Here is a 45,201-nt window from a genome sequence, read left to right on the forward strand (position 1 = left end):
CCGGGTAGTTGCGCGTGATGCAGACCTTGCACGACGCGCGCGACGCCGCCGAGATGCCTTCGGCCAGCTGGGTGACGCGCTCATGGATGGCTTCGCGCATGCCCTCGTCGAAGCTGCGGATGGTGCCGCGCATCTCCACCGTGTCCGGGATGATGTTCTCGCGCACACCGCCCTTGATGGCGCCGATGGTGACGACGGCCGGTTCGCGGTTCAGGTCCAGGGTGCGGCTGACGATGGTCTGCAGGCCGAGCACGATCTGCGCCGACGTGACGATGGGATCCACGCCCAGCCAGGGCGCCGCGCCATGGGTCTGCTTGCCCTGCACGGTGATCCTGAGCTTGTCGGAACTCGCCATCGTCGGCCCGGGCCGGTAGCCGATGACGCCGGCCGGCTGGCGCGACGTGACATGCAGGCCGAAGATGGCGCTGGGTGTCGGGTTCTCCAGCACGCCTTCCTTGATCATCAGCGCCGCGCCGCCCTCCTCGCCCTCGGGCGGCATCTCCTCGGCCGGCTGGAAGATGAACTTGACCGAACCGGGAAGATCGGCGCGCAGGCTGGCCAGGATGCTGGCCACGCCCATCAGGATGGCGACATGGCAATCGTGCCCGCAGGCGTGCATGACGCCGACCTCCTCGCCGTTCCAGACCGCGCGGGCCTTGGACGCGAAGGGCAGCTCCACCTCCTCGGTGACGGGCAGGCCGTCCATGTCGGCGCGCAGCGCCACGACGCCACCGGGCTTGCCGCCCCTGAGCAGGCCGACGACGCCGGTGTGGGCCACGCCGGTCTTGACCTCGTCGAAGCCCAGGCCGCGCAGGTGTTCGGCGACGACGGAGGCGGTGCGGAACTCGCGGTTGCCGAGTTCGGGGTGCTGGTGCAGGTCACGCCGCCAGGCAATGACCTGGGACTCGAGAGCCGCCGTCAGCGCGGCGATGCGATCGCTAAGAGGAGGCTGGGGGCTCATGGAGAGCCATGGTAGGCCCGCAGGGCCTCACCGTGTGGCGGCGCCGTCTCAGCGATCCAACAGGCGTCGTAACCGACGTTTCAAGTCCAGCCACTGCCGGCCGCGCGAGCGGTCAATGCGCTTCACGTCGATGAGGGTGAAGCCGCCGCAACCCGTCAGCGTGTGCAGGCCGGCCGTATGGCTGTCGCTGGCCAGGTCGCCGGTCAGGCGCTCGCTGCCGGCCTCGATCTCGACATCCTCGGGCGTCAGCTTGGGGAAACGCAGCAGCCGGGTCGCGCCGCCGTAGCCGGTCGAACTGTCCTGGACCGGCAGGGTCAGCACGCCGTCCCGGCCGACGAAGGGCCGGCCGGCCGGCCGGGCACCCTCGCGATTCACGCGCACCGGGTTGGTGGCCAGCGGCGTCCAGGGGCCGACCAGGGCTGGTGCATGCGCGATATGCAGTTCGCGCTGGTCGCGCGCACCGGGGCCGACCAGGGTGTAGAACATCCACCAGCGTCCCTGGTACTCGACCAGCGAGGCGTCGGCGCCGGGCAGGCGGCCCAGCAGCGCGCATTCGCGCTCCCAATGGTTCAGCGTGCCGTCGGTGGCGCGGTAGAGGGCGATCTCGCCGGCCTGGTAGGTCTCCGGCACCATCCAGGTCTCGCCGTCATGCTCGAAGACCTGCGGGTAGGACAGGTGAAAGGGCTTGTCCAGCACGGTGGCCCGGCGCCGCCAGCTCATGTCGTCGAGACCGAACTCATGGCGCTCGATGGTGGCGCGCTTGATGCGGTAGTCGAAAGCCTCGACGAAGACATGCAGGGCGTCGCCGCGCAGCAGGCCGAAGGGATCGGCCAGATAGCGCCAGCGGCCGGCCTCCGGCAGCCAGGTGATGCGCTCGCGCACCGCGCTCAGACGGCGGGCGTCGATCTCTTCAACGGGAAGGGGAACGATGCCGACCTGCCAGAAATCGGTGCGCGGCGGCTTCAACATCAAACGTGCCAGGCGGCGTAGGCCTCTTGTTCGTCCTCGAAGCCCTTGGACTGAGCAGCCTGGCGGAGCATGACGTCGCGATAAAAGCCCAGCGTGCGGGCGACGGCATTGGAGCGGTCATAGGCCGCCGTCGCATAGCGCACCGTGCGCTGCTGGGGCAGCAGCGGCCGCAGTCGCGCCAATTCCTCGGCGATGGCATGGCCGAGGGCGTTGGCATCGCCCACCGGCACCATCCGGGCCGGCTGGCCCGCCAGCATCTCCTGCGGGCCCTGGGTCGCGCTGGACAGCACCGGCCGGCCGGCGCGCATGGCTTCCAGGATGGCCAGCGGGAAGGCCTCCTCGCGCGACGGCGAGACAAACAGGTCGAAGGATTTCAGGGCCTGGTCGACGTCGCCGCGAAAGCCCAGCAGGCGCACGCGCGGGTCGCCGGCGGACAGTGCCTTCAGCGCTGCCTCGTCCGGGCCTTCGCCCAGGATGGCCAGCACGGCGTCGGCCGGGGCATGGGCCTTGAAGCCGGCAATCAGCAGGTCCATGCCCTTGCTGCGGTGCAGGCGGCCGACGCTGCCGACCAGCAGCTGCCCGGGGGCCAACCCCAGTTCGGCGCGCAGATCGGTATGGCGGGCGGCGGCCGCGGCATCGCGTTCGGGCGCCCAGTTGTAGATGACGCCGGCCAGCGCATCGCTCTTGGGCAGGCCTTCATGCTGGGCGCGGTTGACGCAGACCAGCCCGTCCAGCCGGGCATGGTGGTGGGCCTTGTAGCCGACGTGCAGCGTGCCGATGCGCGAGGCGCTGCGGGCATGGGTGACGGCCTTGCAGGCCGGGCCGAGGTGGCCGTGGCAGACATCCGCTCCCAGCCGACGCGCCAGGGCGGCGACGCGCCAGCCCCGCAGCAAGGGCAGCTTCAGACCATGGAAGCTGACATTGCGCGCCAGGGCCCCCGCCACGGCCGAGCCGGCCGAACCGATGACATGGACCCGGTGGCCGAGGGCGGCCTGGGCGTTGGCGAGATCGATGCAATGCCGCTCACCCCCCGCGATGCGGGACGAAAACACGACATGAACCAGGGTCAGCGGTTCGAAAGGCGGAGGCATGGCAGGTCTTGCAAACGAGTGCAACTCGGATCGGTAAGCAAAACTTTACCGAGCTACACATTCAGAAACCTGTCATCAACCCCTGCGATTCGGGGCCCCGAACTAGCGAAATTCCCTCGAAATGCCCATCAAACGGCCAGAAATACGGGGAAACGTTAACTAGTTCCAGCCCTGCCGCTCGATCCGGCCGGCCGCGCACTGCCAGCAAACCGGTCTGGAATTGGGATTGACAGAATGTCACGCGGTTGCCGCCGAAGCTGAGTAGGAGCTTGCAAGCGGCCCGGCGCAGAGATGCCCGACCGAAGGGTCGGGCATGGGCCGCCGCGGCCCGCGGCGGCCATGCTGGTCTTCAGCGCATCTTGCTGATCCACTCGTTCCGCTGCTCGTCGTAGCGGTACATCATCAGGAAGCGCAGCGTCTCCATATTGACCTGCTCGCGGGTCAGCGTGCTCATGTCGCGCGGCGCCTTGACGGGCACCCAGGTGCCGACCGTGTCGTCGTAGACGTTCATGCGCAGGAATTGGTCGCGCATGGCGATGACCTCGGCCCGCGACATGACGCCCTTGGGCGGCTCCATGCCGGACTTCAGCACCCACATGCCGGTCAGTTCGTCCCAGCGCATCAAGGCCAGGAAGGCGTCGCGCTCCATCTTGACCTGTTCGCGGGTCAAGCTCTGGGCCTGGCCGGGGGCGGCGAAGGTGGTCAGCGTGGCGGCCAGCGCCAGGGTCAGCAGGGAAAGGCGTTTCATATCGGTCTCCGAAGGGATGAATGGACAAGGGTGGGCTGTACCGACTGGGCGCCTCAGTGCTGACAGGTGATCGGTGGTCGGCCCAGGTCCGCCAGCCTTACAGCGTGAAAAATGCCCTGCCCCCGTGGCGGCGCCGACCAGTGGTTGGGAAAAGCGGGGCAGTCAGCGTCCTTTTCGGTGGCTTCGGGGGCTCAAGCGTCCGCAGAATCTGCCGAGTGAAGTTCCTGAAAGTCCTCCTCCTCTGCCTGGCCGTCGTGCTGGCGCCCTTCTCCCATGCCGCGCGCATCAAGGAAGTCGCGTCGGTGGCCGGGGTGCGCTCCAACCCGTTGACGGGCTATGGCCTGGTCGTCGGCCTGGACGGCACCGGTGACCAGACCACGCAGGCCCCCTTCACCGGCCAGAGCCTGACGGCCATGCTGCAGCAGTTCGGCGTGCTGCTGCCCCAGGGCGTGACCATGCAGCCCCGCAATATCGCCGCCGTCATGGTGACAGCCTCGCTGCCGCCCTTCGCCCAGCCCGGCCAGCAGCTGGACATCAATGTCTCCTCCATCGGCAATGCCAAGAGCCTGCGCGGCGGCACGCTGATCGCCACGCCGCTGCGCGGTGCCGATGGCCAGGTCTATGCCATCGCCCAGGGCAACCTGGTCGTCGGCGGCGCCGGCGCGTCGGCCGGCGGCTCCAAGGTGCAGATCAACCACCTCAGCGCCGGCCGCATCCCGGCGGGCGCCCTCGTCGAGCGCTCGGTCCCCACGCCCATCGCCCAGGGCGACACCCTGCAGTTCGACCTCAACAGCAGCGACTTCGCCACCGCCCGCGCCGTGGCCCAGGCCATCAACAAGGCCAAGGGCGCCGGCACGGCCCAGGCCCTGGACGGCCGCGTCGTGCGCGTGAAGGCACCGGCCACGCCGGACGATCGCGTCTCCTTCCTGGCCGATGTCGAGAACCTCGACGTCAACATGGCCACGCCCGCCGCCCGCATCGTCATCAACGCGCGCACAGGCTCGGTCGTCATGAACCAGGCCGTCACGCTGCAGGCATGCGCCGTGGCCCACGGCAGCCTGTCGGTGACCATCAGCTCCACGCCCATCATCAGCCAGCCCAATGCGCTGTCCGGCGGCCAGACGACGGTGGCCGAGAAGGCCGACATCTCCATCCGCCAGGAACCGGGCAGCCTCATCCAGCTGGCCGCCGGCGCCCGGCTGTCGGACGTCGTCAAGGCACTGAACTCCCTCGGCGCCACGCCCCAGGATCTGCTCGCGATCCTGCAGGCCATGAAGAGCGCGGGCGCCCTGAATGCCGAGCTCGAGGTGATCTGATGGCCTCCACCTTCCAGTCCATTTCCGGCCAGAGCCTCGGCAGCGTCGACGCTCTGAATGGGCTCAAGGCCCAGGCGTCGCGCGACCCCAAGGCCACCATCCGCGAGACGGCCAAGCAGTTCGAGTCGCTCTTCATGCAGGAAGTCATGAAGAGCATGCGCGCTTCCACGCTGTCCAGCGGCATGCTGGACAACAACGCGACCCAGCTCGGCACCGAAATGCTGGACACCCAGTTCGCCGGCAAGATGAGCGGCCTGCCCGGCGGCCTGTCGGAAGCCATCCAGAAGCAGCTGCAGCGCCAGATGGGCGTCCCGGACCTGTCGCCGGAGAACATCAGAAAGAACAGCCAGACGACGCTGGCCCAGGCCCTGCCAGCCCTGGTCAACAAGGGCATCCCCAACCACGTGCAGGGCTTCATCCAGAAGCACGACGCCTCGGCCCGCGCCGCGGCGGCGGCCACGGGCATCCCGGCCAGCTTCATGGTGGCCCAGGCCGCCCACGAGAGCGGCTGGGGCAAGCGCGAGATCACCGGCGCCGACGGCACGCCTTCGCACAATGTCTTCGGCATCAAGGCCACGCCCGGCTGGACCGGCAAGACCGTGGACGTGAAGACCACCGAGGTCATCAACGGCCAGGCCGTCAAGGTGACGGCCAAGTTCCGCGCCTATGCCAGCTATGACGAAGCGTTCAAGGACTATGCCAAGCTGATCAGCGGCAACGACCGCTATGCCAAGGTCGTCGCCCAGGCCCAGAGCGGCAACGCCGCCGGCTTCGCCCGTGGCCTGCAGCAGGCCGGCTACGCCACCGACCCGGCCTATGCCGAGAAGCTGGCCAAGACCATCCAAACCACCCAGCGCGTGCAAAGCACGCTGATGGCCTGATATGAAGCCCCTCGCCCAAGAGGCCTCTTGGTCGGTCCCCCGCGGGGACGGCGATGCTTGCCAGTTCGACCGGCAAGCACATCGCCAACGCGGGCCGGCTAGGGAGCGGCCCGGCGCTCGGCCCGCAAATCTGATGCACCGCAACTGCCGCGAGTGCGGAACGGAGAACTGAGATGGCAGGCTTGCTCACCCTCGGCGCCCGCGCGATGTTCGCCAACCAGGCGGCATTGCAGACCATCGGCCAGAACATCGCCAACGCCAACACGCCGGGCTATTCGCGCCAGTCCGTCGTGCTCACGACCTCGCCGGGTCAGTACACCGGTGCCGGCTTCTTCGGCAAGGGCGTGGACGTGCAGACCGTCGTGCGCTCGCACAACGAGTTCCTGACCAAGGAAGCCGCCAGTTCCAAAGCCACGGCCACGGCCGATTCCACCCGCGCCGAGCAGCTGTCGCGCATGGAAAAGATCTTCCCGCCCGGCACCGACGGCCTGGGCTACGCGGCCAGCCAGTTCCTGAACGCCATGGTCGACGTGACCAGCCGCCCCAACGACCCCTCGGCCCGCCAGGTGGCCCTGGGCCGCGCCAACGAGCTGGCGGTGCGCTTCTCCAATGCCGGCCAGCAGATCACCGACCTGCAGGCCGGCGTCGTCAGCGACCTCAAGGCCAACGTCGTGGTCGTCAACCAGCTGGCGCAGCAGATCGCCAACATCAACGACCAGATCTCCAAGACCCGCGGCAGCGGCCACACGCCCAACGACCTGCTGGATCAGCGCGAAAAGCTGATCTCCCAGCTGGGCGAGCACGTGGCCGTCACGACGCTGGCGGCCGATGACGACACGGTCGGCGTCTTCATCGGCGGCGGCCAGCGCCTGGTGCTGGGCAACCAGGCTTCGTCACTGCAGATCTCGCCGGACGCCTACGACCCGTCGCGGGCCGTCATCTCCCTCACCGAAGGCGGCATCAACCGGCCGCTCGACGAGAGCGTGCTGACCGGCGGCTCCATGACCGCCCTGCTGGGCTTCCAGAACAAGGACCTGCAGGACGCCAAGAACATGCTCGGGCAGCTCGCGGCGGCCATCGGCACACGCGTCAACGAGCAGAACGCCCTCGGCCTGGACCTGTCCAACCCGCCCGGCAAGGGCGCCGCCATCTTCAGCGTCGCCCCGCCCACCGTGCTGCCGGCGGCCAGCAACCAGCGCAACCCCGGCGGCGGCTTCACCAATGGCGTGGCGGCCACCATCGTCGACGCCAGCCAGCTGCAGGCCAGCAGCTACAAGCTGACCTCCCCCACGCCCGGTGCCTACGAGATGACGCGGCTGTCCGACGGCCTGGTGCGCACCGTCAACGACGGCGACACCGTCGACGGCTTCAAGATCACTTTCACGCCCGCACCGCCGGCGGCCGGCGAGAGCTTCCTCATCGAGCCCGTGGGCTCGGCCGCCGTCAACATGAAGCGCGTGCTGGACAGCCCCAACGGCATCGCCGCGGCGTCACCGCTGACCGCCTCGGCGGCCGTCTCGAACAAGGGCACCCTCAGCGTCGACAGCATCTATGCCGTCAACCAGAACTTCGACCCGACCAAGGCGCCGATGACCGTGGATTTCGGCGCCCCCGATCCGGCCAACCCGAACAATGTGCAGTACACGCTGACGCTGGCCGACGGCAGCGTGCTGAACGGCATCTGGAGTTCCGGCCAGGCCATCGGCAACCAGCCGGCGGCCGGCATCGACCTCGGCTTCGAGCTGCGCACCAACGGCGTGCCGCGCCAGGGCGACAAGATCTCCATCGACCCGACGATCTACACCGCCACCAACAACGGCAACGCCAAGGCCTTCCTGAACATCCAGAGCGAGACCTTCATCGGCCGCCAGCAGGTGGCCGGCGGCGGCTTCACGCCCGGCTCGACCATCAACGACACCTATGCCGCGGACATGAGCGACATTGGCGCCCGCGTGCAGAGCGCCAACTACCTGTCCGAGGTGTCCACCAGCGTCGCCGGCGATGCCGAGAGCAGCCGCGCCGGCCAGGCCGGCGTCAATCTCGACGAAGAGGCCTCGCGCCTGATGCAGTTCCAGCAGGGCTACCAGGCCGCTGCCAAGGTGCTGCAGACGGCCCAGACCCTGTTCGACGAACTGATGCGCATCGCCCAGCGCTAGGCCCGAGGTAAACCATGAGACTCGCCACCGCCAACCTCTTCGACGCCTCCATCGCCAACCTGCAACGTCGCCAGAACGCGATGCAGGAGCAGCAGCAGCAGCTGACCTCCGGCAAGCGCATCGCCCTGGCCAGCGACGACCCGACCGGCGCCGCGCGCGCCGAGCGGGCCCTGGCCACCATCGGCCGCGTCGACGCCAACCAGCGTGCCCTGGAAGCCAGCCGCAACAGCATGACCCTGGGCGAAGCGGCCCTGGGCGACGCCAACGAACTGCTGCAGCAGGCACGTGAAACCATGGTCTCGGCCGGCAACGCCAGCTATTCCGACTCCGAGCGCCAGGGCCTGGCGGCCAAGCTCAAGGGCATCCGCGACCAGCTGCTGGCCATCGCCAACCGGCCCGATGGCTCGGGCGGCTACATCTTCTCGGGCCAGGGCGCCTCCACCCCGCCCTTCCTGGACCAGGCCGGCGGCGTCTCCTACATCGGCGTGCCCGGCAACATCCAGACCGGCAACCTCGACAACTTCCAGCTCACCATCGACGGCCGCGCCGCCTGGGAGCAGGCGGCCAGCGGCAATGGCAGCTTCGAGACCGCGCCGCGCATCCTGACCACCGACCCCGTCACCGGCAAGCAGGTCGCCCAGCTGATCGATCCCGTCACCGGCGGCCCGCTGGTCAACGGCATCACCGGCAACGTCGCCTCGGGCTGGATCGATGCCGGCCGCACCATCGATCCCAAGCTGCTGACCGGCCACAACTACCGCATCGACATTGCCGGCAACACGCCCAACCAGACCTACAGCCTGACCGACACCGACCTCGGCAGCGTCGTCTCCAGTGGCGCCTTCAAGCCCGGCCAGGCCATCACCGGCGACGGCATGGCCATGACCATCTCCGGCGCCCCGGTCGACGGCGACGCCTTCGCCATCGCCGGCAGCAAGAGCGGCCTCAAGGTCTTCGACGTCATCGACAAGGCCATCGCCGACCTGCAGACCACCAACCGCACGCCCAACCAGATCACCCAGGCCAACACGGCCAGCATCCGCGACATCGACGCCGTCATGGGCAATATGCAGAGCGTTCGCAGCCAGGTCGGCGAACGGCTGAACAACCTCGACGGCACCGAAGGCCGCCTGGCCGCGCTGAAGCAGTACAGCTCCGAAGAGAAGAGCGCCGCCGAGGACCTGGACATGGTGCAGGGGATCTCCGACTTCCAGAACCAGCAGACCGGCTACGACACGGCACTGAAGACCTATGCCATGGTGCAGCGCATGACGCTGTTCCAGTACATCCAGGGTTGAACTGGAGCCCCTCGTCCAGCCGCACACCGCTGAACGCGGTGCGTCTGGCCGGGACCGCGCTGCGGCCAAGGCCGCAGCGCTTCGGCAGGCACATGCCGCCCACTGGGCGCCATGTGTCCGGCCTCAGCCCCCGAGGGGACGGCGATGTTCGCGGCATCGAGCCGCGAACACATCGCCAGGCGGGCCGGCTCGGGAGCGGCCCAGCGCTCGGCCCGGAATACCCTGATTCCAGACACGCCAGTTGGGCCGCGCTAGCGTTCCTCCAACCCGCTCATGGGCATGGAGAGATGCATGGAACTCGGATTCATCGGACTCGGTGTCATGGGCCTGCCCATGGCGCGGCGGCTTGCGGCGGCAGGACATTCGCTGCACGCCTGGAGCCGCAGCGGCACCCAGGCCCTCGAAGGCACACCGGGCGTGCGCCATGCGGCCAGCGCCGCCGAGGTCTTCGCCCAGGCCGACATCGTGCTGCTGATGCTGGCCAACGCGGCCGCCAGCGATGCGGTGCTGGCACGCGGCAGGCCCGAGTTCGTCGGCCTTGTTCGAGGCCGCACCCTGGTCCAGATGGGCACGACGGCGCCCGAATACTCGGCCGCGCTGGCAGCCGACGTGCACGCCGCCGGCGGCCGCTACGTGGAAGCCCCCGTCTCGGGCTCCCGCGTGCCGGCCGAGAACGGCCAGCTCGTCTGCATGCTGGCCGGCGAGCCCGAAGACGTGGCCCGCGCCAGGGAACTGCTGGCGCCGCTTTACAAGGACTGCTTCGCCTGCGGCACGCCGCCGGCGGCGCTGCGCATCAAGCTGTCGGTCAACCTCTACCTGATCACGCTGGTGGCAGGCCTCGCGGAGGCCGTGAACTTCGCGCAGCGCCAGGGCAGGCCTCGCGGAGGCCGTGAACTTCGCGCAGCGCCAGGGCGTGGACCTGGGCCTGCTGAACGCCGTGCTGGATGCAGGCCCCATGGCCAGCGCCGTGTCGCGCATCAAGCTGGACAAGCTCGTCAGGCGGGATTTCAGCGTGCAGGCGGCCATCAGCGACGTGCTGATGAATGCCCGCCTGGTCGCCGACGCCGCGGCCGGGGCCGGCGCGCCGACACCGCTGCTGGACGACAGCCTGGAGCTCTTTGCCGCTGCACAAAGCCTGGGCCTGGGCCGCGAGGACATGGCGGCCGTCATCCAGGCGCTGGAAGCCCGGGAGCGAACCGCCCCTGGGCCGGCGTAAGGCCGGCCTGAGGTCGGCCGTGCCTGGAGCGTCAGGCCGCGGAATGAATTCGGTCACGAATCGTGTCCATGGGGAGGCGGCGCTCATGGCAGACTGCCGCATTCACCGCCAGCCCTGTGCCGCGCCATGTCCGACAACACCCCCGCCGCCCTCGATCACGCCATCCTGCCCGGTGTCGCCCTGGGCTATGCCCCGGTCATCGACCGCCAGCGGGCCATCGCCGGCACCCGGTTGACGCTGGTGCCGCTGCGCGCCGACGCCAAGCCCGATCAGGCCGAGCTGCTGGCCGCCCTGAGCGCCACCTGGCCCAAGGGCGGCGCCGTCATCAGCGCCCAGGGCGAGGCCCTGCTGGCCGCCCTGCTGGCCCAGCCGCCGGCCGAACCGACCCAGATCGAAGTGCCGGCCTTCATCGCCGCCGACCCCGCCCACGCCGACGCCATCGCCGCGCTGAAGGCCGCCGGCCACAGCGGCCTGCTCAAGGGCCTCCCGAATGCGCCGCTGCCGGCCGCCGTCGCCGCCGTCTTCAAGCAGGTCGTTCTCGAGCCCGGCCAGGCCGCCCCGGCCGGCGTCGCCCTGGTGCATGCCGGCGTGCGCGGCGCCGATGCCATCGACGCCAGCTTCAAGGCCGGTGCCCAGACCGTCATCGGCTGGCCCATGGACGGCAGCTACGAAGCCCCGGCCGGCGCGCCCAAGACCGAGATCGCCGCCGACCTGCAGGTCATCATGGAGCTGATGTCGCGCGTCGACGAGGGCGAGGACGTCGAGCGCCTGGAGCAGACCCTGAAGCGCGACCCCAGCCTCGCCTTCAAGCTGCTGCGCTACATGAATTCGGCCGCCTTCGGCCTGCCGGTGGAGGTGTCGAGCTTCCGCCACGCCATCATGCTGCTGGGCTATGCCCGGCTGAAGCGCTGGCTGGCCCTGCTGCTGACGACGGCCAGCAAGGACCACAGCATGCGTCCCATCATGTTCGGGGCGGTGCGCCGCGGCCTGCTGATGGAAGAGCTGGCAGCCAGCATCGAGGACCGCGAGCAGCGCGACGAGATGTTCATCTGCGGCCTGTTCTCGCTGCTGGACCACATGCTCAAGCAGCCCTTCGAGAAGCTGCTGACATCCATCCCCGTGCCCGAGCGCGTGCGCCAGGCCCTGGTCGACGGGAGCGGCCCCTTCCTGCCCTATCTGCAGCTGGTGCAGGCCATCGAATCCGAGAGCGTGTTCGACTACCGCGAGCGCGCCGACGCGCTGATGCTGGGCGCAGGCGAGATCAATGCCTGCGTGCTGCGGGCCCTCAACAAGGCCGCCCAGCTCGAATGAGTCGTCTCACGTCCGACGGCTGAGCATGTTCGGCCCGCCTGCCTCCGCTGCGCTGCTCGACCTCGTCGGCGACCCGGTGCTGACGCTGCGGACCGACCTGTCCGCGCTGCGCGCCAACCCGGCCGCGCGCGAGTGGCTGGGCAGCGACGCCGCCGAAGGCTGGCGGCTGCTGCGCCAGGCCGCTGGCGCCCGCCTGGAAAGCTGGCTGCGCGAAGCGACGCACGCCATCGACGCCGGCCGTGCGCCGCCGCTGGCGCCGCCGCTGAAGCTGGCCGACGGCCAGCGCGCCACCCTGCACCTGCTGCGCGACCGGCCCAACTGGCTGCTGCACGCCCGCCTCAGCGCGGCCGATCCCGGCGAACCGCCGCTGGTCGAATGGCTGGCCCTGCTGCCGCTGCCGGCCCTGCTGGCCGACGCTGCCAGCGGCAGCCTGCTGCGCCACAACGCTGCCTTTGCCGGCCTGTATGCCGGCTCGCCGCGTCACCTCAACGACCTGCCCGATCTGCTGCAGGCCCTGCTGGGCTGGCATCGCGGCATGCCGCTGCCGGCGCTGACGGCGCAGCGCCCCCAGGACGGCCCCCTCATCACCGAGGCCGAGTTCACCGACCCGCAGGGCCGACACCTCTGGCTGCAGGCACGCCTGCGCCTGTGGCGCCACAACGGCCGCGCCCTGCTGCTGGCGGTGCTGGAAGATCAAAGCACCCTGCACGAGCGCGACCTGGCCCACCAGCAGCTCGACGCGCTGATGGACACCGCCGCCGTCGGCCTGGCCACCTTCCAGCCCGAGGCCGGCTGGCTCAAGGCCCACCGCAAGGGTTCGCCCTTCAAGACCGGCGCCAAGCAGGCCGTCAACTCGCTGCAGGGCATCAACCGCGAGATCGTCGAGCCGGCCTCGCTGCCCGAGTTCGAGCGCCTGCAGCGCGCGCTCAAGAAGGGCGACGCCGTCGAGGTGCGCTATGCCGTGCGCCACCCCGAGCTGGGCCGGCGCTGGCTGCTGACCCGCGTCGCACCGGGCCTGCTGGCGGGCGGGCGGCGCTCCACCTCCGTCGTCACCCTGGACGTGACGGCCCAGGCCCAGGCCGAGAACGCCCTGCTGCTGCGTGCCGAGAGCGAGCGCGCCGTGCTGGATTCCGTGCTGGTCGGCATCGTCACCGTCGGCCCCGACGGCATCGAATGGATGAACCGCTCGGCGCGGCGCATGTTCGGCTGCGAGCTGGAAGACGTGCAGGGCCAGCCCCTGGGCGTGCTGGCGCCCGAGGACGACGAACACGCCTTCCACGCCGAGCCGGGCGCCGAGGTCTTCGAGTGCCGGCTGCGCGGCCGCGACGGCCGCGAGTTCTGGGTCATCGGCAATGCGGTGCAGACGCCCCGCGAGGACGGTGACACCCAGACCACCTATGCGCTGCTGGACATCGACCGCCGCCGCCAGGCCGAGGCCCAGAGCCGGCTGGCCCAGGCTTCGCTGGCCCGCATCATCGAAGGTGCACCGCTGGCCATCACCCTGCACGAGGCCCAGAGCCTGCGCATCGTCAAGCTCAACCACGCCGCCGCCACGCTGGCCGGCCGGCCCGAGGCGGCCATGCTGGGCGGCACGCCGGCCCAGCTCTTCGGCGACGAACAGGGCGCCCAGGTGGTGGCCGACATGCGCGAGGCGCTGGAGTCCCAGACCGTCGTGCAACGCGAATACCACGTGCCGGCAGGCGGCTCGACGCGCATCTGGGACGCCCGCCTGCTGCACCTGGCCGGCGTCGGCGGCGACGACACGCCCGAGCTGCTGCTGCTGGTCGCCAGCGACGTGACCGAGCAGCGCGCCGCCGAGCAGGCCCGCCTGCAGGCCGCCATCTCGCAGCGCGAGCTGCTGGTGCGCGAGGTGCACCACCGCATCAAGAACAACCTGCAGGGCGTGGCCGGCCTGCTGCAGCAGATTGCCGTGCGCCGGCCCGAGGTGGCGGGGGTGCTGAAGGAGGCCGTCGGCCAGGTGCAGGCCATCGCCCAGGTCTACGGCCTGCAGGTGGGCGCCACCGGGCCGCTGGTGCTCAAGCGCGTCTTCGACGCCATCGTCGGCTCGGTGCAGCGCATGCAGGGCCGCGTCATCACCACCGCGGCCGAAGGCGGCGCGCTGATGGAAGACTGGTGCCTGCCCGAGGCCGAGGCCATTCCCATCGCGCTGAGCCTCAACGAGCTGCTGGGCAACGCGCTGCGCCACAGCCATGGCGCCCAGGTGCGCTGCCAGCTGATCTGCGACGCGGCCGGCGTCACGGTCGAGATCGCCAACCCCGGCCGGCTGCCCGAAGGCTTCGCGCTGCAGAACGTCAAGAGCGGCGTCTCGGGCCTGGGCCTGGTGCGCGCCCTGCTGCCGCGGCGCAGCGCCATCCTGAGCCTGGAACAGCAGGCCGAGGACGTGGTGTGCCGGCTGGAATTGATTCCGCCCAGCGTGGTTCACAATCCCGCCACAAAACCAAGTTCGTGAGGGGCGCGGTGAGCAAGGGCAAGATCCTGGTCGTCGATGACGACCGCCTGGTATTGGCGACGCTGAGCTATGGGCTGACGCAGGCCGGCTTCGAGGTCATCGACGCCGACAACGGCGACGATGCCATCCTGCTCGCCCGCGAGCACCGCCCCGAACTGGCCCTGCTGGACATCCGCATGGAGGGGCTCACCGGTTTCGATGTGGCCGCCTATCTGCGCGAGTATCTGCAGACCCCCTTCATGTTCCTGTCCGCCTTCGCCGACGAGGCGACGGTGGCCAAGGTCAAGGAACTGGGTGCCGTCGCCTACCTGGTCAAGCCGCTGGACATCTCGCAGATCGTGCCGGCCGTCGAAGCGGCCTTCGCCCGCTCGGCGACACCTGCACCCGCGGCCGCCCCGGCAACCACGGCCGAAGCCTTCGAGGCACCTTCCGAGCTGCCGCCGCTGGACATGACGGCCCTGGCCGTCGGCGTGCTGATGCACCGCTACTCCCTGCCGCGCGACGAAGCCCTGGCCCGCCTGATGAGCCTGGCCTCGGCCGATGGCCACAGCCTGCCCGAGCAGGCAAGGCGCGTGGTCGACGCGCTGGAACTGCTGGCCCGCCCCGGCGCGCGTTAGTTCAATCGAGGCGGCCGTAGTGCCTTGTGGCGGGCCGAGCGCTGGGCCGCTCCCGAGCCGGCCCGCTCTGGCGATGTGTTTGCCGGTCGATCCGGCAAACATCGCCGTCCCCTCGGGGGACCGGCCAAGGTACTCCTTGGACGAGGGGCTTCAGTTCAAGGTGAAGTAGAAGCGCGAGCCTTCACCCACCGCCGACTCGGCCCAGATGTCGCCGCCATGGCGGCGGATGATGCGGCGCACCAGGGCCAGCCCGACGCCGGTGCCCTGGAAGTCGCTGGCGCTGTGCAGGCGCTGGAAGACGCCGAAGAGGCGCTCGGCAAAGCGCATGTCGAAACCGGCGCCGTTGTCCGACACGACGAAGACGCGCTTGCCGCCCTGCTGCACGCTGCCGAAGCTGATTTCGGTCTGCGGCACCTTGCCGCTGTACTTCCAAGCATTGCCCAGCAGGTTCTCCAGCACCATGCGCAGCAGCGTCGGATCGCCCTGCACTATCAGGCCGGGCTCGATGTCCAGCACCAGCTCGCGCTGCGGCGTGCCGCGACGGATCTCGTCCATCACGAAGCCGGCCTGCTGGGACAGGTTGACCGGCTGGCAGGCCAGCGGCCGCGTCGACAGCTGGCTCAGCGACAGCAGCGCGTCGATCATGCTGTTCATGCGCGCAGCGGCGCTCATGACGCGGTCGAGGTGGTCGTTGCCGACGCGGTCCAGGCGGCTGCCGTAGTCTTCCTTCAGGATGCGCGCGAAGCCCTCGACGACGCGCAGCGGCGCGCGCAGGTCGTGGGACACGGTGTAACTGAAGGACTCGTGCTCGGCATTGAGGTCGGCGATCGGGGCCGGCTGCGCCCCCGCCTGTTCCGGCTCATCGGGGCGGGCCGTGCCCAGATAGCCGGCGAAATGGCCCTGCGAGTCGATGCAGGGCAGGCCGCGCAGCCGCCAGCGCGCGTTACCGTCGGCGGCCGCCAGCTGCAGTTCGGCGAAGGGCTGGTGGGCGGCCAGGCGTTCCTGCAGCTGCGCCGCCGGCTCGGCCGCCTCGAAGCGATCCCACAGCAGTTGCGTGCCCATGCCGGCGCCCACCCAGCTGGACGAGGGCGCGCCCTGGGGCGCCTGCCAGCGCACCAGGCGGTGCTCGGCGTCGGTGGCCCATTGCCAGTCGCGCTGCAGCTGGGCCTGCATGAGGATCTGCTGGCGCGCCTCGCGCAGCGGCGCGGCCAGGCGTTCGCGCGTCAGGCGCACGCCGGCGTGCCAGCCCAGGGCCGCAGCGACGAGCACCATGACTCCAGTGAAGAATGCCGTCAGCACCAGGGCGGCGTGAACGAGGCCGACCTCTCCACCCCAGACGCGCATCAGCGCCAGCACGACCAGACCGCCCAGCACCAGCATCAGCAGGGAGACGGCGGCCAGGACCAGCACCAGCAGTCGCATCGGCAGTCGTCGCTCCTGGCGGCGCGACGGGAGCGCGCTGTCGTCGCTGAGGCTGTTCATGCGCTTCATTGTAGGCAGCGCTGCTCCGGCCCCAGGCCCTGGGCAAGCCCTGTGTGGCCCGATGTCAATAACCACAGCGCACAGGGCCGAATGTGTGCATTCCTTCGCGAATGCCCCCCCTCCCACCCGAGATACATTTAGGCATGCCGAGTCCCTGACCCGCAGACCCGTCCATGACCGCCCCCCAGCCCGCAGCCCTGCTCGACCCCGAGGCGATCCGTCGCCTGCGCGAACTCGACCCGAGCGGCGACAACAAGCTGCTGGAGCGTGTCGTGGCTGCCTTCTCCAACTCACTGGACCGTTTGCTGCCCGACCTCGCCCGCGCCCGCGAAGGCACCACCCTCGATCTGGCCGCCGTGCGCCACGTCAGCCACACGCTGAAGTCCTCGTCGGCCAGCCTGGGCGCGATGGCGTTGTCGACACGCTGCGCCGACATCGAGTCCATGGCCCGCGACGGCCGCGTCGAGGGCCTTTCCGAGCAGTTGGACGCTATGCTCCAAGACATCCAACAGGTACGCACGGCCCTGGCCGCGCTGCTTTGACACCCAGCCTCATGCTGCCCACCGGTCAAGCCCTCGACGATCTGCCGCCACGCCCCCGCGTGCTGCTGGTGGACGATGACGAGGTCAACCTGCTGTTGACCGCCGCCGCGCTGCGCGAGCGCGGCTTCGAAGTCACCGAAGCCCCCAGCGGCAGCGAGGCCCTGGGCCTGCTGTCCACGCGCACGCCCGACGTCGTCGTGCTGGACGCGCTGATGCCCGAGCTCGATGGCTTCGAGACCTGCTCGCTGCTGCGCGCCACGCCCGGCTTCGAATCCCTGCCGGTGCTGATGCTGACCGGACTGGACGACGAGGCCTCCATCAACCGCGCCTACCAGGCCGGCGCCACCGACTTCTTCGTCAAGTCGCCGCAATGGAGCCTGCTGGACGGCCGGCTGCGCTATCTGCTGCGCAGCTCGCGCACGCGGCTGGAGCTGGAGCGCAGCAAGGCCAAGCTGGCCCGCGCCCAGGACCTGGCGCGCATGGGCAGCTTCGAGTGGTGGCGCGACGCGTCCGCCAGCTTTGCCATCTCCGCGGAAGGCCTGCGCGTCTTCGGCCGCGGCCCGCAGGACCGGCTGGACTTCATCGGCGTCATGCGCATGGTGCCGTCGGACGACCGCCATGTCTTCCTGCGCCTGCTGCGCGACGTCATCGCCCACACCTCGGTGCTGGTCACCGACCTGCCGCTGATCCTGCCCGACGGCCGCCAGCGCGTCGTCCACATCGAAGCCGAGCCCGAGTTCAACGAGCAGGGCTCGGTGAACGGCTACACCGGCATCCTGCAGGACGTGACCGACCGCCGCCAGGCCGAGGACCGCATCCGCCAGCTGGCGCACTTCGACGCGCTGACCGGCCTGCCGAATCGCCGCCAGCTGATCTACCGCGTCGAGCGCGCCATCGAGAGCGCCCGCCGCGGCGGCCACGAGGTCGGCCTGCTGCTGATCGACCTGGACCGCTTCAAGGTCATCAACGACACCCTGGGCCATGCCGCCGGCGACGAGTTGCTCGTCGAAGTCGGCCGGCGCCTGCGCAGCTGCGTGCGCCATTCCGACCAGATCCTGGAAGGCGTGCTCGACGGCATGGGCAACCGCAGCCACCGCGGCCTGGAGGCCGTGGGCCGCCTGGGTGGCGACGAATTCGTCGCCCTGCTGCCCGAGGTGGCCGACGAGCGCGATGCCGAGCGCGTCGCCCAGCGCGTGCTGGACGCCCTGCGCGAACCCATCTTCGTCGGCGGCCAGGAATGCTTCGTCACGGCCAGCGTCGGCATTGCGCTGTATCCGCGCGACGGCCAGACCATGGCCGATCTGCTGCGCAATTCCGACGTCGCCATGTACGCCGTCAAGAGCCAGGGCCGCAATGCCTCGGCCGTCTACTCGCCGCAGCTGGCCGGCCACGGCAAGCAGAAGCTCGAGCTGGAGTCGGCTCTGCACAAGGCGCTGGAGCGCAACGAGATCGTGCTGCACTACCAGCCCAAGATCGACGTGCGCGCCGCCCGCATGGTGGGTGCCGAGGCGCTGATGCGCTGGCAGCGCGGCAATGTGCTGGTGCCGCCGGCCGACTTCATCCCGCTGGCGGAGGAAACCGGCCTCATCGTGCCGCTGTCCGAATGGGCGCTGAAGGAAGCCGCCCGCCAGGCCAAGCTGTGGTCGCTGCAGTTCGGTTTCTCCGACTCCATCGCCGTCAACCTGCCCAGCCGGCTGTTCGAGCGCACCGATCTCGTCGAGCACATCCACCAATGCGTCAGCGCCTATGGCGTGCCGCACCGGTCCATCCAGCTCGAGATCACCGAGAACAACCTGATGAAGGACCTGCAGAACGTCATCCCGTCTCTGCATCGCCTCAACGAAGTCGGCGTCGAGATCTCCATCGACGACTTCGGCACCGGCTACTCGTCCCTGGCCTACCTGACCACGCTGCCGATCTCGGAAGTGAAGGTCGACCGCACCTTCGTGCGCGACCTCGGCATCACGCCGCAGAGCTCGGCCGTCGTCACCGCCATCATTGCCCTGGCGCGCGCCCTCGGCCTGCGCGTCATCGCCGAAGGCGTCGAGACGCTGCGCCAGATGGAAGTGCTGCACCGCCTGGGTTGCTCGTTGATGCAGGGTTTCCTGTTCAGCAAGCCGCTGCCCGCCGACGAGCTGGAGCGCTGGATCGCCCAGACGGTGCTGCCGCGCAAGGCGCCCTGGATCACCCAGGCCGACGGCAGCTCTGACCTGGCCTCGCGCGGACAACGTTGATGCGCCCGACGCTTGCGCCGGCCCAGATCGCCAAGGCGGCGCTGCAACGCCTGGCGCAGGCCCGGCTCGAGCCCACCCCCGAGAACTACGCCCGCGCCTATGCCATCGAAGGCGGCGGCGAACCCGCTGCGGCGGCCACCGGTGGCGCGGCACCCGAACGCCTGCAGCAGCTGATGTCCAAGCTGATCAGCCTGGCCCTGCCCTCGGGTTCGACGCGCCAGGACCTGCAGACGGCTCTGCGCGACCAGAAGCTGGATGAGCTGCAACGCCAGGTTGACAGGCTGCTGGACGTGGCCGGCCCCGGCGCCCAGGCCGAAGCCCTGGCCCAGGCCATCGAGCGCCTGGTGCGCGGCCTGGAGCGCGGCGGCAAGCACTGGACGCTGGCGCGCAAGAAGGACGGCATCAACCGCGTGCTGGAACTGGCCCGCAGCGACAGCAGCAAGCTGGTCAAGCGCCTCTCCCAGCTCGTGGCCAGCTGGGACAAGGACGGCGACGGCAGCGGTGTGGAGACCGACGACGACGGCGGCACGCCCAGCCAGTTGTTTGCCGACAGCGCCTTTGCCGAGACGGGTTTCCGCGAAAGCACCGGCTTTGGCGAACTGAGCCGCACCGGCCTGCGTGACACACCGGCGCCCGCACCGTCGATGGTCGACAGCAGCCCGCTGTGGGTCGACGTCAGCGGCGAGCTCAACGGCACCGTGCGCCATGCGCTGCGCTCGCCGCAGACCGAGGCGACGCCCGCCGATGCGCTGATGCGCGAGCTGGACGCCGCCCAGGCCGAGTTGAAGTCCCAGGGTGCCAGCCCGGAGCGCGCCACCCAGATGGCGGCGCTGTGCCTGCGGGCCCGCCACCTGCTGGACCACCGCCGCCATCTCTTCGACGAGCTGGGCGGCCTGTGCCGCGAACTGAGCGGCAGCCTGGTCGACCTGGCGGAGGACGACTCCTGGGCCCGCGGCCAGGCCGAGGCCATGAACAACGCGCTCGCCCAGGGCCTGTCGGGGCGCGGCGTGCGCACCGTCTCCGAGTTGCTGACCGGCACGCGCGAGCGCCAGCGCACCCTGCGCGACGAACGCTCCCGGGCTCGTGATGCGCTCAAGGGGCTGATCCAGCGCATGCTGGCCGAGCTGGGCGAGTTGGGCCAGCACACCGACCGCTTCCAGAACAACGTGGGCCGCTACGCGGATGCCATCGAGCAGGCCGACTCGCTGGAAAGCCTGGCCGGCACCGTGCGCGAGATGGTCGAGGAAAGTCGCAGCGTGCAGAGCCTGGTGAGCCAGACCCAGCAGAGGCTGACGCTGGAGCATGACAAGGCCAGCGCCCTCACCCAACGTGTCGAGGAGCTCGAGACCGAGCTGCGTCGCCTGTCCAACGAGGTCCACACCGACCAGCTCACGCAAGTCGCCAACCGCCGCGGCCTCATCCAGGCCTTCGGCATCGAACAGGCCAAGGCCGAGCGGGAGTCCACGCGCGTCGCCCTGGCCCTGCTGGACATCGACAACTTCAAGAAGCTCAACGACAGCCTCGGCCACCACGCCGGCGACATCGCCTTGAAGTCACTGGCCGAGCGCACCCAGGCCTCGCTGCGCCCCGGCGACATGGTGGCGCGCTACGGCGGCGAGGAGTTCGTGCTGATGCTGCCCAACACGCCGCTGGACGAGGCCCAGCAGGTGCTGGTGCGCCTGCAGCGCTCGCTGTCTTCGGCCCTCTTCAACCACGAGGGCAAGGACGTCTTCGTGACCTTCTCGGCCGGCGTGACCCTCTACCGCGCCGGCGAGACGCTGGAAGCGGCCCTGGACCGCGCCGACGTGGCCCTCTACGAGGCCAAGCACACCGGCAAGAACAGGGCCTGCATCGCGGAGTGAGGCCGGGGAGGCTGTTGGGCGCCGAGATGGGTGCGCGCCGAGGCGAGTTGCCATGCCAGACAAGGCGCGGCAACCGCCGTGGGGTCATCCCCACCAGGTTGGCGCAACGCAGGATGGCATGGCAAATCGCCTCGGCCCTTCGGGTTGACCCGCCTTGGGGTCGCATGCGGCGTTGCAAATGCTCGCCGGGAGTAAAACCGGTCCAACGCGCATCCATCCCGACGTCCAACAGCCTCCCATGCTGCTGATCCGAACGACGCCCGAATCCCTGTTCGACGCCAATGTGCTGCTGCGCGCCCGCGGCCGCGTCCACCATGTGCGCGCCTATCCCGGCCCGCTGTCGATCAAATCCGTCGTGCGCGGCCAGGCGCGCTGGACCGTCGGCGGCCAGGCCTTCACGCTGCGACCGGGGCAGTTTCTTGTCACGACGCATGGCGAGCCGTATGACCTCGATATTGACCTGGACATCGCCTCGCCCGACACCGTCGAGACGCGCGTGCTGTTCTTCGCCGACGCCCTGGTGCGCGACGTCGCCTCGACGCGGCTCAGCACCCTGGTGCGCCTGCTGGACTCGCCCGATGCGCGCGATGCCCAGGCCATGCCCGTCAACCAGCGGCTGTGGGAGCGCGACTCGCCGCTCGGCCGCTTCATGCTCGGCCTGGACCGGTTGCCGGTGAACGGTGCGCAGGATGGCGCCGGCCACTGGGATGGCTGGCTGCGCGAGGCCCTGGATGCGCTCGCCGACCTCGCGGCTCAAGTGCGTGAGGAGCGCGAGCGCCTGGACGCCGCCCGGCCCGCCGTGCGCCAGGAGGTCCACCGCCGCGTGCTGCGCGGCAAGGCCTGGCTGGACGAGCACTTCGACCAGGCCTTCGACCTCGCCGCCGCGGCCCGCGAGGCTGCCATGGCACCGCATCACTTCCATCGCAGCTTCCGTGCGCTGCTGGGCGAGCCGCCGGCGGCCCATGTCGCCAGGCTGCGGCTGGAGCGGGCGCGCAGCCTGCTGGAGGAGGAGGGCCTGTCCATCACCGAGATCTGCGCCGCCGTCGGCTACGACAGCCTGCCCAGCTTCTCGCGCCGCTTCAGCGCCGCCTACGGCCAAGCGCCGTCGCGCTACCGGCAGACGTTTCGCAAGCCAGGATAAGCGCGCCGGGCCGATCCGGCCTAGGCTTGGCACCCATGAGTTCCAACGCCGCACTGCAAGCCCTGCTGGACGCCATCGCCCAGCGCGACACCTCCACCGCCCTGGCCCTGGCCGAGGCCGACCCTGGCTTGCTGGGCCAGCGCTCGGCTGCAGGACTGTCGGCGCTGACCTGGGCCGCGTACATGGGGCTGGCCGACCTCGTCACGGCGCTGCGCGCCCGGCGTGACCAGCCTGACTTCTTCGAGGCCGTGATCCTCGGCGAGGCCGATGTCGTCGAGCAGGCGCTGGCCGCCGGCCAGGACATCAACCAGCTCGCACCCGACGGCTTCCCGGCCCTCGGTCTGGCGGTGTTCTTCCACCACGGCGAACTGGCGCGGCGGCTGCTGAAGGCTGGCGCCGACGTCGACGCGCGAGCCGACAACCCGCAGCGCGTCGCCGCCCTGCATGCCGCCGTGGCCCGAGGCGACGCCGCGATGGTGGAGACGTTGCTCGCCCACGGCGCCACGGTCGATCTGCCACAGCAGCAGGGCATCACGCCCCTGCATGCGGCAGCCGGCGCCGGACGGACCGATCTGGTCGAGTTGCTGTTGCGCGCGGGTGCCGACCGGCTGCGCCGGGACGACGAGGGCCGCGACGCGGCCGAGCACGCCCGTCAGCACGGCCATGCCGCCATGGCCGAGTCGCTGCGCCCCTGAAACGCCGGCGCCACGGCAAACCGCACGCGACACCCCGCACCTCCGCATTGCCGAATTCCGGCGGGCTGGCTAGGCTCAGTGCTGAGCCCCACCCGCATGAATCGCCTGCCCCGCTCTGCCGCCCTCGCCTCCCGCCTGGCAGCCACGCTGGCGGGGTTGGGTATGGCTGCCCCGGCCGAAGCCCAGACGGTGTCGCTGTGCATGACGGATTTCCCGCCCTACGTCAGCGTCGACCTGCCCGACGGCGGCAGCCTGACGGCCCTGGCCCGGCGCGCCTTCACCTCGGCCGGCCTCACCGTGCAGACCCAGCATGTGCCCTGGGTGCGCGCCTTCGCGCTGGCTCGAAACGGCGAATGCCTGCTGATGACGCTGTGGCGCAACGAGGAGCGCGACGCCCTCTTCCGCTATTCCCTGCCGGTGGCACGCATGCAGCTGGGCTTCTTCGTGCGCGGCGACCGCAAGGAAGCGCTGCCGCCCGACGCCACCGTGGCCTACCAGCGCGGCTCCTATCTACCGACCGAACTGCAGTCGGGTCGATACAAGCTGCATGAGCTGGTCGACCCGCGCCCGGGGCTGGAGATGCTCAGCCTGGGCCGCGTCGATGCGGTGTTCTCGGAGCGTGCCACCTTCGAATACCAGCTCTCCCGCCAGCCCCGGCTGGCCGCGACCATCCGCTGGCAAACAGCGCTGGAGGTCAAGCCGACTTTCATGGCCATCAGCAAGCACCACCCCCAGGCCGACGCCTGGCTGGAGCTGCTGAATCAGGAGATCCGTCTCTCGGTGAAGAACTAGTCGGCGTATTCCGGGCCGAGCGCTGGGCCGCTCCCGAGCCGGCCCGCTCGGGCGATGTGCTTGCGGCTCGACGCCGCAAGCATCGCCGTCCCCTCGGGGGACCGGCCAGACGCACCGCGTTCAGCGGTGTGCGGCTGGACGAGGGGTCAAAAGTTAAACGCCAAACGCAAGCCGCCCCAGTGCTTGCCATTGACCATGATGGGCGCCGTCGCCTCCTTCAGCACGACGAAGCGGCCGCCGCCCATGTCGCGGCGGTAGGTCTGCAGCAGGAAGGGCCGGGTGTTGCGCGCCGAGGCCAGGCCGGTGCGGTCGTTGAAGATGCGGCGGTAGCGGCTGTTGGCCGTGTTCCAGACCGTGTCGCCGGGACGCTGCGGCTGGCAGTATTTGCGGTTGTGCGTCGCGATATAGCCGTTGCGATCGGCCGCGATGCAGAACACCACCTTGTCGCTGAAGCCCAGCCCCTTCTCCTGCACGGCCGGGAAGAGCTTGTCGGTCAGCTGGCAGAAGCGCGCCGTGTGCTGCTGGGGCAGCGTGCCCTCGAGGGGGCGGTAATTCTGGTCGAAAAGGTCGGCCTCGCTGATCTGGCCGCTCTTCAGCGCATCCTCGAGCAGGCCGGCGATCTCGTCGGCGGCCGCCTGCGCGGCGCGGATGAAGGGCATGTCGTCGACCTCGACGCCGCTCTCGGCGATCTGCTCGACCAGCTCCTCGGACATGCGCAGAAAGCGGTCGCTGCCATCGAAGGCCACCTTGAGGCCATGCGAGGCTTCCGAGACCTCGCGCTCCAGCTCGTGGGCGCGCTCGTTGAGCAGGCTCATCTGCTGGCCGCTCTCACCGGCCGACACCGAGATGCGCTGCACGTCCTGCTCGACCTCGTGGAAGGCGGCGTGGATCTGGCTGGGCTTGCTCGGATTCTCGGTCAGCTCGGCGCTGAAGCGGTCGATGCGCTCCTGCAGGCTGGCAATGGCGCTGATGATGGCCTTGGACGACCCTTCGACCTGGCCGGCCAGGGCCTTGACGGCCTCGGCGACGACGGCAAAGCCGCGGCCGGCATCGCCCGCATGCTTGGCCTCGACGGCGGCATTGAAGGCCACGAGGCGGGTCTGCAGGGAAATCTTGGTGATCTCGGCGGCCGCGTCAGACACCTGAGCCAGGGTGCTGGCCATGCCGACAACCTCACCGCCGACGACACCGAGCGCCCCGCGGGCACGCTGCACGGCCGATGCGCTCTGGGCGGTGGCGGTAGCGATGGCGGCCTGGGCCTGGCCGATCTGGTTGAGCTGCTGGGCCAGGGCCTGCATGGCCTGACTCTGGGCCTGCACGATGCGCTGGGTGTCTTCCAGGGCGCCGCGCACTTCGGCGGCGTCCTTGCCCACCGTGGAAATCGAGCGGGCCAGCCGCTTGACGACGTTCAACGCCGCGCTGTCATCGCGCCGAAAGGGCTCGTCGCGAGTGATGGCGGAGGAGGAGCCTCCCGCCTTGGGCCACTTGAACATGCGCTTTGTCCCCGCTTATAGGCCGGGGCTCGGCAAGAAGTGGCCCCGTGGATTACCAGTCACGCAGCTTAACGCGCAACCTTGCAATGGACTGACTGTGCAACTGGCAGACCCGCGACTCCGTGACCTTGAGCACGGCCGCGATCTCCTTGAGATTCATGTCGTGCTCGTAGTACATGCTCATCACGAACTGCTCGCGTTCGGGCAGGTTCTTGATCGCCTCGACCAGGGCCTCACGCATGCGGTGGTCCTGCAGCATGGCCACGGGATTGGCGTTGTCGTCCGCCACGTGGCGGTCGAGATAGTCGTGGTCGCCGTCGTCGCCCGACATGTCTTCCAGGTAGACCAGCTGGGTGCCGCGCACCTTGCCGAGCAGCTCCTGGTATTCGGCCAGCGGCAGGCCCATCTCGGCGGCGATCTCGTCCTCGCGCGGCGCGCGGCCCAGGCGCTGCTCGACCTTGTGCACGGCGACTTCGATCTCGCGCTGCTGGCGGCGCGTGCCGCGGCTCATCCAGTCGCCGCCGCGCAGCTCGTCGAGCATGGCGCCACGGATGCGCTGGGTGGCGAAGGTCTCGAACTGCACGCCCTGCTCGGCATCGAAGCGCGACAGCGCATCGGTCAGGCCGATCAGGCCGACCTGGATCAGGTCATCCACCTCCACATTGGCCGGCAGCTTGGCAATCATCTGATGCGCCAGGCGTCGGACCAGCGGGCTGTACTGCTTGATCAGCGAGCTGTTGTCGAGGCGGCCTTTGGGCGTGTACATGACGGACTCCGGCGAGTTCAATGTGCAGCGATTTGGGGGAAGGAACCCTTGCGCGCCGGGCGCAGCGGGGTTGCGTCGGAAGCGGCATCGACGGCCGCTCCGGGAGGCGCCGCGAGCAGCAGCTCGCGGGCGAGATGGCGCAGCTCGGGCGAGAGCTGGGCGTGCTGCGAAGCCCGGGGATCCAGGCAGGCCCAGTCACGCAGCACCGCGCCGAGGAAGCCGTCGGCGCAGGAATGAAGCTGTTGCGCGATGCGGGAGGCCACGCGCAGCTGAGGGTGGCAGGCCATCAGCAGACTGTAGACCATCAGGCCGGCCCGTTGTGTGAGCCATTTCATGCCGGCATAGGCTTCCGTCACGCTGGCCGGCTCGGTGTCGGCCAGCAGCAGCGGGCGCACCTCGCGCAGGGCCACCACGCGGGCCAGTTCGGCCGCCGGGGCATGCAGCAGGATGACGTCGGCGTCCGGTGCGGCGTCGGCCACCGCTTCCAGGAAGGAAGCGGCCGAGCCATGGGCGTTGATGTGGCGCAGCGGCAGGCCGCGGGCGGCCAGATAGGACACCTTGGGCGACAGCCGCTCGATGCAGTTGGACAGGTCCACGCTGGCCAGTTCCGACGGCTTGGGCGAATGCTCGCCAGCGTCGACGACCAGGGTGTGCAGGTTCAGTTCGGAGAAGGCCGAGCACAGGCCCTCCAGCAGCGCGCCGGCACCCATGACGCGCGGGTTGCTGACGACCGGCACGAAGCGGGTCTTGGAGGCGGCGAAGAGCCGCCGCAGGCCGTGGGCTTGATCCTGGGGCATGTCGCGCGGCATCAGTGGACGGCCCTCATGCCTTCGGTCAGCGGCGCGCCGGCGAAGATGAGGTTGACGTCGGTGTTGTCCATGCGCCAGGCGCCGGAGGCGTCGCCCTTCAGCGCGCGCTGCACCAGGGCGACGCTCGGCAGGCGGTGCCAGTCTTCCGGCACGCGCTGGCCGTTGGCCACGCCCAGCACCTTGAGCTTGTGGCGGATCAGCGTGTCCAGGGCCGGGGCCAGCTTGACGGCTTCGTCGATCTTGCTGAGGACGACGCCTTCGCAGGCGGCGCCCTTCCAGGCGGTGACGACGTCCTCGATGGTCTCGCCCTGCTGGGCCGCATTGATGACGAGCAGCTTCTTGATGCTGGGGTGGGCCAGCATCTCCAGCAGTTCCTGGGTGCGACTGTCGCGCTGGGCCATGCCGGCGGTGTCGATCAGAACCAGCTTCTTGCTGGACAGCAGATCCAGCAGGTCGTCCAGCGAGGCGCGGTCATGGGCCGTGTGCACGGGCACGCCGAGGATGCGGCCATAGGCACGCAGCTGCTCGTGGGCGCCGATGCGGTAGGCGTCCAGCGTGATGAGGCCGAGCTGGCTGGCGCCGAACTTGGTGGCGAAGTGGGCGGCCAGCTTGGCGGTCGTCGTCGTCTTGCCGACGCCGGTGGAACCGATCAGCGCGAACACGCCGCCACGGTCCTCGATGGCCGGGGCGGCCTCGTCGGTCTGCAGATTGCGCGACAGCACGTGGGCGGCCCAGGCGGTCTCGTCGGCGACTTCGGTGCCGCGGAAGTCGGACGGGCAGCTCTCGGCCAGCTTGCGCACCAGGGCGGGCGAAAAGCCCAGCTCCAGCAGCTTCTGGGTCAGGCGCGCCTGCACGGGCTGGCGCTGCAGCTTTTCCATGAAGGCGAGGGAGGAGAAGCGCTCTTCGATGAGGCCGCGCATCTGTCGCAGCTCGGAAGCCATGTCCATCTGGCTGCGCTGGCTGGCATTGGGCTGGCCCGGCAGGGGCAGGGGTTCGGCGGCCGCGATGTCGCTGAGCTGGGGCACCACGCGCTGCGCAGTGGCCGTCGGGATGCGGATCTCGTCACGCAGCACCGGCGGCATCGGGCGGGCCTGGGGCACCGTCGGCGGCGGCGCGACGCGCTTGGGTGCCATGGCGGCCATGGCTTCGGCGGCACGCTGCTCACGGCGGGCGCGGGCAGCGTCGAGCGAGGATGCGGCCGGCTGGGTCGGCGGCGGAGCAATGCGGGGAGCGGCGGCAGCGACCGGGTCGGGCTGGCCCGTCATCTCGGCCTGGCGGCGGCGCAGCACGCGTTCGCGCACATAGTCCTGGAAGCTCAGCGTGCTCATGGCCAGTTGCTCGACGTCGCCATTCACCTCCGGCGCGCCGAAGCTGGGCTCCTGGCGCGAGGCGCGGTCGGCGAAGCTGCCACGCGCGGCCGGCTGCTGGGGCATGGTGGGCGGCGGGGCAATCTGCGGGCGGGCCGCGGTGCGCGGTGCGGTCTGGGCCATCTGCTCGATCTGGCCCATGCCTTCCGGGGCCATGGCCAGCACCTCGACGCCTTCCGGCACGTTCTTGTTCGACAGCACGACCGCGTCGGGACCGAAGGCCTGCTTGACGAGGGCCAACGCCTCGCGAGAAGTGCGGGCGGTGAATTTACGGACGTTCATGCTGTGCCTCCGATGATGGAGCCGATGCGGATGGTGTGGGTCTCAGGAATCTCGCTGTGGCCGAGCACCTTGAGCCGGGGCGCGGCGCGCCTGAGCAGGCGGGCCATGGGGGCGCGGATCAGGTCGGGCACCAGCAGCGTGGCGGGCACGCCGCGGTCTTCCTGCTTCTGGGCGTTCTCGGCGGCGCTGCGGGCCAGGGTGTCGGCCACACCCGGGTCCAGGGCCGCGCCATGCGGTGAATTGAGGGCCTGGGTGACCAGGCGCTCGAGCTCGGGCTCCAGCGCGATGACGTCCAGCTCCTTGGTGCTGCCGTAGATCTGCTGCACGATGGCCGGCGCGAGATGGGTGCGGATGCGGCGGGCCAGCTCGACCGGGTCGGTGACGGCGGCGGCGTTCTCGGCCAGACATTCGACGATGGAGCGCATGTCGCGGACGTGCACGCCCTCCTCCAGCAGCAGCTGGAGAACGCGTTGCAGGGTGGCGATGCTGACCATCTTGGGAATCACGTCTTCGATCAATTGCGGCGCCTGCTTGGTGAGGTGTTCCACCAGGGCCTGCGTCTCCACGCGGCCCAACAACTTGGCCGCGTGCACTTGCATCAAGTGTGAAAGGTGGGTGGCCACGACGGTCGAGCAATCAACGACCGTAAACCCGCTCATTTGGGCCATCTCCTTCTGGCGTTCCTCGATCCACGTGGCCGGCAGGCCGAAGGCGGGGTCGGTGGTCGGCGTGCCGATGAGCTTCTGAGTCGCGTGGCCGGGGTTGATGGCCAGCCACATGCCCGGGTAGGCCTCGGCCTCGCCGACGACGGCGCCGCGCAGCGAGATGCGGTATTGGCTGGGGCGCAGCTCGAGGTTGTCGCGGATGTGCACCGGCGGCGGCAGGAAGCCGACTTCCTGGGCGAACTTGCGGCGCACGCCCTTGATGCGGGACAGCAGGTCGCCTTCCTTGGTCTTGTCGACCAGGGTGATGAGGCGGTAGCCGACTTCCAGCCCCAGGGTGTCGACGGGCACCAGGTCTTCCCAGCTGGCTTCGCCCGAACCTTCGCTGGATGGCATGATGGGCTTGACGGCCTTGGCGGCCTCGGCGGCCTGCTCCTTGGCGCGCAGCCAGTAGGCCAGATAGCCCAGGCCCGAGGCGATCAGCAGGAAGACGACGTGGGGCATGCCCGGGATCAGCCCCAGGGCGCCGATGACGCCGGCCGTGATGGCCAGCGACTTGGCCGAGCCGAACACCTGGCGGCCGATCTGGCTGCCGATGTCCTTGTCGGTGCCCACGCGCGACACCACCATGGCGGCCGCGACCGAGATCAGCAGGGCCGGCACCTGGGCCACCAGGGCGTCGCCGACGGCCAGCAGGATGTAGCTGTCGGCGGCCTGGCCGGCCGACAGGCCGTGCTGGGCCACGCCGATGATGAAGCCGCCGACGATGTTGATGGCCAGGATCAGCATGCCGGCGACGGCATCGCCGCGCACGAACTTGCTGGCACCGTCCATGGAGCCGAAGAAGTCGGCTTCATCGCTCAGCTCGGCGCGGCGGCGCTTGGCCTCGGCTTCGTTGATGAGGCCGGCGTTCAGGTCGGCGTCCACCGCCATCTGCTTGCCAGGCATGGCATCCAGCGTGAAGCGGGCACCGACCTCGGCGATGCGCTCCGCGCCCTTGGTCACGACGATGAAGTTGATGACCACCAGGATGGCGAAGACGATCAGGCCGACGGCGAAGTTGCCGCCGATCAGGAAGTGGCCGAAGGATTCGATGACCTTGCCGGCCGCGCCGGTGCCGGTATGGCCCTGCAGCAGCACCACGCGCGTGGACGCGACGTTCAGCGACAGGCGCATCAGGGTGGTGAGCAGCAGCACGGTCGGGAACGCCGCGAAGTCCAGCGGCCGGATCATGTGCGCTGCCACCATCATGACCATGACGGCCATGGCGATGTTGAAGGTGAACAGCAGGTCCAGCGCAAAGGGCGGCAGCGGCAGCACCATCATCGACAGCACCAGCAGGATCGCGATGGGCGCGCCCAGGGCCGCGATGATGCCGGCGCGCGGGCCGAGCAGGGCTTGGAGTTTGGCGGTGAGCTGGTTCATGCGACGGATGGGGTCTCACCCGCATTCTTCGTGGCGGCCCGCAAAACTTGAGCCGGAGAAAGGGCGTGAAAACCGGGCTGTTCTCGCCCGAGCCACCCCGCGGCCCTCACTCCGTGAAGTCTTCCTCGGGGTCGGGCGCCCAGCCCGGCTTGTTGTGCGGGTCCAGCTCCGGCGGCACATGCGGCTTGGGCATGTCGGGGGCGTTCAGGTTGCGCGTCTTCAGCGCGGCGCGCAGCTGGTAGACATAGGCCAGCACCTGGGCTACGGCGCCGAACAGCGCGGCAGGAATCTCGTGGTCGACCTTGGCGTGGGCGTAGAGGGCACGGGCGAGGACGGGCTGCTGCAGCACCGGCACCTTGCTCTCCTTGGCCAGGTCGCGGATCTTCATGGCGAGCAGGTCGGCGCCCTTGGCCACGACCTTGGGCGCGGCCATCTTGCCTTCCTCGTACTTCAGCGCCACGGCATAGTGGGTCGGGTTCATGACCACCAGGTCGGCCTGGGGCACGGCGGCCAGCATGCGGCGCTTGGCCATCTCACGCATGCGGGCCCGCACCTTGGCCTTGATCTCCAGGTTGCCTTCGACTTCCTTCAGTTCCTGCTTGACCTCTTCCCGGGTCATGCGCATGCGACGCAGCCAGAGCTGGCGCTGCAGCGGCACGTCGATGGCGGCGAACACCGCCAGGGCCACGGCCAGCAAGCCCAGGCCGCCCATCAGCTGCTGGCCGGCATAGGCCAGAGCCGAAGGCAGGGGCACGGACATGATGCCGACATAGGCCGCCAGGCGGTTCTTCAGCACCAGTGCGCCGACGATGCCCAGCACCAGGGCCAGCAGCACGGCCTTCAGCGCCGCGCCGAAACCCTGGCCGCTGAACAGGCGGGCGATGCCGGCGATGGGGTTGAGATGGGTGAACTTGGGCGCCATCGGCTTCATCGTCCAGTTCCAGCCACCGCTGGCGAGGTTGCTGGCGATGCCGACGACCATCAGCAGGGCCGTGATCGGGCCGGCGACGCTGGCGAAGGCCAGCGTCATCTCGATGAGGCGCTCGCCCATGAAGCCGGGCCTGGCCAGCATGCGGGCGTCGAAGTGCAGGCCGGCGACCAGGGTCTGGCGCAGCTTCTCGATGATCTGCGGCCCGCCGGCGGCCAGGGCGGCGCCACCGGTGACCATCATGGCGAAATGCGGCAGGTCGCGCGAACGCGGCAATTGGCCCTCGGCCCGGGATCTCTCGATCTTCTTGGGCGAGGCGGGTAGGTTGCGATCCTGTGCGTCGTGGTCGGCCATGGCGATGCTGCTCTCCACCCAATTGTTCGGGGCGGCCCGCGAAACTTGAGCGCGAAAAGCGGGGGGCTTGTCCGGCTATTCCGCGCCCTGCGATGCAACGGTCGGCAGGATGTGCAGGATTGCCGCTACCTGGGAGGCTGGGGCGGCGCGGCAGGGGCTAATCTCGCGTTCATGGTCCGCCTCCTCCGACTGCTCGCCGTGATGGCCACCTGCTGCACCGGTGCCGCCCTGGCGCAGCCGTCACTGACCATCGAATACCGCGACAAGCCGCCCTACAGCTACACCGTGGACGGCAAGCCGGCCGGCTTCCTGATGGAGCGCACCCTCAAGCTGCTCAAGCGCGCCGGCATCGAGGCGCGCTATGCCGAGGTGCCCATCCGCCGCACCTTGCAGCATCTGCAATCCAACCAGGCGGCGCTGTGCTCGCCGGGCCTGTACAAGAACCCCGAGCGCGAGGCCTTTGCCCGCTTCACCCTGCCCATTCATCGCGACCGCCCCCATGTGGTGCTGGCCCATGCAAGCGTCGCCGCGCAGATCCGCGCCATCCCGCGGGTGGCCCAGCTGTTTGCCGACGCTTCGCTGCAGCCCGGCCTGATGGACGGCGTGTCCTACGGCCAGCAGCTGGACCAGTTCCTCGCCACGGCCGCCAAGCCGCCGCTGCGCGCCCAGTTGGCGCCGCTGCAGCTGGCGCGCATGGTGGGCGCCCGCCGGGTCGACTACATGCTGATCGACGAGGAAGACCTGAACTGGCTGCGCAAGGACGCCGAATTCACGCCGCTGCCGCTGGTGCGCATCGAGTTCGCCGACATGCCGCGCGGCGAACTGCGCTATCTGGCCTGCTCGATGCAGGTCGCGCCGCAGACCCTGGACAAGCTCAACCAGGCCATCCGCGAGTTGGCGCCCGAAGCCCAGGCCGACTAGAACCGCTGGCGAAAGCCCAGCAGGATGGGCATGGCGTCGGTGCGGGCACCGCTGGCATCGCGGGCGCTCAGATAGTCGAAGCCCAGTTCGAGCGTCGCGGTCTCGGTGGTGCGCCAGCCGATGGTGAAGCCTCCCGTGGCGCGCACATCGTGCTGGCTGCCGCTACTGGCGGACGCATTGACGAAGGCCGCACCCACGCGCCAGGTCGCCTCGACATGCTGCCCCCAGCGGGCAGAAAAGGCTCCACCGAGCACGGCGGCGCGGAAATGAGCCGAAGTGGCCTGCCCCCAGTAGTCGGCACCGAAATTGGCCTTGCCGAGGTCCAGATACCGGGCCTCGATGGCGGCGACGCCGAAACGATAGCCGACGCCGGCTGCGAGAGCGGTGGCGCTGGCCTTGCGGCAGCGGCAGGTGATGAAGCCGGGCTCGGACTCGTAGTGAGTGCCGCCGACAGCCAGGTCGCCGTACCAGCCGATGCGCGAGTCCGTCGCGCTGGATTGGGCCTGGGCTTGTGGCGCCACGATGGCAAGACTGGCGGCCATGGTGAGGGCCAGCTGCTGGGATCTGATCATCGGATATCCCTGATGTTGTTAACGCCGCCGTCAGTGGGCGACGGCGGCGTTTGTAGCAGATGACCGCCACCCCACGAACGGCCTGCATCGCCGTATTCAGGGACAAAGAAAAAGCCCGCCTGATGGCGGGCTCTACGGGCTTGGCGAGCTTGAAGCGGCGTGCTTCAGAAGCCCAGGCTGGCCAGCAGGTCGTCGACCTCGCCCTGGTTGGTGACGACGTCGGTGCGGCCTTCGGCGTTGACGACCGGGCCCTGCAGGATGGTCGGGTCGACCTTTTCGCGCTGCTCGGGCGGCACGACCTGGACCAGCAGCTTGACGAGGCTGTCTTCCAGGTCGTTGGCGAGCTTGACAACCTTGGCGACGACCTGGCCGGTCAGGTCATGGAAGTCCTGGGCCAGCATGATGTCGGTCAGGTGGTTGTCGATGCTCGCGGTGCGGTTCTCGACATCCTTGACGAAGTTCATCACGGCACCGCTCGCGACCGCGCGGACCGGGTCGGCCACGATGGCGGCAGCCAGCTCCTGGGTGGCCTTGCTGATGCCGGCGTGCTCGGCCTTGGCCTGGTCGACGGAGTTCAGCACCTTCTCGGCGGCAGCAGCCGTCTTCTCGGCGATATAGCTCAGGCGGCTGCGCGCATCGGGCAGGCCGTCGGTGGCCACCTGCAGCTTGGGCATGACGCCCAGGCGCTGCATGGTGTCGTGCAGCGTGCGCGTGATCGTGCCGAGCTGCTGGAAGACCTCGGGCGAGACGAGCAGCGGCTCCTGGGCCTTGCCCAATTGCTCCAGTTGATCCATCGACATGGCAGTCCCCTTTTGTTATCAGGCGGCCGCAGCCAGCTTCTGCATGATCTTCAGGACTTTTTCTTCCAGCGTCGCCTTGGTGAAGGGCTTGACGATGTAACCCGCGGCGCCCGACTGGGCGGCCAGCACGATGTCTTCCTTGCGTGCCTCGGCGGTGACCATCAGCACCGGCAGGTGCTTGAGGTTGGGATCTTCCTTGATGGCCTTCAGCAACTCGAAGCCCGTCATGTTGGGCATGTTGATGTCGCTGACGACGAAGTCGAACTTGGCGCCCTTGAGCATGTTCAGGGCCTCGACGCCGTCCTCGGCCTCTTCGCAGTTGTTGTAGCCAATTTCCTTCAGCAGACCGCGCACGATGCGGCGCATGGTGGAGAAGTCGTCGACGACCAGGAATTTCATGTCAGCGCTCATGGCGATCCTCTCTCGGGGCTGGCGGTATATCGGGGGTCAGCCCGCAGTCTAGTTCTAGCGCGCGGGCGACGGCGGCTGAGTTTGCGGCAATTTACCGCTTGGCGGCACTTGCGTTGCAGGCTCCGGCGCCGCGGCCTCGGCCTCGGGCTCGTCCGGCAGATTCTTCAGCACGGCGTCCTCGGCATCGCGGTTCATGACGATGATGCTGATGCGCCGGTTCAGCGCCCCGTTGGGGTCCTTGGCGTCGAGCAGCTTGCTGGCCGCCAGGCCCTGCACACGCAGCATGCGCGCCTCCGACAGGCCGCCCGCGACCAGTTCCCGACGCGAAGCATTGGCGCGGTCGGCCGACAGCTCCCAGTTGCTGTAGCCCTTGTCGCCGCCCGGGAAGGGCTGGGCGTCGGTGTGGCCCTCCACCGTCAGGCGATTGGGCACCTCGGTCAGCACGCTGCCGAGTTCGCGCAGCAGTTCGCGCATATAGGGCTTCACGATGGCGCTGCCGCTGTCGAACATCGGGCGATTGCCCTCGTCGACGATCTGGATGCGCAGGCCTTCCTTGGTCATGTCCAGCCGGATCTGGCCGCCCAGGGCCGCCAGCTTGGGGTTCTCCGCCAGCACCTCCTCGACCTTGGTCTTGAGCTGCTCCAGCCGCGACTTCTCGGCCTTGCGCTGTTCTTCCTTCAGCGCGCGCAGGGTGTAGCTGGCCTTCTTGGCGGCGCTGTCACCTTCCTTGACCTGGCCGGTTTCGCGCGTGAGGTCCTTGCCGCCGCCGCGGATGACGCTGGAGGAGTCGCCCGAGCCCGAGCCGCCCAGCATGGCGACCTTCAACGGTGACTGGAAGAAGTCGGCGATGCCCTTCTTGTCGCCCTCGGTCGTCGAGCCCAGCAGCCACATGAGCAGGAAGAAGGCCATCATGGCCGTGACGAAGTCGGCGTAGGCGATCTTCCACGCGCCGCCGTGGGCCGCGTGGCCGCCCTTCTTCACCTTCTTGATGATGATGGGCTGTAGTTTCTTGGCGTCGCCGGCCATCTCAGGGCTCCATCACTTCTTCTTGACGTGGCCTTCGAGTTCCGTGAACGACGGGCGGTCGCCAGAGAACAGCACCTTGCGGCCGAACTCGATGGCCACTGCAGGCGCATAGCCCTGCATGCTGGCCAGCAGCGTCGTCTTGATGCACTGGAATTCCTTGCCGGCGTCTTCGACCTTCTGCTCCAGCAGGCCGGCCAGCGGCTCGGCGAAGCCGTAGGCCAGCAGAATGCCCAGGAAGGTACCGACCAGGGCGGAGCCGATCATGCCGCCCAGCACGGCCGGCGGCTGGCCGACCGAGCCCATGGTGTTCACGACACCCAACACGGCGGCCACGATGCCGAAGGCCGGCAGCCCACCGGCCAGGCGTTGCAGCGCGGCCACGGCGGCGTGCTCCTCCTGGTGATGGGTCTCGATCTCGCTGTCCATCAGCGACTCGATCTCGTGGGCGTTCAGATTGCCCGACACCATCATGCGCAGGTAGTCGGTGATGAATTCGGTGACGTGGTGGTCATTGCCCACCGTCGTGTATTTCTGGAACAGCGGGCTGCTGTGCGGATCCTCGACGTCCTTCTCGATGGACATCAGGCCTTCCTTGCGGGCCTTCTGCAGGATGTCGTACATCAGCGCCAGCAGCTCCATATAGCGGGCCTTGCTGTATTTGCTGCCCTTGAAGCACAGGCCCAGGCCCGCCGCGGTCGCCTTGACCACCTTCATCTGGTTGTTGGCCAGGAAGGCACCAATGGCGGCGCCGAAGATGGTGATCATCTCGAAGGGCAAGGCGTGCAGGATGACGCCGATGTTCCCGCCGTGGGCGATGAACACGCCGAAGATGCAGGCCATGGAGATGGCCCAGCCGATGATGACGAACATGCGCGGTTGAGTTGGGGGTGTTCAGGCCATATCGACCTGCTGCCGGGGGGCTTGAGCAAAGTATGCCGCGATGAAGCCCGCCGGAAGCACTCAATTGGCGGGCTTTGCCGCCCCATTCCGCACCGGGCGGTAAAGCCACACGAACTGGCCGCCGGGCAGTTGCCAGCTCGCCACCGGCTTGACGTCGGGCACCGCGAAATCCAGGCTGACCAGCCAGGCACCAGCCGCCAGTTCCCCGCAGGCCTTGGCCCAGACCCGGGGCATGGACTCCGGGCGCTGGAAGACATAGATCAGTGCATAGGCCGACCAGTCGTCCGCCCACAGGTCGCCCTGGCGCACCCGGGCGCCGCGCACCCGCAGCCGGGCAGCCCAAGCCAGCGGCCGGCTCCATTCGACGCCCTCGACGCAGGCTGCCGGATAGACGTGCAACAGTTCACGCAGGCCGTCGCCGACGCCGCAGCCGGCGTCCAGCACCCGGGCGCCCGGCGGCAATGGCGCCAGAGCGGCCAGTTGCTGCAGCGCACCACGGGGCGTGGGAAAGAGGGGCGCTTCAGACCAGGTCCGGCGCGGGTAGAGCCACCACAGCAGGGCCAGCGGCGCCAACCAGAGCAGGCCGGACGCCCCGCCCTGCCAGCCCAGGGCCAGCACCGAGGCCGGAAAGCCCAAGGCGACGATGAGCCGGCGCCAGCGCTCGTCATTCAGCCAGGCGAGTGAGGCTGCGACGGCAGCCCCCAGCGCCAGCGCCGGCCCTGGGGACAGGCCGGCCCAAAGCGCGGCCGCATAAATGAACCAGGCCGCCAACCAGCTCAACAAAGCCGGCAGCGGCCAACGGGTGATCCACATGGCGACAGTGTCGCCCGATTGCCCTATATCAATCAGTGCATCTGGATGGAGCCCTGGGCGCGGCCCTTGCCGGCGCGCGCGGGCGGGTTGCACAGGCCGCAGACGAAGTGGCGGGCCGTCTCGTGCGGGTGGGTGACGAACTGGCCATTGCACTTGGAGCACTTGGTCAGCGTCAGCATGCCGTTGTCGACGAACTTCACCAGGCGCCAGGCGCGGGTGACGGACAGCATGGCTTCCAGGCCCTGGGCCGTCGTCTGCTCCTGATAGAGCTGGTAGGCCTTGATGACGGTGTCGATCTCGTCCAGTGCCGCGGCCTTGTTCAGGTATTCGTGGATGTTCAGGAAGAGGCTGGCGTGGATATTGGGCTGCCAGGTCATGAACCAGTCGGTCGAGAAGGGCAGCTGGCCCTTGGACGGCGACTTGCCGCTGACTTCCTTGTACAGGCGCAGCAGGCGCTCGTAGGACAGGTCGGTTTCGGATTCCAGCACCTGCAGGCGGGCACCGAGGTGGATCAGCTGAACGGCACGGTCGATCTGCTTGGCTTCGGTGAGGATGCTCTTGACGCGCATGGTGGGCTCCGGAATCAGATGTTGGGTTCTAGATCAGGCGTGCTCGTGGCGGCCAGCCATGAGGATGCTGGCGTGGAGCCGCGAAACCGATTCGTTGGCGCCCGGCTTGCTGTGGTTGGTCAGCAGGCCCCACACCAGGTCGTCGCTCATGCGGAAGGCGCACAGCAGGGTGTTGCCGGAAGCGATCTTCATGATCTGGGCCGGGCTCAGCGTGCCGATCAGCGTGGCCGTGTCTTCGCTGATACCGAGGCGGTACAGGGCCTGTTCGCGGTCGGCGCGGATCAGGCTCTGGGCCAGCATCAGGTAGGACAGGTTGGCTTCACGGATCTCGGCGAGCATTTGGTCGGCGTTCATGGCGGGCTTCCGTTTCAGAGGTAGAGGGGTGTTGCGGATCAGTGAAACGGATTGTGTTGAAGGCCCTTTTCTCGCGATATCAGGCGGCGTCGGTGCGCAGCGTCACCCTGACAGGAAGCCCTTGTCAGCGAAATTCCTACAGGCGCGTCGGGGTCTCCCGCCGCCAAAGAATCGGGGCCCCGCCAGCTTGCGCCGGCGGGGCCCCGAAGGTGTGAAATCTGTCTCGTCAGCCGAGCAGTCGCTGCAGCTCGGTCATGGCCACCGGCATCAACTCGGGCGACTCGGCGCGCAGGCTGTCAGCGGCAGGGCCGGACTTCAGCGCACTCAGCACCTCGATCGCCTGCTTCTTCTGGCCGCGGCCCGACAACGCAAAACCCAGGGTGTAGAGGCTGGGGCCGTGGTCGGGGCGGATCTTCAGGGCGCGCTCGGCGCAGTTGGCGGCTTGCTCATGGCGGCCGGCCACCAGCAGCAAGGCGCCCATGTCGGCCAGCAGTTCGTGGCTGGTGGGCTCGTCCTGCAGCGCATCCTGCAGGATGCCCAGGCCCTGGCCCAGGTTGCCCCGGGCGGCTTCGGCAAACGCGGCGTTGCGGGCACGGGCCAGCAGCATCAGCGCATCTTCCGACATCGCTGCGGCAGCGGCGGTGGCGGGGATATGGGCAACTTTTTGACGGGTCGAAGCAGACAAGGCGGGCATCTGGGGCTCCAGTCCGGCGTCGTATCGGCCGGGATGAAGAGGACTTTAGGCAAGCCCCTTTTGGCCGATCCAGGGAAAAGCCGGGCTCTTCCGCGTCAAAAAAAGGTCGTCGGGCCGATCCGATGAACAAGGTCTTGCGTCGGCCTCTGTTCAAAAGATCACACCCCTTGACAAAAGCGCCTCAAGAAACGTGTGGCGCCGTCCGATAGCCAATGCAACGGCGCCGGCAACGGTTCCGTGGTCCGGCTGGAAAGCCGAGGCGAAGTCCAGACCCCAGGTGATGGACCCGCTTCAAAGGTTGACTGGCGTCGGGCGTAGCCACAAGGGCTTGCCTACTAACTAATAAGGGCGGGTCTGCGTGGGCAGCACGGGTGCCTCACCCGGGCACCTGGGTCTTCGCCGGCGCCTTTGCCGGGTCATCTCTAGTTGAAAGGAAGCGCATCATGCCCGCAGTTATCAATACCAACCTGCTGTCGCTCAACGCACAGCGCAACGCCAGCACTGCGCAGAGCGCGCTGGCCACGTCCATGCAACGCCTGTCGTCCGGCCTGCGTGTGAACTCCGCCCGAGACGACGCCGCCGGCCTGGCCATCGCGGAACGCATGAATTCCCAGGTCAAGGGGATGAATGTCGCCATCCGCAACGCCAACGACGGCATCTCGCTGTCGCAGACGGCTGAAGGCGCCCTCGGCAAGGTCAACGACATGCTGCAGCGCATGCGTGAACTGGCCGTCCAGTCCGCCAACGGCACCAACAACAGCGACGACCGCACCGCGCTGAACAACGAGTTCACGCAGCTGCAGAGCGAAATCACGCGCCTGAGCACCAACACGACCTTCAACGGCCAGGCGGTGCTGACCAACACGACGGCGTTCAACTTCCAGGTCGGCGCCAACGCCACCGCCAACGACACCATCACCATCAGCGGCCAGAACGTGCTGGGCACGACCACTGCGGCCGGCAAGAACGACGGCGCACTGGCTGAAGTGGCCAACTCGGCCAACACCGACATCTCCAACGTCGGCGCAGCCGGCACCGGCACCACCTTCGACGTGTACACCGGCACCGGTACCAAGGGCGCCCTGGACTCGATCGCCAAGATCGACCAGGCGATCTCCCAGGTCAACGTGGCCCGCTCGACCTTCGGCGCCGCCCAGAACCGCTTCGACGCCGTCATCTCCAGCCTGGGTACCGCGGTCGAGAACCAGTCTGCCGCTCGCAGCCGGATCATGGATGCCGACTACGCGATGGAAACCGCCAACCTGAGCCGTGCGCAGATCCTGCAGCAGGCTGGTACGGCCATGATCGCCCAAGCCAACCAGCAACCGCAGCAAGTGCTGCAGTTGCTTCGATGACCCCGGGCCAGCCTCAACGCTGGCCCTGAGCTCCGGCGCGACAAGCGTCGTCGTCGATCCCCGAGGGCAAAGCCCGCCAGCTCAAGCACCCTAAAAGGCCGCCAATCACCCCGCAATTCGCGAGATTGAGCGGCCCGTTTTCCAAAGGATCACTCTCAAGCGTTCCCCAGCAGGTTCCGATAACGGATTCAACGGGTCCCAGACCGTCAGTACTCGCAGCAGGCCACACCGGCTTCCTGCGCCGACTGCCAGGGCTCGGATTCCACCTATTGGCACAGAAAGGAACGCGCCATGTCCGCAATCATCAACACCAACCTCGCTTCGCTGAACGCCCAGCGCAACACGTCTGCCTCGCAGGGCTCGCTGATGGTCAGCATGCAGCGCCTGTCCTCCGGCCTGCGTGTCAATTCCGCCAAGGACGACGCTGCCGGCCTGGCGATTGCCGAACGCATGAACACCCAGGTGCGCGGCATGAGCGTCGCCATCCGCAACGCCAACGACGGCATCTCGTTTGCGCAGACCGCTGAAGGCGCGCTGGGCAAGATCGGCGACATGCTGCAGCGCATGCGTGAACTGGCCGTGCAGTCCGCCAACGGCACCAACAACACCGACGACCGCACCGCGCTGAACAATGAATTCGCGCTGCTGCAGTCCGAAATCACGCGCCTGTCCAGCAACACCAATTTCAACGGCAACTCCATCCTGACGGGTTCCGCCGCCACCACCTTCCAGGTGGGCGCCAACGCGACGGCGAACGACACCATCACGATCACGGGCGCCGACATCCTGAACACCGCCACCGCGGCCGGCACCAACCAGGGCGCCCTGGCTGAAGTCGCCAACTCGGCCAACACCGACATCTCCAACGTCGGCGCCGCCGGCACGGGCGCCACCTTCGACGTCTACACCGGCTCGGGCACCAAGGGCGCACTGGACTCGGTCGCCAAGATCGACCAGGCCCTGTCCCAGGTGAACACGGCCCGTTCCACCTTCGGTGCCGCCCAGAACCGCTTCGACGCCGTCATCTCCAGCCTGCAGGTCTCGGTGGAAAGCCAGTCGGCCGCCCGCAGCCGCATCATGGACGCCGACTACGCCAGCGAAACCGCCAACCTGAGCCGTGCGCAGATCCTGCAGCAGGCCGGCACCGCGATGATTTCGCAGGCCAACCAGCTGCCCCAGCAAGTGCTGACGCTGCTGCGCGGCGGTTGATGGAAGGCGTAAGCGAGGGCGGTGGGGGCACCGCCGGCACAGGCCTTTAATGGCCGTGGTTTTGGGCGCTGTTCGCGGTTTTGAGCCGTGGGCAGCGCCAACACAATGCACTCCATGACGTCGCTGTGTTTGCGGCGGCGACACCGGAATCAACCGGGCTGTTTGCAGGAGTGCTCAAATGCCCCAGACCATCAATACCAACATTGCATCGCTGAACGCACAGCGGAACTTGAACAGTTCCCAGGGCTTGCTGGCGGTGTCGATGCAACGCCTGTCCTCCGGGCTGCGTGTCAATTCGGCCAAGGACGATGCCGCCGGTCTGGCGATCGCCGAACGCATGAACACGCAAGTCCGCGGCATGTCGGTGGCCATGCGCAATGCCAACGACGGCATCTCGCTGGCGCAGACGGCTGAAGGCTCCCTCGGCAAGGTGGGCGACATGCTGCAACGCATGCGTGAACTGGCCGTCCAGGCCGCCAACGGCACCAACAACGTGCAGGACCGGGCCGCGCTGAACAACGAATTCACGCAGCTGCAGACCGAAGTGGGACGCCTCATCCGCAACACCAACTTCAACGGCTCGCAGATCCTGACCGGTGCGGCGACCTCCTTCACCTTCCAGGTCGGCGCCAACGCCACCGCGGACGACCAGATCGTCATCACGCAGGCCGACATCCTGACGACGACCCTGGGCACCACCGGAACGCCCAACGGCAACGACGGCGCCCTGGAAGCGGCCATCAACAGCACCAAGATCAACATCCTGGGCGCTGCCGGCAGCGGCACCGGCGGTGTACCGCCAACCGCCCAGGTGGACTTCGCCGCCGCAGGCGCGCCGCCCGCCCTGACCGGCGCCAATGCCGACGAAGGCGACCCGTCGGTGGCCATCCAGTTCCTGGACTTCGCGCTGGCCCAGGTCAACCTGGCCCGCTCGACCTACGGTGCCACCCAGAATCGCTTCGACTCCGTGATCGGCAACCTGCAGGTCGCCGTCGAGAACCAGACCGCGGCCCGCTCGCGCATCATGGATGCCGATTACGCCCAGGAAACGTCCAACATGTCGCGGGCACAGATCCTGCAACAGGCTGGCAATGCCATGGTCGCGCAGGCCAACCAGCTGCCGCAGCAGGTGCTGCAACTGCTCAAGGGCTAAGCCGCCCGCCGCATCAAAACGCCGGGTTCCGCGTGTCGGAAGCCCGGCGTTTTTCATTCAAATGCCGGCGCGACGCAAATTTGCCTAAAGTTCGCCGCCAGCATGCCGAAGGCCCTGCGGAAGGGTTGCAACAGGAAAGGTTATGGCCTCCATCTCGTCGCTGGGTATCGGAAGCGGTCTCGATGTCGAAAGCTTGGTCACCAAGCTGATGTCGCTCGAGCAGCAGCCGATCAATGACATCAAGCAGGCCTCGGCCAAGCTCCAGACCAAGATTTCCGCCTACGGCATGTTGCAGTCGGCCGTCTCTGCCATGCAGACGGCCGCCCAGAAGCTGTCCGACGCCACCCTGTGGAACGCCTCCACAGTCAGCGTCTCCGACCCCACCGTGGCCTCCGTCACGGCCGCCAGCGCCGGCAGCCAGAACCATGTGCTCAAGGTCAGCCAGCTGGCCTCCGCCCAGTCGGTGGCCAGCCGCATCTTCGCGGGCGGCAGCAGCACCATCGGCGACGGCACCCTGACCATCGCCCTGGGCCGCTGGGCGGGTGAACCGCCGGTCTTCACGGCCGGCGCCGCCGCCCCGGTGTCCGTCTCCGTCAGCGCAGCCGACACCCTGACCAGCATCCGCGACAAGATCAACGCCGCCAATGCCGGCGTCAGCGCCAGCCTGGTCAACGACGCCGCCGGCACGCGCCTGGTCATCCGCTCGCTGAGCACCGGTGAAAACCAGGCCTTCCAGATCAGCAGCCCCGACGCCGCCCTGGCCGACCTGACCTACGACCCCGCCAGTGGCGCCGGCATGACCCAGGCCCAGGCCGCCAGCAATGCCCAGTTCAACTGGGACGGGCTGGACCTGACGTCCGAGAGCAATACCTTGACCGGGCTGTCAGACGGCATGAACGTCACCCTGCTCAAGACCACGGCCAGCGCGGTCAACGTCGGCACCGCGAACGACACGACCAGCGTCAAGAAGGCCATCACGGACTTCGTCGACTCGTACAACAAGCTGATCAACCTGATGCGCGATCAGACCAAGTACGACTCCGGCACCAAGACGGCCGGCGTGCTGCAGGGCGACACCAAGGCCGTGTCGGTGCAGCAGATGCTGCGCGGCATCACCGGCGGCACGACGACGCTGGCCGGCGCCTTCGGCCGGCTGGCCGACATCGGCCTGGAACCCGGCCAAAGCGGCACGCTGACGGTCAACAACACCAAGCTGGACAAGGCGCTGACCAACCTCACCGACCTGAAGAAGCTGTTCGCGGCACCGGACACCGCCCACAGCAGCAACCAGGGCTTCGCGCTGCAATGGAACAGCTTCGCGACCAAGATCCTGGGCTCGGACGGCGCCATCACGACCGGCCAGAGCAGCCTGCAAAAGCGGATTGCCAGCAACGACACTCAGATCGACCACCTGCAGGACTCACTGTCGCTGATGGAAAAGCGCCTGCGCGCCCAGTACAGCGCCCTGGACACCAAGATGGCCTCGCTGAACCAGCTGTCGTCCTACGTGACCAAGCAGTTCGGCAGCTCGTCGGGCTGAGGCGGGCCGGCCCCGGTCCGCAAACAAGGCGCCTAAGGGCGCCTTTTTCACGCTCCCGGGGTGGGTAAGCCGCCTCAAGTTCGCCGGCCGGGCGCCGAAATTTGAAGGTATCCAGCCCAGAGAAGCCTCATGTACGGAACTCCCTCCCCGTTTGCCCCTCGAGCCCACCGCGCCGGTTCCGCCTACGGCAAGGTCGGCGTCGAGACCGACGTCCTCAGCGCCAGCCCGCACCGTCTCGTCGCCCTGCTGTTCGACGGCGTCGTCGAAGGCATGAATCTGGCCCTGGCCGCCATCCAGGCCGGCAACACCCCGGTCAAGAACAATTCCCTGTGCCGCTGCGTGCGCATCCTGGACGAAGGCCTCAAGGCGGCCCTCAACCTGGAGTCCAACCCGCTGGCCCACGACCTGCGCGATCTCTACGCCTATCTGTGCATGCGGCTGACCTACGCCAACCTGCACAGCGACGTCGCCGCCATCGAGGAATGCAAGCGCCTGCTGCTGCCGGTGCGCGACGCCTGGGCAGCCATTGCCGACAACCCCGCGGTGCGTGCCCCCCAGGCCGCCTGACCTCCCGCCCTGTTTTCCGGTACGCCCCATGAATTCCGAACTGCTGAACTACTACGAGGCCATCGAACAGGCCAGCGCCGACATGCTGTCGGCCGCCCGCACGGGCAACTGGGACGAGGTCGTCAAGCTCGAAGGCGCCTGCGTGCTGCTGATCTCGCAGCTCAAGTCCGCCGCCAGCCAGGCCCAGCTGGCACCGGGGGAATCGCAGCTGAAGACGCGCATCATGCAGCGCATCCTGCTCAACGACGCCGAGATCCGCCACCTGGCCGAGCCGTGGCTGGAAGACCTGGACCAGGTCATGAAGGGCAAAAGCCGACTTGTCCATTGACCCCTCGCCCAGCCCGCCGCGCTGAACGCGGGCGGTCTGGTCGATCCCCCGAGCAACTGTGTTCGGTGTCAAGCCTCTGATGGAGACTGCAGATGCTTGACGGCATTCCAGGTCGCTTGAT

40 protein-coding genes and 1 pseudogene (1 of these 41 running past the window's edge) are annotated in these 45,201 nt (G+C 68.6%); 21 read left to right on the top strand and 20 right to left on the bottom strand.

Going from position 1 to position 45,201, the window contains the following annotated elements; translation table 11 throughout:
- The 4 genes from AC3WOE_RS25510 to AC3WOE_RS25525 all read right to left on the bottom strand — a co-directional run.
- Positions 1-961, bottom strand: the 5' portion of a protein-coding gene (locus AC3WOE_RS25510) for an amidohydrolase (protein WP_492694445.1). It extends 308 nt beyond the left edge of the window; 961 of the gene's 1,269 nt are visible here — the first part of the coding sequence; the start codon lies at positions 959-961; the stop codon falls past the left edge of the window.
- A 48-nt stretch (positions 962-1,009) separates the two neighbouring features.
- Positions 1,010-1,930 (bottom strand): glucosamine inositolphosphorylceramide transferase family protein, encoded by a 921-nt coding sequence (locus AC3WOE_RS25515; RefSeq protein WP_492694447.1) that lies wholly within the window; start codon positions 1,928-1,930, stop codon positions 1,010-1,012.
- Positions 1,930-3,021, bottom strand: coding sequence for a glycosyltransferase (locus tag AC3WOE_RS25520; RefSeq protein WP_492694449.1), 1,092 nt, complete (start codon positions 3,019-3,021; stop codon positions 1,930-1,932). The genes AC3WOE_RS25515 and AC3WOE_RS25520 overlap by 1 nt, the downstream gene beginning before the upstream one ends.
- A gap of 349 nt (positions 3,022-3,370) precedes the next feature.
- Positions 3,371-3,769 (bottom strand): hypothetical protein, encoded by a 399-nt coding sequence (locus tag AC3WOE_RS25525; RefSeq protein WP_492694451.1) that lies wholly within the window; start codon positions 3,767-3,769, stop codon positions 3,371-3,373.
- A 224-nt stretch (positions 3,770-3,993) separates the two neighbouring features.
- Here AC3WOE_RS25525 and AC3WOE_RS25530 point away from each other — a divergent pair, with 224 nt between their 5' ends.
- From AC3WOE_RS25530 to AC3WOE_RS25565, 8 genes and pseudogenes are all read left to right on the top strand, one after another.
- On the top strand, positions 3,994-5,085 hold the full coding sequence (locus AC3WOE_RS25530) for a flagellar basal body P-ring protein FlgI (RefSeq protein ID WP_492694518.1): 1,092 nt from the start codon (positions 3,994-3,996) through the stop codon (positions 5,083-5,085).
- Complete coding sequence (gene flgJ, locus AC3WOE_RS25535) at positions 5,085-5,966, top strand: flagellar assembly peptidoglycan hydrolase FlgJ (protein ID WP_492694453.1); 882 nt, start codon at positions 5,085-5,087, stop codon at positions 5,964-5,966. The genes AC3WOE_RS25530 and flgJ overlap by 1 nt, the downstream gene beginning before the upstream one ends.
- A 173-nt stretch (positions 5,967-6,139) precedes the next feature.
- Positions 6,140-8,122: a flagellar hook-associated protein FlgK gene (gene flgK, locus AC3WOE_RS25540; protein WP_492694455.1), complete on the top strand. Its 1,983-nt coding sequence runs from the start codon at positions 6,140-6,142 to the stop codon at positions 8,120-8,122.
- A 14-nt stretch (positions 8,123-8,136) separates the two neighbouring features.
- Positions 8,137-9,420, top strand: coding sequence for a flagellar hook-associated protein FlgL (gene flgL, locus AC3WOE_RS25545; protein WP_492694457.1), 1,284 nt, complete (start codon positions 8,137-8,139; stop codon positions 9,418-9,420).
- 291 nt (positions 9,421-9,711) lie between these two features.
- A pseudogene (locus AC3WOE_RS25550) lies at positions 9,712-10,636 on the top strand (NAD(P)-dependent oxidoreductase).
- A gap of 126 nt (positions 10,637-10,762) precedes the next feature.
- The gene (locus AC3WOE_RS25555) at positions 10,763-11,947 is read left to right on the top strand and encodes an EAL and HDOD domain-containing protein (RefSeq protein WP_492694459.1); all 1,185 of its coding nucleotides are present in this window, start codon (positions 10,763-10,765) and stop codon (positions 11,945-11,947) included.
- A gap of 25 nt (positions 11,948-11,972) precedes the next feature.
- On the top strand, positions 11,973-14,417 hold the full coding sequence (locus tag AC3WOE_RS25560; RefSeq protein WP_492694460.1) for a PAS domain-containing sensor histidine kinase: 2,445 nt from the start codon (positions 11,973-11,975) through the stop codon (positions 14,415-14,417).
- A gap of 8 nt (positions 14,418-14,425) precedes the next feature.
- Positions 14,426-15,034: a response regulator gene (locus tag AC3WOE_RS25565; RefSeq protein WP_492694461.1), complete on the top strand. Its 609-nt coding sequence runs from the start codon at positions 14,426-14,428 to the stop codon at positions 15,032-15,034.
- A 150-nt stretch (positions 15,035-15,184) separates the two neighbouring features.
- Here the strand turns inward: AC3WOE_RS25565 and AC3WOE_RS25570 are convergent, their stop codons facing one another.
- Positions 15,185-16,516, bottom strand: a complete 1,332-nt coding sequence (locus tag AC3WOE_RS25570) for a sensor histidine kinase (protein ID WP_492694463.1) — start codon at positions 16,514-16,516, stop codon at positions 15,185-15,187.
- Between the two features lie 173 nt (positions 16,517-16,689).
- Between AC3WOE_RS25570 and AC3WOE_RS25575 the strand changes: the two genes are divergently transcribed.
- From AC3WOE_RS25575 to AC3WOE_RS25600, 6 genes are all read left to right on the top strand, one after another.
- The gene (locus AC3WOE_RS25575) at positions 16,690-17,058 is read left to right on the top strand and encodes an Hpt domain-containing protein (protein WP_492694465.1); all 369 of its coding nucleotides are present in this window, start codon (positions 16,690-16,692) and stop codon (positions 17,056-17,058) included.
- 11 nt (positions 17,059-17,069) lie between these two features.
- On the top strand, positions 17,070-19,292 hold the full coding sequence (locus tag AC3WOE_RS25580) for a putative bifunctional diguanylate cyclase/phosphodiesterase (RefSeq protein ID WP_492694467.1): 2,223 nt from the start codon (positions 17,070-17,072) through the stop codon (positions 19,290-19,292).
- Positions 19,292-21,154: a GGDEF domain-containing protein gene (locus AC3WOE_RS25585; protein WP_492694469.1), complete on the top strand. Its 1,863-nt coding sequence runs from the start codon at positions 19,292-19,294 to the stop codon at positions 21,152-21,154. Before AC3WOE_RS25580 ends, AC3WOE_RS25585 begins: the two co-directional genes overlap by 1 nt.
- 238 nt (positions 21,155-21,392) lie before the next feature.
- Positions 21,393-22,295, top strand: coding sequence for a helix-turn-helix domain-containing protein (locus AC3WOE_RS25590; protein WP_492694471.1), 903 nt, complete (start codon positions 21,393-21,395; stop codon positions 22,293-22,295).
- A gap of 35 nt (positions 22,296-22,330) precedes the next feature.
- On the top strand, positions 22,331-22,990 hold the full coding sequence (locus tag AC3WOE_RS25595) for an ankyrin repeat domain-containing protein (RefSeq protein ID WP_492694473.1): 660 nt from the start codon (positions 22,331-22,333) through the stop codon (positions 22,988-22,990).
- A 96-nt stretch (positions 22,991-23,086) separates the two neighbouring features.
- Positions 23,087-23,782 (top strand): substrate-binding periplasmic protein, encoded by a 696-nt coding sequence (locus AC3WOE_RS25600; protein WP_492694475.1) that lies wholly within the window; start codon positions 23,087-23,089, stop codon positions 23,780-23,782.
- Positions 23,783-23,928: 146 nt separating this feature from the next.
- Here the strand turns inward: AC3WOE_RS25600 and AC3WOE_RS25605 are convergent, their stop codons facing one another.
- The 6 genes from AC3WOE_RS25605 to flhB all read right to left on the bottom strand — a co-directional run bounded on the left by AC3WOE_RS25605 (position 23,929) and on the right by flhB (position 31,868).
- The gene (locus AC3WOE_RS25605) at positions 23,929-25,275 is read right to left on the bottom strand and encodes a methyl-accepting chemotaxis protein (RefSeq protein WP_492694477.1); all 1,347 of its coding nucleotides are present in this window, start codon (positions 25,273-25,275) and stop codon (positions 23,929-23,931) included.
- Positions 25,276-25,327: 52 nt separating this feature from the next.
- Complete coding sequence (locus tag AC3WOE_RS25610) at positions 25,328-26,041, bottom strand: RNA polymerase sigma factor FliA (RefSeq protein WP_492694479.1); 714 nt, start codon at positions 26,039-26,041, stop codon at positions 25,328-25,330.
- Between the two features lie 17 nt (positions 26,042-26,058).
- Positions 26,059-26,838 carry a MinD/ParA family ATP-binding protein gene (locus AC3WOE_RS25615; protein WP_492694481.1) on the bottom strand — a complete coding sequence of 260 codons (780 nt, stop codon included), beginning with the start codon at positions 26,836-26,838 and terminating at the stop codon, positions 26,059-26,061.
- Positions 26,839-26,849: 11 nt separating this feature from the next.
- The gene (gene flhF, locus AC3WOE_RS25620; RefSeq protein WP_492694483.1) at positions 26,850-28,499 is read right to left on the bottom strand and encodes a flagellar biosynthesis GTPase FlhF; all 1,650 of its coding nucleotides are present in this window, start codon (positions 28,497-28,499) and stop codon (positions 26,850-26,852) included.
- Positions 28,496-30,586 carry a flagellar biosynthesis protein FlhA gene (flhA, locus tag AC3WOE_RS25625; RefSeq protein WP_492694485.1) on the bottom strand — a complete coding sequence of 697 codons (2,091 nt, stop codon included), beginning with the start codon at positions 30,584-30,586 and terminating at the stop codon, positions 28,496-28,498. The genes flhF and flhA overlap by 4 nt, the downstream gene beginning before the upstream one ends.
- A 106-nt stretch (positions 30,587-30,692) precedes the next feature.
- Positions 30,693-31,868 (bottom strand): flagellar biosynthesis protein FlhB, encoded by a 1,176-nt coding sequence (gene flhB, locus AC3WOE_RS25630; protein WP_492694487.1) that lies wholly within the window; start codon positions 31,866-31,868, stop codon positions 30,693-30,695.
- A 171-nt stretch (positions 31,869-32,039) separates the two neighbouring features.
- Between flhB and AC3WOE_RS25635 the strand changes: the two genes are divergently transcribed.
- A complete protein-coding gene (locus tag AC3WOE_RS25635) occupies positions 32,040-32,789 on the top strand; it encodes a substrate-binding periplasmic protein (protein WP_492694489.1) in 750 nt (249 codons plus the stop codon).
- On the opposite strand, the gene AC3WOE_RS25640 is transcribed toward AC3WOE_RS25635, so the two are convergent.
- The 9 genes from AC3WOE_RS25640 to AC3WOE_RS25680 form a co-directional block, all read right to left on the bottom strand.
- Complete coding sequence (locus AC3WOE_RS25640) at positions 32,786-33,361, bottom strand: hypothetical protein (protein ID WP_492694491.1); 576 nt, start codon at positions 33,359-33,361, stop codon at positions 32,786-32,788. The genes AC3WOE_RS25635 and AC3WOE_RS25640 overlap by 4 nt on opposite strands.
- Positions 33,362-33,525: 164 nt before the next feature.
- Positions 33,526-34,155, bottom strand: a complete 630-nt coding sequence (locus AC3WOE_RS25645; RefSeq protein ID WP_492694520.1) for a protein phosphatase CheZ — start codon at positions 34,153-34,155, stop codon at positions 33,526-33,528.
- Positions 34,156-34,179: 24 nt separating this feature from the next.
- Complete coding sequence (cheY, locus tag AC3WOE_RS25650; RefSeq protein WP_119043331.1) at positions 34,180-34,572, bottom strand: chemotaxis response regulator CheY; 393 nt, start codon at positions 34,570-34,572, stop codon at positions 34,180-34,182.
- A 54-nt stretch (positions 34,573-34,626) separates the two neighbouring features.
- Positions 34,627-35,598, bottom strand: coding sequence for a flagellar motor protein MotB (gene motB, locus AC3WOE_RS25655; RefSeq protein ID WP_492694493.1), 972 nt, complete (start codon positions 35,596-35,598; stop codon positions 34,627-34,629).
- Between the two features lie 12 nt (positions 35,599-35,610).
- On the bottom strand, positions 35,611-36,468 hold the full coding sequence (gene motA / locus AC3WOE_RS25660; RefSeq protein WP_492694495.1) for a flagellar motor stator protein MotA: 858 nt from the start codon (positions 36,466-36,468) through the stop codon (positions 35,611-35,613).
- Positions 36,469-36,558: 90 nt separating this feature from the next.
- Positions 36,559-37,311 (bottom strand): class I SAM-dependent methyltransferase, encoded by a 753-nt coding sequence (locus tag AC3WOE_RS25665; protein ID WP_492694497.1) that lies wholly within the window; start codon positions 37,309-37,311, stop codon positions 36,559-36,561.
- 32 nt (positions 37,312-37,343) lie between these two features.
- Complete coding sequence (flhC, locus tag AC3WOE_RS25670) at positions 37,344-37,880, bottom strand: flagellar transcriptional regulator FlhC (protein WP_119043339.1); 537 nt, start codon at positions 37,878-37,880, stop codon at positions 37,344-37,346.
- Positions 37,881-37,913: 33 nt separating this feature from the next.
- The gene (flhD, locus tag AC3WOE_RS25675) at positions 37,914-38,234 is read right to left on the bottom strand and encodes a flagellar transcriptional regulator FlhD (protein WP_477937466.1); all 321 of its coding nucleotides are present in this window, start codon (positions 38,232-38,234) and stop codon (positions 37,914-37,916) included.
- A gap of 226 nt (positions 38,235-38,460) precedes the next feature.
- Positions 38,461-38,928, bottom strand: a complete 468-nt coding sequence (locus AC3WOE_RS25680; protein ID WP_492694500.1) for a tetratricopeptide repeat protein — start codon at positions 38,926-38,928, stop codon at positions 38,461-38,463.
- Between the two features lie 443 nt (positions 38,929-39,371).
- On the opposite strand from AC3WOE_RS25680, the gene AC3WOE_RS25685 reads away from it, so the two are divergent.
- The 6 genes from AC3WOE_RS25685 (at position 39,372) to AC3WOE_RS25710 (ending at position 45,080) form a co-directional block, all read left to right on the top strand.
- On the top strand, positions 39,372-40,283 hold the full coding sequence (locus AC3WOE_RS25685; protein WP_492694502.1) for a flagellin N-terminal helical domain-containing protein: 912 nt from the start codon (positions 39,372-39,374) through the stop codon (positions 40,281-40,283).
- A 291-nt stretch (positions 40,284-40,574) separates the two neighbouring features.
- Positions 40,575-41,492, top strand: coding sequence for a flagellin N-terminal helical domain-containing protein (locus AC3WOE_RS25690; RefSeq protein WP_492694504.1), 918 nt, complete (start codon positions 40,575-40,577; stop codon positions 41,490-41,492).
- Positions 41,493-41,670: 178 nt separating this feature from the next.
- Positions 41,671-42,645 carry a flagellin N-terminal helical domain-containing protein gene (locus AC3WOE_RS25695; RefSeq protein WP_492694506.1) on the top strand — a complete coding sequence of 325 codons (975 nt, stop codon included), beginning with the start codon at positions 41,671-41,673 and terminating at the stop codon, positions 42,643-42,645.
- A gap of 142 nt (positions 42,646-42,787) precedes the next feature.
- Positions 42,788-44,185, top strand: a complete 1,398-nt coding sequence (gene fliD / locus AC3WOE_RS25700) for a flagellar filament capping protein FliD (RefSeq protein ID WP_492694508.1) — start codon at positions 42,788-42,790, stop codon at positions 44,183-44,185.
- Positions 44,186-44,314: 129 nt separating this feature from the next.
- Positions 44,315-44,752, top strand: a complete 438-nt coding sequence (gene fliS / locus AC3WOE_RS25705; protein ID WP_492694510.1) for a flagellar export chaperone FliS — start codon at positions 44,315-44,317, stop codon at positions 44,750-44,752.
- A 28-nt stretch (positions 44,753-44,780) separates the two neighbouring features.
- On the top strand, positions 44,781-45,080 hold the full coding sequence (locus AC3WOE_RS25710; RefSeq protein ID WP_492694512.1) for a flagellar protein FliT: 300 nt from the start codon (positions 44,781-44,783) through the stop codon (positions 45,078-45,080).
- Positions 45,081-45,201: the final 121 nt, after the last annotated feature.

Source organism: Roseateles sp. FW305-36 (assembly GCF_058787015.1).

What these genes read in the sequence shown, in the direction of transcription:
- AC3WOE_RS25515 (WP_492694447.1), bottom strand. Translation starts at nt 1,930, where the DNA reads ATGTTGAAGCCGCCGCGCACCGATTTCTGGCAGGTCGGCATCGTTCCC.
- AC3WOE_RS25520 (WP_492694449.1), bottom strand. Translation starts at nt 3,021, where the DNA reads ATGCCTCCGCCTTTCGAACCGCTGACCCTGGTTCATGTCGTGTTTTCG.
- AC3WOE_RS25525 (WP_492694451.1), bottom strand. Translation starts at nt 3,769, where the DNA reads ATGAAACGCCTTTCCCTGCTGACCCTGGCGCTGGCCGCCACGCTGACC.
- flgJ (WP_492694453.1), top strand. Translation starts at nt 5,085, where the DNA reads ATGGCCTCCACCTTCCAGTCCATTTCCGGCCAGAGCCTCGGCAGCGTC.
- flgK (WP_492694455.1), top strand. Translation starts at nt 6,140, where the DNA reads ATGGCAGGCTTGCTCACCCTCGGCGCCCGCGCGATGTTCGCCAACCAG.
- flgL (WP_492694457.1), top strand. Translation starts at nt 8,137, where the DNA reads ATGAGACTCGCCACCGCCAACCTCTTCGACGCCTCCATCGCCAACCTG.
- AC3WOE_RS25555 (WP_492694459.1), top strand. Translation starts at nt 10,763, where the DNA reads ATGTCCGACAACACCCCCGCCGCCCTCGATCACGCCATCCTGCCCGGT.
- AC3WOE_RS25560 (WP_492694460.1), top strand. Translation starts at nt 11,973, where the DNA reads ATGTTCGGCCCGCCTGCCTCCGCTGCGCTGCTCGACCTCGTCGGCGAC.
- AC3WOE_RS25570 (WP_492694463.1), bottom strand. Translation starts at nt 16,516, where the DNA reads ATGAACAGCCTCAGCGACGACAGCGCGCTCCCGTCGCGCCGCCAGGAG.
- AC3WOE_RS25575 (WP_492694465.1), top strand. Translation starts at nt 16,690, where the DNA reads ATGACCGCCCCCCAGCCCGCAGCCCTGCTCGACCCCGAGGCGATCCGT.
- AC3WOE_RS25580 (WP_492694467.1), top strand. Translation starts at nt 17,070, where the DNA reads ATGCTGCCCACCGGTCAAGCCCTCGACGATCTGCCGCCACGCCCCCGC.
- AC3WOE_RS25585 (WP_492694469.1), top strand. Translation starts at nt 19,292, where the DNA reads ATGCGCCCGACGCTTGCGCCGGCCCAGATCGCCAAGGCGGCGCTGCAA.
- AC3WOE_RS25590 (WP_492694471.1), top strand. Translation starts at nt 21,393, where the DNA reads ATGCTGCTGATCCGAACGACGCCCGAATCCCTGTTCGACGCCAATGTG.
- AC3WOE_RS25595 (WP_492694473.1), top strand. Translation starts at nt 22,331, where the DNA reads ATGAGTTCCAACGCCGCACTGCAAGCCCTGCTGGACGCCATCGCCCAG.
- AC3WOE_RS25600 (WP_492694475.1), top strand. Translation starts at nt 23,087, where the DNA reads ATGAATCGCCTGCCCCGCTCTGCCGCCCTCGCCTCCCGCCTGGCAGCC.
- AC3WOE_RS25605 (WP_492694477.1), bottom strand. Translation starts at nt 25,275, where the DNA reads ATGTTCAAGTGGCCCAAGGCGGGAGGCTCCTCCTCCGCCATCACTCGC.
- AC3WOE_RS25610 (WP_492694479.1), bottom strand. Translation starts at nt 26,041, where the DNA reads ATGTACACGCCCAAAGGCCGCCTCGACAACAGCTCGCTGATCAAGCAG.
- AC3WOE_RS25615 (WP_492694481.1), bottom strand. Translation starts at nt 26,838, where the DNA reads ATGCCCCAGGATCAAGCCCACGGCCTGCGGCGGCTCTTCGCCGCCTCC.
- flhF (WP_492694483.1), bottom strand. Translation starts at nt 28,499, where the DNA reads ATGAACGTCCGTAAATTCACCGCCCGCACTTCTCGCGAGGCGTTGGCC.
- flhA (WP_492694485.1), bottom strand. Translation starts at nt 30,586, where the DNA reads ATGAACCAGCTCACCGCCAAACTCCAAGCCCTGCTCGGCCCGCGCGCC.
- flhB (WP_492694487.1), bottom strand. Translation starts at nt 31,868, where the DNA reads ATGGCCGACCACGACGCACAGGATCGCAACCTACCCGCCTCGCCCAAG.
- AC3WOE_RS25635 (WP_492694489.1), top strand. Translation starts at nt 32,040, where the DNA reads ATGGTCCGCCTCCTCCGACTGCTCGCCGTGATGGCCACCTGCTGCACC.
- AC3WOE_RS25640 (WP_492694491.1), bottom strand. Translation starts at nt 33,361, where the DNA reads ATGATCAGATCCCAGCAGCTGGCCCTCACCATGGCCGCCAGTCTTGCC.
- AC3WOE_RS25645 (WP_492694520.1), bottom strand. Translation starts at nt 34,155, where the DNA reads ATGGATCAACTGGAGCAATTGGGCAAGGCCCAGGAGCCGCTGCTCGTC.
- cheY (WP_119043331.1), bottom strand. Translation starts at nt 34,572, where the DNA reads ATGAGCGCTGACATGAAATTCCTGGTCGTCGACGACTTCTCCACCATG.
- motB (WP_492694493.1), bottom strand. Translation starts at nt 35,598, where the DNA reads ATGGCCGGCGACGCCAAGAAACTACAGCCCATCATCATCAAGAAGGTG.
- motA (WP_492694495.1), bottom strand. Translation starts at nt 36,468, where the DNA reads ATGTTCGTCATCATCGGCTGGGCCATCTCCATGGCCTGCATCTTCGGC.
- AC3WOE_RS25665 (WP_492694497.1), bottom strand. Translation starts at nt 37,311, where the DNA reads ATGTGGATCACCCGTTGGCCGCTGCCGGCTTTGTTGAGCTGGTTGGCG.
- flhC (WP_119043339.1), bottom strand. Translation starts at nt 37,880, where the DNA reads ATGCGCGTCAAGAGCATCCTCACCGAAGCCAAGCAGATCGACCGTGCC.
- flhD (WP_477937466.1), bottom strand. Translation starts at nt 38,234, where the DNA reads ATGAACGCCGACCAAATGCTCGCCGAGATCCGTGAAGCCAACCTGTCC.
- AC3WOE_RS25680 (WP_492694500.1), bottom strand. Translation starts at nt 38,928, where the DNA reads ATGCCCGCCTTGTCTGCTTCGACCCGTCAAAAAGTTGCCCATATCCCC.
- AC3WOE_RS25685 (WP_492694502.1), top strand. Translation starts at nt 39,372, where the DNA reads ATGCCCGCAGTTATCAATACCAACCTGCTGTCGCTCAACGCACAGCGC.
- AC3WOE_RS25690 (WP_492694504.1), top strand. Translation starts at nt 40,575, where the DNA reads ATGTCCGCAATCATCAACACCAACCTCGCTTCGCTGAACGCCCAGCGC.
- AC3WOE_RS25695 (WP_492694506.1), top strand. Translation starts at nt 41,671, where the DNA reads ATGCCCCAGACCATCAATACCAACATTGCATCGCTGAACGCACAGCGG.
- fliD (WP_492694508.1), top strand. Translation starts at nt 42,788, where the DNA reads ATGGCCTCCATCTCGTCGCTGGGTATCGGAAGCGGTCTCGATGTCGAA.
- fliS (WP_492694510.1), top strand. Translation starts at nt 44,315, where the DNA reads ATGTACGGAACTCCCTCCCCGTTTGCCCCTCGAGCCCACCGCGCCGGT.
- AC3WOE_RS25710 (WP_492694512.1), top strand. Translation starts at nt 44,781, where the DNA reads ATGAATTCCGAACTGCTGAACTACTACGAGGCCATCGAACAGGCCAGC.